The sequence below is a fragment of the Actinomadura sp. 6K520 genome (assembly GCF_004349245.1).
Lineage (GTDB): Bacteria > Actinomycetota > Actinomycetes > Streptosporangiales > Streptosporangiaceae > Spirillospora.
In genome coordinates this window covers 1-41,602 of sequence record NZ_SMLC01000056.1, presented here as the reverse complement: position 1 = coordinate 41,602, position 41,602 = coordinate 1, and the positions used below count along the sequence as shown (strand labels likewise).

Annotated in this window: 37 protein-coding genes; 18 read left to right on the top strand and 19 right to left on the bottom strand. The window is 72.1% G+C overall.

Features of this window, described 5'->3' with window-relative positions:
• The coding region (locus tag E1289_RS17120; protein ID WP_131981250.1) for an SseB family protein at positions 1-1,332 on the bottom strand (1,332 nt) is incomplete at its 3' end.
• 317 nt (positions 1,333-1,649) lie between these two features.
• Here E1289_RS17120 and E1289_RS17115 point away from each other — a divergent pair.
• Positions 1,650-2,030, top strand: coding sequence for a hypothetical protein (locus tag E1289_RS17115; RefSeq protein ID WP_131981248.1), 381 nt, complete (start codon positions 1,650-1,652; stop codon positions 2,028-2,030).
• 27 nt (positions 2,031-2,057) lie between these two features.
• Here E1289_RS17115 and E1289_RS17110 read toward each other — a convergent pair whose 3' ends face one another.
• Both E1289_RS17110 and E1289_RS17105 read right to left on the bottom strand, forming a co-directional pair.
• A complete protein-coding gene (locus E1289_RS17110) occupies positions 2,058-4,616 on the bottom strand; it encodes a transglycosylase domain-containing protein (protein ID WP_131981246.1) in 2,559 nt (852 codons plus the stop codon).
• A 389-nt stretch (positions 4,617-5,005) separates the two neighbouring features.
• Positions 5,006-6,151, bottom strand: a complete 1,146-nt coding sequence (locus tag E1289_RS17105; protein WP_131981244.1) for an FKBP-type peptidyl-prolyl cis-trans isomerase — start codon at positions 6,149-6,151, stop codon at positions 5,006-5,008.
• A gap of 305 nt (positions 6,152-6,456) precedes the next feature.
• On the opposite strand from E1289_RS17105, the gene E1289_RS17100 reads away from it, so the two are divergent.
• Entirely contained in the window at positions 6,457-7,290 is an 834-nt protein-coding gene (locus tag E1289_RS17100) for an exodeoxyribonuclease III (protein ID WP_131981242.1), read from the top strand.
• Here E1289_RS17100 and E1289_RS17095 read toward each other — a convergent pair.
• From E1289_RS17095 to E1289_RS17070, 6 genes are all read right to left on the bottom strand, one after another.
• A complete protein-coding gene (locus E1289_RS17095; protein WP_131981240.1) occupies positions 7,287-7,943 on the bottom strand; it encodes a class I SAM-dependent methyltransferase in 657 nt (218 codons plus the stop codon). The genes E1289_RS17100 and E1289_RS17095 overlap by 4 nt on opposite strands.
• A 62-nt stretch (positions 7,944-8,005) precedes the next feature.
• The gene (locus E1289_RS17090; protein WP_131981238.1) at positions 8,006-8,767 is read right to left on the bottom strand and encodes a class I SAM-dependent methyltransferase; all 762 of its coding nucleotides are present in this window, start codon (positions 8,765-8,767) and stop codon (positions 8,006-8,008) included.
• Between the two features lie 24 nt (positions 8,768-8,791).
• On the bottom strand, positions 8,792-9,778 hold the full coding sequence (locus tag E1289_RS17085) for a hypothetical protein (protein ID WP_131981236.1): 987 nt from the start codon (positions 9,776-9,778) through the stop codon (positions 8,792-8,794).
• Between the two features lie 216 nt (positions 9,779-9,994).
• Entirely contained in the window at positions 9,995-10,849 is an 855-nt protein-coding gene (locus E1289_RS17080; RefSeq protein ID WP_131981234.1) for an SAM-dependent methyltransferase, read from the bottom strand.
• Entirely contained in the window at positions 10,834-11,358 is a 525-nt protein-coding gene (locus tag E1289_RS17075; protein WP_165970517.1) for an ATP-binding protein, read from the bottom strand. Before E1289_RS17075 ends, E1289_RS17080 begins: the two co-directional genes overlap by 16 nt.
• Positions 11,359-11,579: 221 nt before the next feature.
• Positions 11,580-14,234 carry a PQQ-binding-like beta-propeller repeat protein gene (locus E1289_RS17070; RefSeq protein WP_131981230.1) on the bottom strand — a complete coding sequence of 885 codons (2,655 nt, stop codon included), beginning with the start codon at positions 14,232-14,234 and terminating at the stop codon, positions 11,580-11,582.
• 107 nt (positions 14,235-14,341) lie between these two features.
• On the opposite strand from E1289_RS17070, the gene E1289_RS17065 reads away from it, so the two are divergent.
• Positions 14,342-15,229, top strand: coding sequence for a maleylpyruvate isomerase family mycothiol-dependent enzyme (locus E1289_RS17065; protein ID WP_243712869.1), 888 nt, complete (start codon positions 14,342-14,344; stop codon positions 15,227-15,229).
• A 19-nt stretch (positions 15,230-15,248) separates the two neighbouring features.
• Here the strand turns inward: E1289_RS17065 and E1289_RS17060 are convergent, their stop codons facing one another.
• The 4 genes from E1289_RS17060 to E1289_RS17045 form a co-directional block, all read right to left on the bottom strand.
• Complete coding sequence (locus tag E1289_RS17060; RefSeq protein ID WP_243712868.1) at positions 15,249-16,343, bottom strand: alanine racemase; 1,095 nt, start codon at positions 16,341-16,343, stop codon at positions 15,249-15,251.
• Positions 16,344-16,384: 41 nt separating this feature from the next.
• Complete coding sequence (locus E1289_RS17055; protein ID WP_131981226.1) at positions 16,385-17,986, bottom strand: IucA/IucC family protein; 1,602 nt, start codon at positions 17,984-17,986, stop codon at positions 16,385-16,387.
• Positions 17,987-18,088: 102 nt separating this feature from the next.
• Positions 18,089-19,672, bottom strand: a complete 1,584-nt coding sequence (locus E1289_RS17050; RefSeq protein WP_131981224.1) for an IucA/IucC family protein — start codon at positions 19,670-19,672, stop codon at positions 18,089-18,091.
• Positions 19,669-20,844 (bottom strand): ATP-grasp domain-containing protein, encoded by a 1,176-nt coding sequence (locus E1289_RS17045; RefSeq protein WP_131981222.1) that lies wholly within the window; start codon positions 20,842-20,844, stop codon positions 19,669-19,671. The genes E1289_RS17050 and E1289_RS17045 overlap by 4 nt, the downstream gene beginning before the upstream one ends.
• A gap of 127 nt (positions 20,845-20,971) precedes the next feature.
• Here E1289_RS17045 and E1289_RS17040 point away from each other — a divergent pair, with 127 nt between their 5' ends.
• Positions 20,972-21,580, top strand: coding sequence for a metal-dependent phosphohydrolase (locus E1289_RS17040; RefSeq protein WP_131981220.1), 609 nt, complete (start codon positions 20,972-20,974; stop codon positions 21,578-21,580).
• On the opposite strand, the gene E1289_RS17035 is transcribed toward E1289_RS17040, so the two are convergent.
• The gene (locus E1289_RS17035; RefSeq protein WP_131981218.1) at positions 21,570-21,839 is read right to left on the bottom strand and encodes a DUF4031 domain-containing protein; all 270 of its coding nucleotides are present in this window, start codon (positions 21,837-21,839) and stop codon (positions 21,570-21,572) included. The genes E1289_RS17040 and E1289_RS17035 overlap by 11 nt on opposite strands.
• Positions 21,840-21,901: 62 nt before the next feature.
• On the opposite strand from E1289_RS17035, the gene E1289_RS17030 reads away from it, so the two are divergent.
• Both E1289_RS17030 and nudC read left to right on the top strand, forming a co-directional pair.
• A complete protein-coding gene (locus E1289_RS17030) occupies positions 21,902-23,287 on the top strand; it encodes a dipeptidase (protein WP_243712867.1) in 1,386 nt (461 codons plus the stop codon).
• Between the two features lie 22 nt (positions 23,288-23,309).
• Entirely contained in the window at positions 23,310-24,221 is a 912-nt protein-coding gene (gene nudC / locus E1289_RS17025; RefSeq protein ID WP_131981216.1) for an NAD(+) diphosphatase, read from the top strand.
• 56 nt (positions 24,222-24,277) lie between these two features.
• Here nudC and E1289_RS17020 read toward each other — a convergent pair whose 3' ends face one another.
• Positions 24,278-24,559, bottom strand: a complete 282-nt coding sequence (locus tag E1289_RS17020; protein ID WP_131981214.1) for a mycoredoxin — start codon at positions 24,557-24,559, stop codon at positions 24,278-24,280.
• Between the two features lie 161 nt (positions 24,560-24,720).
• On the opposite strand from E1289_RS17020, the gene E1289_RS17015 reads away from it, so the two are divergent.
• The 5 genes from E1289_RS17015 (at position 24,721) to E1289_RS16995 (ending at position 29,099) form a co-directional block, all read left to right on the top strand.
• The gene (locus E1289_RS17015; RefSeq protein ID WP_131981212.1) at positions 24,721-26,796 is read left to right on the top strand and encodes an ATP-dependent DNA helicase UvrD2; all 2,076 of its coding nucleotides are present in this window, start codon (positions 24,721-24,723) and stop codon (positions 26,794-26,796) included.
• Positions 26,797-26,846: 50 nt separating this feature from the next.
• Complete coding sequence (gene tesB / locus E1289_RS17010; protein ID WP_131981210.1) at positions 26,847-27,719, top strand: acyl-CoA thioesterase II; 873 nt, start codon at positions 26,847-26,849, stop codon at positions 27,717-27,719.
• Between the two features lie 240 nt (positions 27,720-27,959).
• A complete protein-coding gene (locus tag E1289_RS17005; RefSeq protein WP_131981208.1) occupies positions 27,960-28,274 on the top strand; it encodes a hypothetical protein in 315 nt (104 codons plus the stop codon).
• Between the two features lie 121 nt (positions 28,275-28,395).
• Positions 28,396-28,674 carry a WhiB family transcriptional regulator gene (locus tag E1289_RS17000; RefSeq protein ID WP_131981206.1) on the top strand — a complete coding sequence of 93 codons (279 nt, stop codon included), beginning with the start codon at positions 28,396-28,398 and terminating at the stop codon, positions 28,672-28,674.
• A gap of 95 nt (positions 28,675-28,769) precedes the next feature.
• Positions 28,770-29,099, top strand: coding sequence for a hypothetical protein (locus E1289_RS16995; protein ID WP_131981204.1), 330 nt, complete (start codon positions 28,770-28,772; stop codon positions 29,097-29,099).
• Between the two features lie 184 nt (positions 29,100-29,283).
• Here the strand turns inward: E1289_RS16995 and E1289_RS16990 are convergent, their stop codons facing one another.
• Positions 29,284-30,615, bottom strand: a complete 1,332-nt coding sequence (locus E1289_RS16990) for an AarF/ABC1/UbiB kinase family protein (protein ID WP_243712866.1) — start codon at positions 30,613-30,615, stop codon at positions 29,284-29,286.
• A 186-nt stretch (positions 30,616-30,801) separates the two neighbouring features.
• Here E1289_RS16990 and E1289_RS16985 point away from each other — a divergent pair, with 186 nt between their 5' ends.
• From E1289_RS16985 to E1289_RS16975, 3 genes are all read left to right on the top strand, one after another.
• Positions 30,802-31,602, top strand: coding sequence for an enoyl-CoA hydratase-related protein (locus E1289_RS16985; protein WP_131981200.1), 801 nt, complete (start codon positions 30,802-30,804; stop codon positions 31,600-31,602).
• A gap of 173 nt (positions 31,603-31,775) precedes the next feature.
• Positions 31,776-32,333: a M48 family metallopeptidase gene (locus E1289_RS16980; protein WP_131981254.1), complete on the top strand. Its 558-nt coding sequence runs from the start codon at positions 31,776-31,778 to the stop codon at positions 32,331-32,333.
• Complete coding sequence (locus E1289_RS16975; protein ID WP_243712865.1) at positions 32,330-32,995, top strand: hypothetical protein; 666 nt, start codon at positions 32,330-32,332, stop codon at positions 32,993-32,995. Before E1289_RS16980 ends, E1289_RS16975 begins: the two co-directional genes overlap by 4 nt.
• Positions 32,996-33,038: 43 nt before the next feature.
• Here E1289_RS16975 and E1289_RS16970 read toward each other — a convergent pair whose 3' ends face one another.
• Positions 33,039-33,605, bottom strand: coding sequence for an NUDIX hydrolase (locus E1289_RS16970; protein ID WP_131981198.1), 567 nt, complete (start codon positions 33,603-33,605; stop codon positions 33,039-33,041).
• A gap of 331 nt (positions 33,606-33,936) precedes the next feature.
• Positions 33,937-35,334 carry a zinc-dependent metalloprotease gene (locus E1289_RS16965; protein WP_131981196.1) on the bottom strand — a complete coding sequence of 466 codons (1,398 nt, stop codon included), beginning with the start codon at positions 35,332-35,334 and terminating at the stop codon, positions 33,937-33,939.
• Between the two features lie 89 nt (positions 35,335-35,423).
• On the opposite strand from E1289_RS16965, the gene E1289_RS16960 reads away from it, so the two are divergent.
• Positions 35,424-36,512, top strand: a complete 1,089-nt coding sequence (locus E1289_RS16960; protein ID WP_131981194.1) for an NAD-dependent epimerase/dehydratase family protein — start codon at positions 35,424-35,426, stop codon at positions 36,510-36,512.
• Between the two features lie 111 nt (positions 36,513-36,623).
• On the opposite strand, the gene E1289_RS16955 is transcribed toward E1289_RS16960, so the two are convergent.
• The gene (locus tag E1289_RS16955; protein ID WP_243712864.1) at positions 36,624-39,461 is read right to left on the bottom strand and encodes a UPF0182 family protein; all 2,838 of its coding nucleotides are present in this window, start codon (positions 39,459-39,461) and stop codon (positions 36,624-36,626) included.
• Positions 39,462-39,637: 176 nt separating this feature from the next.
• On the opposite strand from E1289_RS16955, the gene E1289_RS16950 reads away from it, so the two are divergent.
• The 3 genes from E1289_RS16950 to E1289_RS16940 all read left to right on the top strand — a co-directional run.
• Positions 39,638-40,165, top strand: coding sequence for a PPA1309 family protein (locus tag E1289_RS16950; protein WP_131981190.1), 528 nt, complete (start codon positions 39,638-39,640; stop codon positions 40,163-40,165).
• Between the two features lie 58 nt (positions 40,166-40,223).
• Positions 40,224-40,637: a molybdenum cofactor biosynthesis protein MoaE gene (locus E1289_RS16945; RefSeq protein ID WP_207929007.1), complete on the top strand. Its 414-nt coding sequence runs from the start codon at positions 40,224-40,226 to the stop codon at positions 40,635-40,637.
• Between the two features lie 27 nt (positions 40,638-40,664).
• Positions 40,665-41,602, top strand: a 938-nt coding sequence (locus E1289_RS16940; protein ID WP_131981186.1) for a PDZ domain-containing protein, incomplete at its 3' end; no start/stop codon positions are given.

Sequence of the window (41,602 nt, the reverse complement as noted above, 5' to 3'; positions counted from 1 at the left end):
GGGGGGTGTGGCACGGTCCGCCGACGGGGGGCCGAGGGAGCGGATCTTGTCGCCGGGCATGGTCGCGTCGATCGGCGTGCCGGGGTTGAGGACGAGGTTCCAGCCGGTGTCGGGCCAGGCGGCGACCATGTCCAGCAGGGTCGGCATGACGAAGCGGGACGAGCCGACGGCCTCGTTCATCCACTTGAGCGACGTGAAGATCTGGATGGACGTGCGGCCGTGGACGGGGACGGGCCGCCACGGGAAGCCGGGGTCGCCGGGCGTGATGCCCCAGGGCGTGTCCGGGTCGGCGGGGACGAGGACCTGGGCGCCGAGGAGGATCTTGAAGAAGGCGTCGGTGTCGCGGCGCCGGGCGGCCTCGAAGAGGCGGCCCTCGATGTCGTTCTGCGGTTCGAAGCCGTCCGTCATGCGCTGGGCGGCGCGCTGGTCGGCCCACGCGGCGAGGCCGGGGAGCTGCTGCGCCAGGATGGTCCCGCCGGCGGGTGAGCCGGAATTGATGGCCAGCAGCCAGTCGTGGTTCGGCCAGTAGCGCAGCGCGACGGTGAACGGCAGCTTGATGTACTCGGTGCCGGTCCCGGCGGAGCGGGCCGCCTCGACGAGGCGTTCCGGGGACGTGAAGACGGGGACGACGGTGGAGCCGTCCACCTCCCGGGTCTGCCAGGGGAAGCCGGGGCGCCCCGGGCGCATCGCGTAGTCGGTGTCGTCCGGGACGGGCAGCAGCACGTCGGTGCCGGCGAGCGTCTGCAGGAAGAGGTCGTGGTCGTTGTTGGCCGCGGCGCGCAGCAGTTCGCGTTCGACGTCGTTGGCGGGCTGGAACTCCTGCCGGGGGGACTCGCGCGGCAGGTCCCGGTGCTGGCCGCGGAGTTCCTCCCAGGGGGCGGACACGCGTCCGACCTGGGGCGGGCGGCCGTCGCCGCCGGCGACCTGGCGGACGAACCAGGCCGGCAGCCGCGCCTCGATGGGCAGGGCCGCGGGGACGCCGCGGGCGGGCGCGTCGATGGCGAGCCACCAGCGGTCGTCGGGCCACGTCTCGGCGATCTCGCCGAAGCGGACCGTCATGAAGTGCTGGTAGGACGGGCCGAGGCAGGCCCGCATCGCCGACGCCGACGTGTAGGTCAGCACGTGGACGCGGCCGTCCTCCTCCTGGGTCGGCCAGGACGGCTGCGTCTCGCCCGCGAGCATCCCGTCCACCAGGTCGGGCGGGACGGGGACGACGAGCTCGCTGTCCGCGATGAGGCGGAAGTAGCTCTCCTGGTCCCCTGCCCGCACGGTCTCCTGCAGCCGGTGTTCCAGTTCCGACGTGGGTCGCCACGCGTCGGCCACGGTCGCCACCCCCTGTTTCCTCCGTGCTCGTCCCGCGCGACTGCCTACGCTACATGGGCGAACAGGACCAAAGGGCCCCCTCACCTGACAGTGCCGAAGAGTCCGCAGGTCAGCGTGCTGTCAGCGCCGCGAGGCCGGTCGCCGGCGCCGGAGCGTCGGGACGGGCACGACCGCGATTCCCCGAACCCGGGCGCTCCGGGACGCGTCACAGCGTCCGGGCGGGCCGGAACCGTCCAGGACGCGACCCCGCGAAGGCCGCCGATGCGGGAACATGTGCGGCACCGGTTCGTGATCAGCGGATCCGGGCGGGGTGAGTGGGAGGTGCGATGCGTTACGGGGTGATTCGGGCGCTGGGCGGGGGCGCGGTGGTGCTCGGCGCGTCCGGTCTGCTCGGCGGGTGCGGGGTGGTGAGCGCCGGTCCCGACCAGGTCTGCACCGATACCAAAGCGGCGTTCCAGCAGTACATGACGCAGGTCAGGAGCGCCCCCGCGGCCGATCCCGCGCAGTGGCGGCAGGCGACCGAGAAGCTCGCCGGACGTCTCGACGAGCTGGCGGGCGAGACCGGCGACGACGACCTGGAGAAGGCCCTCAAGGGCGAGGCGGACCGGCTCCGCGCCGCCGCCGCGGCCGTGGGCGGCGGCGACGTGACGCAGTTCAACACCGTCATGTCGGAGACGCCGGCCCGGATCGGCGAAGCCTGCGGGTAGCTGGCCCGCGCCGTCCGGGCCGGGGCGTCAGCCGTTCGCGCCGGGACGGCCGCCGCCCCCGCCGGAGCCGCCGCCTCCGTCGTCATCGCCGCCGCCTCCACCACCGGGGTCGCCGGGCTCGTCACCGCCCCCGCCGGGGTCGCCGGGCTCGGTCGGGGGGAGGGTCGGCACGCCCGTCGGGGGCTGCGGGAGTTCCGGCTCGTCGGGGCGGTCGGTGGGCGGTTCCTCCGGCTCGGTGGTGCGCGGCGGTTCCGACCCGTTCGGGCGGTCGTCGTCCGGCGGCCCGCTCACGTTGCCGCCCGGCCTGCTCGACGGCGCGCCGAACGACTCCGGCTCGTAGTCCTTGATGTTCACGGCGTCGGTCATGTAGGTGCGCCAGATCTGCGCGGGGAGCGCCCCGCCGTACGCGCCGTACCCGGGGATGTCCAGCGGCTTGCCGTCACTGCGGAACATCGCGACGGACGTGGCCATCTGCGGGATGAAGCCGTTGAACCAGATCGCGCGGCCCTCGTCGGTCGTACCGGTCTTGCCGGCGACGTCGCGGCCGTCGAACAGCTGCGCGGCGGTTCCGGTGCCGCCCCGGACGACCTGCTCCATCGCGTACGTCGCGTCCCGCGCGTTCTGCTGGCTGAGCGCCCGCTCGCCCTTCTCCTTGAAGGTGCGCTTGTGGTCGGCGTTGTCGGTGACCGACTTGACGACGAACGGTTCCCGGTGCACGCCCTCGGCCGCGAACGTCGCGAACACCCCCGCCTGCTGGACGGGATGCAGCGACACGATGCCGAGCGGGAACGTGGCGGCGCCGCGCTGCTCCGGCTTCATCTGCGACTTCGGGATACCCATCTTCTCGGCCATCTTGACGATCTTGTCGTTGCCGATGTCCTGGCCGAGGTTCACGTACGCGGTGTTGACCGAGTTCTGGGTGGCGGTGACGAGGTTCACCATCCCGAAGCTGCGGCCGCCGTCGTTCTTGATGGCCGAGCCGCCGAAGTGCTGCGGCGAGCTTCCGTCGTAGGTGGAGCCGAGCGTCTCCCCGTTCTCCAGCGCGGCGGCCAGCGCGATCGGCTTGAACCCGGACCCGGCCTGCGCCCAGTCGCCGAAGGAGCTGCTCAGCGCCTCCTCCAGATAGCCGCGGCCGCCGTAGAACGCCAGGACCTGCCCGGTGGACGGGTCGACCGAGACCGCCCCCGTCCGGATCTTCTTGCTCATCCCGTCCGGGGTGTTCTGGCTCACCGACCGCTTCATCGCGTCCATCAGCCGCTTGTCGAACGTCGTGGTGATCTTCAGGCCGCTGCGGTTGATCTCGTCCTCGCTGTAGCCGCGGCGCTCGACGAGCTCCTTCTTGGCCACGTTGACCATGTAGCCCTTCTGGCCCTTGAGGACGTCGGTGATCTCCTGCTTGACCGGTTCCGGGAACTTCATCGACGCGGCCTCGGCGGAGCCGAGGTAGCCGTCCCGGACCATGTTGTTCAGGACGGCGCGCCACCGCTGCTCGGCGAGGGGGCGGGCGGAGCCGGTCGGGTCGGCGAAGTAGCTGGGCTGCTGGATCGCGGCGGCGATGTAGGCGCCCTCCGCGGCCGTCAGCTTCGAGACGTCCTTGTCGTAGTAGGCCCTGGCGGCGGCCTGGACGCCGTAGGCGTTGCGCCCGAAGTAGATGGTGTTGAGGTACTGCTCGAGGATCCAGTCCTTCTCTTTCTCCTGGTCGACCTTCAGGGCGACCATGACTTCCTTGAGCTTGCGGGTGACCGACCGCTCCTTGCCGATGCCGCCGTAGTAGTTGCGGACCATCTGCTGCGTGATCGTCGAGCCGCCCTGCAGTTGCCGGCCGGTCACCGTGGACCAGAACGCCCGCGCGGTGCCCCGCACCGAGACGCCCGGGTCCTCGTAGAACGTGCCGTTCTCGGCGGCGATCACCGCGTTGCGGGTGCTCTCCGGGATCCGGTCGAGGTCGACCGCGTCGCGGTTGACGCCGGTCTTCGCGATCTGCGTCTTGCCGTCGGAGTAGTAGAACGTCGGGCCCTGCGCGACCGCCTTCTCCAGCGGCGACGGCACCGGCGTGAACAGGTAGGCGACGGCGAACGCGGCGACGCAGAACCCGAGGAAGCCGAGCATGACGAACAGCGTCCGGCGCAGCAGCCGCGACCGGCGGCTCCGGGGCCGGCCGGGCCCCTTTCCGCCTCCGCCGTCGCGGCCGGCGGCGTCCCCGGGCGGACCTCCGTGGCGGGGCGCTGAAGGGTGCGGCGAGGAGGGCGGCATGCTGCTGGTATCACCATTCGTCGCCGCTTCAACACTTGCCGCCGCGGCCACACCCGTGCCGCCCGCCGCGTCCCGGCCGTCGCCACCGGCGGGGTCGCCCTCGCCGGCCGCGCTTTCCTCGCGCGTCCCGGCCGCGGATTCGGCGGTGGGCCCGGTCGCGGATTCGGTGGTCGGCGCTTCCGGCATTTCGGTCGCGGATTCGTTCGCGTCGCCGTTCGCCGACCGCTCACCCGGGTCGTCCGGCGGGTTACCCGTACCGGGAGATTGCGCCTCGTCCCCCTCGGGGACGGCGTCCGCGCTGTTTTTCTCACCCTTATCGGATATGTCTTCCACCTGGTCGAATTCTGCGTCCTGAGTGGATTCTTCGGTGTGCACGGTCAGTATGGCGGCCGGGGGATCGTCCCCGCCTGCCGGTGGCCCGGCCTGCGCGTCCCGCTGCCCCCCCTCGCCCGGAGTCGTGGGCTCCTCGCCCTCCGGACCCTTTCTGCCGTTGCTCACAAGCCCCCCGTGATTAATGCGTTACCGACGATACCTGAGGGGATCGGTGCGGCGTGACGTCCAGCGCGCACCCCTTCGGCCTCCCATTAGGAGACGGGCAATGCGCCCCTCCGGTTGTCGTGACGGACGTCGCAAACCGCGATTCCCCCCGGTACGCGAAGCGGCGGGGCACCCGACCGGGTGCCCCGCCGCCACCGTTCACGACCCGTCGTGCCGTTCCCGTCTCACTTCTTGAGCTTGGCGAGGATGTCCACGACGAAGACCAGGGTGTCGTCGCCCTTGATGGCCGGCGGCTGGCCCTGCTTGCCGTACCCCTCCTTGGGCGGCAGGACGAGGAGCACGCGGCTGCCGACCTTCGCGCCGGTGAGCCCCTTGTCGAAGCCGGGGACGGTCTTGCCGGTGCCGATCGGGAACTTGGCCGGGGCCCCGGACTTCCAGCTGGAGTCGAACTCCTTGCCGGTGTCCCAGATCGTGCCCTGGTAGTTGACGACCGCGTCGTCGCCCTTCGCCAGCGCCGGGCCGGTCCCCTCGACCAGCGTCTTCACCTGGAGCTTGTCCGGGGCGTCCCGGTCGGGGACCTTCACCTTGGGCGCCTTGCCCGCGCCCTTGTCCGTGACCTTCGGCAGCTTCTTGTCGTCGAGTTCCTTCGCCGCGCCCTGCGGCCCCTGGTCCTTGTGGACGACGGCCTGGACGTCCACGACGAACACCACCCAGTCGGACTTCTCCAGCCCGAGCTGCGAGCCCTGCTCGCCGAAGCCCTCCGACGGGGGGATCTGCAGCATGACCCGGCTGCCGCCCGTCTGGCCGACCATGCCCTGGTCGAAGCCCTTGATGCCGCTCTCGCCGACGACGAGCGGCTGCGTCGGCTGCCCCTGGGCCTCGCGCTCGTAGGAGGAGGCGAGCTCCTTGCTCTGGCTCTTGACCGAGCCGTCCTCGTCGTCGCTGTCCTTGGACCACTGGTAGAAGGCGTACTGGGCGTACAGCGTGTCGCCGTTCTTGATCTCGGGTCCGTCGCCCTTGATCAGGGTGGTCACCTTGCGCTTGCCCTCGGGCGCGAGCTTCGTGGGGATCTCCACCGTGGGCTTGGCCGCGAACCTGCCGGACACCTCGATCTCCGGCGGCGGGCGGTTGATCCACCAGAAGACGAAGCCCGCGATCAGGGCCGCGGCGAGCACCAGCCCGACGATCACCATGATCCGCCGCTTGCGCGCCTGCTTGGCGGTCAGCGCGGACGGCCGGTTCAGCCCGCTGCCGCGCCCGGCGCTGATGCCGTGCGGTTTGAATTCCGGGCTGCGGATGTTCTGGGCGTTCGGGATCTTCGCCTTCGCCTTGATCGTGGGCTTGCCCCCGGGCTTGTCATCCTCGGACATGTTTCCTCGCTTGCTCCGGGCTTGACGACATCACGAACGAGACCACCCTTCCAGGGCCGGTCTAAGCGCGGTGTGAAAACCGTGCAAAGGCGGCCGACCCGCAATCTACCGGTCACACGGGCCGGTGTGGCGCCGTGTGCGGCGACCCTGCGCGGGCGACGCGGCTGCCCGCAATCTACCGGTCCCGCGGGTTGCTCGGCGTCCCTCCGGCGGGGGGAGAGGCCGACCTGCAATGTACCGGCCGCGGCGCCGGGATGGGACCGTGCGGCCGCGCCCGACCGCCCGGTAAATGGCAGGCTGGGAGGATGCGCCTCGCGACGTGGAATGTCAATTCGGTCAAGGCCCGTCTGCCGCGCCTCCTTTCCTGGCTGGCGGAGACCGGGCCCGACGTGGTCTGCCTCCAGGAGACCAAGTGCCGCGCCGACCAGTTCCCGGTGGCCGAGGTGGCGGAACTGGGATACACGACCGCGGTGCACGGCGACGGCCGCTGGAACGGCGTGGCAGTCCTGTCGAGGGCCGGCATCGAGGACGTGTCGAACGGTTTCCCCGGGGAGCCGGTCTACGAGGGTGAGGCGGCGGGGCAGACGAAGCTGACCGAGCCCGTCCTGCTGGTCCCGGAGGCCCGTGCGATCGGCGCGACGTGCGGCGGCGTGCGGGTGTGGTCGCTGTACGCGCCGAACGGGCGCACGCCCGAATCGGCCCACTACGCCTACAAACTCGAATGGTTCAGGGCGCTGCGGGACGCGCTGGCCGCCGAACTGGCGCGGGGCCTGCCGCTGGTGGCGTGCGGCGACTACAACGTGGCACCCACCGATGAGGACGTCTGGGACCCGTCGTTGTTCGTCGGCTCCACCCACGTCACCCCCGCTGAGCGCCAAGCCCTCGCGGAACTACGCGCCTTGGGCCTCCATGACGTGGTGCCCGCCCCCATGAAAGGCCCCCACCCGTACACGTACTGGGATTACCGGGCGGGAGCTTTTCACAAGGACATGGGCATGCGCATCGACCTCTTCTACGCCAGCGAGGAATGCGCGGCCCGTGTCGGTTCGGCGTACGTCGACCGTGAGGCGCGCAAGGGGAAGGGCCCGTCCGACCATGCCCCGGTAGTGGTGGACATAGACGCCGAGGATCTCGGCTAAGGGCCGGCCCGTCGCGGGGTGGCGTGGCGGCGGGCGAGGAGGCCGCGTTTGCCCGTCGCGGGGTCGTCGGCCTGTTCCAGGACGGTGAAGACGTCCGGCAGCAGCGAGGCCGGCTCGGCCGGGCCGAGGCACCACTCCGCGGGCAGGCCCGGCCGATGGCGGCGGGCCTCCTCGGTGAACGCCTCCCACGCCAGCAGGCCGCCCGGCAGGACGGCTCCGGTCGCGCGGCCGAACACGGCACGGTCCCAGAAACCGGTGCACAGCACGAGCGCGTACCCCGCGGGATGCGGCCGCCAGGCGGCCAGGTCGGCCTGGACGAGCGTGATCAGCGATGCGAGCCCGCGCCGCCCGGCCTCCGCGCCGAGGCGGCCGAGCGCGATCTCGGAGACGTCCACGGCGGTGACCGGCCGGCCCGCCGCCGCCGCGAGCAGGGCGCTGCCGGACGGCCCGGACGCCAGGTCGAGGACCTCGCCGTCCGGCAGCCCGGAGGACAGCGCCCGCTCCGCGAGCGGATGGACGGGGGACAGCCCCGGGGCGTCCCCGTACTTGGCGTTCCACCGGAGCCGGTCCGGGTGCTCGGCCAGCTCCGCCGGCACGCGCTCCGGCGGCCCGGGGTCCGCGCTCCCCCCGCGCGGGGGGACGGCATCGCTCATGCGGAGACCCTAGGGCACGCCCGCCCGGGACGGGCGGCGCAACGGGCGGTTCGGCGGGCGGCTCAGCGGCGCTCGGCGATCAGGAGCATGAACAGCGCCGTCGGGAAGCCCTTGCGCCACCAGGGGTCGTCGCGCATCTGCTCTTCCGTTGGATGCGGTTCGCGCAGGTCGGCGATCACGAAACCGTTGTCTCGGAGCGTTCCAGCGTAGAACTCCAGCGGCCGGAGCCACGAGGTGATCATCGAAGGGGATTCCAGGCCGTCCACCAGGAACCGCTGGTCGATGCCGCGCGAGGAGAAGTACTGCGACGCCGGGACGCTGTTCATCGCGCCCTGCTCGGAGTTCTCCACGTAGAAGCACGGGTGCAGGGTCAGCAGGATCAGGCGCCCGCCGCTCGCCAGGACCCGGGAGAACTCACCGAACGCGCCGGTGGGGTCCTGCAGGTGGCTGAACAGGTGATTGCAGACGACGAGGTCGAACGCGTCGTCCTCGAACGGCAGGTCGTCGACGCTCGCGCGCACGAACGTGGCCGTGTCCTGCTGCGAGGGATGGGAGGAGGCCGCGTCGATCAGCCCCTGGGAGACGTCCACCCCCGTGACGTCGGCCCCCTGGGCGGCCAGCGTGCGGGCGAGGTATCCCTCGCCGCAGCCCGCGTCCAGGACGCGGCGGCCCGCGCAGGGGCCGATGGCGTCGAGGACGGCGCCGTCGGTGAGCTCGGTGCGGTACCGGTCCCGGCGCTCCCTGATGACCTTGACCCAGTACCGTGCGTTGGCCTCCCATCTCTCCCGTGTCAGATTCGCGATGGCTTGCGCCGTGTCCTCCACCGGCTCCCCATTCTCCGAGCCTGGTCAGGCGGCGCCCTTCAGCCGCCGGACCAGCGTGTTGCAGGTCTGTCTGATCCTCTTGTCCCGGCACTCGGCCCCGCGCAGCTCGATCGCCTGGATCAGCTCAATGATCTTTCCCCCGAACGCGGGATCCCGTTTCAGTGCCAGCGGAATGTACGTCGACACCAGGTAGTACACGTAGGCGTCGTTGTACTCCGCTATCTCGCGCAGCACCTCCATGGCCGTATTGCGGAGCGACAGGGAGCTCGGCAAGGTGAAGTCGCTGCTGATACGGCCGTCTCTGGTGTAGGTCGGGAACGACCATTCCTCCAGCGCCGCGTACACGGGCGTCGCTTCCAGTTCCCTGCGGTATCTCTCCGCGAGCTCGATGTCGTTGGAACCGATGAGGGAGCCCATGACGACGCCGCGCATCATGAACGCGGCCTGCCTGCCGGGGACCTCGAAGCCGAGATCGGCCTCCAGTTCGCCGGTGACCTTGCTGACCTGGTGCGTGAGGATGTTCAGCGCCAGGATGGAATGGAAGGAGTAGGACTTGCGGTTCAGCCGGGGGGCGAGGTCGATCGAGGAGTCGAACAGCGTCCGCGGGTCGGAGAGGAGGCCGCTGCCGGGCTCGGGGCTGTAGAGCGCCTCCAGCGCCCGGTCCTGCTCGCGGCCCCAGAAGCGGGCGATGAAGGACGAGGTCTTCTGCGTCGCCTCGCCGCGGATGATGTGCAGCGCCGCCTCAAGGGCGTTCAGCAGATGCTGCTGCGGGACGTCCGATCTCTCCATGGCGCCGACGTCGACGGTGAGGCCCTCGCCGTGCAGGTCGCCGATGAGCACGTCGCGCCTTTTCCGGATGGCGTGCGCCATCGAGTACTCGGCGATTCCCGGGACGGACGACATGAGGCTCTGCAGGGACCGCCCGCTGACCCGGTCGAGCCATTCGGCGTTGTCCCACAGCCGGAATATCGTGCTCTCGTCGAGGCCGGAGAAGGCCGCCACGTCGGACATGTTGAGACCCATGTCCCTGGTGATTTCAGAGAGAGACTTCGGCTCGCCGTCCGCTGTCATCACTCGCCCCGGGTGTGACGGTCGCTGGAGCCTAGATCGTAGCGAAACGCCGCGCTCCCGGGGCAGGTGGCGCGGGGATGTGTCCATTGCTTCACCAAGCGCCGGGGGCCCCGCGAGGGCCGGCGCCATGGGGGACATGACGGTCATGGCGGGCCGTCACCCCGGGACGCGCCCGATGCAGCCGATCAGCGGCACCGGGCCCGTGGTGTGGACGGCGTGCGGGAGCGGCAGCCGGACGGGGTAGGGGGCGGTCATCTCCAGGCTCCCGCAGATCTCGGTGATCGCCTCCAGGCTCCGGGGGCAGAACGGCAGCTCGGGGTTCTGCGGCAGCCCGGCGATCGCCTCCAGTTCCGGCGTCCGCTCCGCGTGGGTGACGACCAGGTGGCTGCCGGGCGGCAGGGCGGCGACGAGCGTGCGCACGATGCCGCGCGGGTCGTCCTCGTCGGTGATGCCGTCGAGGACGCCCGTCAGCAGGACGCCCACGGGCTCGTTCAGGTCGATCAGCGCCCGCAGGCCGGGGTCGGCGAGCAGCGCGGCGGGGTCGCGGACGTCCCCCTCGAACGCGCCCGTGTTCGCGTTCACGGCGAGCAGCGCCCGCGCGTGCGCGAGCACCATCGGGTCGTTGTCGACGTGGGCGACGCGGCAGGACGGGTCGGCGCGCCGGACGATGTCGCCGACGTTGGCGCCGCCGGACACCGGCAGCCCGCAGCCGATGTCCACGAACTGCCGGAGCCCGGCGTCCTCGGCGAGCAGCGCCGCGGCGTGGTCCAGGAAGCCCCTGTTCGCCTGGACGAGCCGTTTCACGACCGGGCACCTGCGGAGAGCCCACTCGGTGAGGTCGCGGTCGGGGGCGTAGTTGTCCTTGCCGCCGAGGAGGTAGTCGTACATGCGGGCGTTGGTGGGTGCGGGCCCGCCGGACCGCCCGGGGGAGGTCTCCGCGTCGTCCCCCGGAGAGGATTCCGCCCACCGGGTGAGGCTCGGTGTGGGCCCCGCCGTCACGGGAGCCGCCATCCTTCCTTGACGCCCACCCCGAACCAGAAGGTGGCCGTCCCGTTCTTGCCCCGGCAGGTGCCGAAGTCGGTGGCGAGCGCTTTCATCAGGACGAGCCCCCGCCCGTGCACGGGCAGCGGCTCCTCGGCCCCGCGCGGCTCGCCGGGCGCGGCGCCGCCGTCGGTGACCTCGACCCGCACGTACCGGTCGATGTGCAGCACCGACAGTGTGACGGTGCCGTTCCGGCGCGGCCTGGCGTGCAGCACCGAGTTCGTCACGGCCTCGCTGGTCAGCAGCTCCAGGTCGCCGAGTTCGGAGCGGTCGGCGCCGAAGTGCTGCCCGATCAGCTCCCGGACGTAGGACCTGGCGAGCCGTACGGCGGCCGGCGTCGCGGCGATGTCGATCTCGCCGATGAGACGCCCGGCCGACTTGCCGTTGTTGTTCCAGGCGGACGGGATTCCGAGTTCCAGGGAGGGAGCGGACGCCGGGACCAGCACGGGCGTCCCCGACCACGCGTCTGATTGGTTCATGGCGGTGTTGGCTTCACGTCTCTGTGTCGGGCTGTAAGCGAACATGAGCTCTTCGGCCTGGTCGAGAGTCGGACGTGGGAGTGAGACAACACACACTCTTACGCAGCGCACACCCGTCGGTCACCGACGCTTGCGCGGACGCAAGAGCCCTGCCGCACCCTGCGGACGGTCACCCTCCGCCGATGATCCACCACGGGCCGCCGCTACAGGGGACCATGCCCCTACCGCCGGATGCGGTGGACGGTGAACGCCGGGACGCCGGCCGTCCCCAGGCCGCGGGTGATCGAGGAGGGCGTCAGGACGGCGTGGCCGCCACCGATCTCCCTCGGCCTGCCGGGCAGGTCGGCGGAGATCTCCCTGCCCTCGGCGTCGAGGACGAGGAACCGCTCGGGGGCGCTCCCCGACCGGGATCTCGTGGCGGGCCGGATCGCGGTGAACCAGTTTCCGATCGCCCCGTAACGGGTGAGGAACCCCGTCTCCAGCAGGTCGCGGACCTTCGTGACGCCGTCGCGGGTCTGGATCGTCACCGCGCGCCTGCCCCCATCAGTCCCCGGGCCGGCCGTCCCCGACTCGCAGACGATCAACGCGTCGCCGTCCCCGTCGCAGCGGAGCAGGGGCATACGCGTCCTGGCCAGCTCCCGGCCGGTCGCCCGGTCGAGGACGGCGCCGCCGTCCGGGGTGCCGACGACGATCGTCGCGCCGCCCTCGTCGTGCAGCAGTTCCGGTTCCCGGTACCGGTCGCCGAGCCGCCACTTCCGCTCGCCGTCCGATGCCCCGTAGGCGATGAGGTCGCGCCGCTTCCGCGTGCCGCCGTCGCGGGGGCCGTCCTCGGCGGCGAGGACGAGGCCGCCGCCGGTGCTCTCGGGCGTCACCCCGCGCTTGCGCCACAGCTCCTTCCGCGTCCCGGTCGCGTAGACGGCCATCCCGTCCTGCCCGTCCGCGGACCCGCCGCCCCGCCACGTGCTGACCGCGATCGTTTTGCGGTCGACCGCCATCAGGATCGCGAAGCCGTTCCCGCTCATGGTGCGCTTCTTCCAGCGGACGCTTCCGTCCTTGAGGGAGAGCGCCGCGATGCCTTCCTCTTCGCCGGGTCCGCTGTACTCGACGAACGTCAGCCACTCGTCACCCATGTCGACGACGTGGGGCCGGCGCATGGAGGCCGCCTCGGCGCCGCCGCCGAGGGACGCGCCTTCGCGGACGGACCACCGCACCTCGCCGGTCTCCACGTCCGCGACCACCTGCCTGGCGAGGTCGTCGTCCTCGGCGTCCCGGCCGGTGTAGACGAGCGCGTCCCCGGCGAGCCGGATGGTCTCCACCGCCACCAGGCCGGTCTCCTTGGCCTGGGGCGACGCGGACGCCGGCGGCGTCTCGCCGGTCTTCGCCGTCCACAGCGGTGCCGCGTCGATCCGGGGCGGCTCCAGCGCCGGCCTTCCCGGCCCGGCGGGCTCGGGCGGCTCCGCGCCTACGGCCGCGGCGTGCACGGCGAGCCCGTCCGGCGTGGACGAGGACGATCCCTCCCGGCGCACGCGGAACGCGGCGGCGGTCCGGGAGACGGCGGCGAACTCACCGGACGGTGCGGAGCCGATCCGGTTCGCCGCCCGGTCGACCACGGCGTGCCGGGCGGGGCGGTTCTCGCCGGGAGACGCGTGGACGAAGATCCGGTCTTCGTGGACCAGGTGGACGTGAGCCAGCGACTCCTCGCCGAACGGCGGCTTCTCAGTGGTGAAGGGCTCGTTGCCCCTACCGTGACGGATCGTCACCAGCCGCCCGCCGGAACCCCCGCACGCGATCAGCTCGCGGCCGTCGTCGGCGCACCCCCAGATCCGGTGGTTCCGCGCCGCGCCGCCGTCCGAGCCGGCCGAGCCGGTCTCGCGGCCGGTGGCGGTGTCGAGCAGCAGCGTTCGCCGGGCTGCGGAAGTCGTGCCCGGTTTCGTATCCCGCACGTTGACGACGGCCGTCCCGCCCGCCACCGCGTCCAGGTGGGAACTCCCGAACGCCCCGCTCAGGTCCCACCGCTTCTGGCCGGTCCGCACGTCCAGCGCGAAGACGTCGGTGCCTTTGCGCTGCGCGCCCCAGTCCGTCGACGGTGCCCGCTCACCGCGCGTCTCGCCGAGCACCAGGTCGCCGGCGAACCGGTGTGCCCAGCCGCCCTCGTGCTCCCACAACTTCCGGCCGGTCGCCGCGTCCAGCGCGACGGTCGCCGGGTCGGTGGCCTGTTCTCCCTCCACGCTCGTGAGGACGACGCGCGAGTCGGCCGCGAGCAGCCGCACCTTCTGCTCTCGGTCCTCGTCGCCCTTCTTTCCGGACCGGGGCCGGATGAGCGCGTGCTTCCAGCGGACGGCCCCGTCCTTGCCGGAGAGCGCCGCCACCCCGATCTCGGTCTCGGCTCCACGCCTGCCTTCCGTGTACTGGACGGGAACGATCCAGTCGTCCCCGTTCCCGTACACGAGCGGATCGCCCGTGACGCCCCGCAGGTGCTCCGCCCGATAACCGAAGCCGTGATGGGCGTCGGCGCCGTCTCCGCCCGTCAGCGGGGACCCGCCGTCCACGACCCAGCGCGGTTCCCCGGTGCGGACGTCGACCACGGCCAGCCGGGCCCCGCCGGCACCGACGTCCCCGGCGACGATGGCGGTGCCGCCGCGCAGTTCGATCCCCGCCACGCGCACCATGCCGAGCTTGCGCTCGTCCCACGCCGGCCTGTCGCTGAACGCGATCTCCGCCGGCGGCTTCTCCCCGTCCGGCAGCGGATCGGGGTCGGTGCCCCCGGACGTGAACACCGTGACCAGCCCGGCGACCATCACGACGGCCGCGAGGACGCCTCCGGCGGCCAGCGCACGGGACCTGTTCGACTTGGGCAGCGCAATCGGAACCCTCATATCGATGAGATGGCCGTAATGATCACCTGGTTCGTCCTGGCGGCGGCCGGATGTGGCCCGGCACGGCGTCGCGAGCCCGGCCGCGAGGGGGCCGGTAGCGTCGACCCATGCCGAGTTCCATGCCGGGTTCCGCGCCGGGTTCCGTGCGTCCAGCCGATGCCGCCACCGCCTGGTTGGGGCCGCCCATCGATGTCCGGCCGCTGTTCGCCGGGCAGCAGGCCGCCTTCGTCGACCTGCTGCGGGGGCTTGGGGACGACGAATGGGCGCGGCCGACCGTCTGCCCCGGGTGGACCGTCAAGGACATCGCCGCCCATGTGCTCGGCGACCACGTCGGGCGCCTCTCCATGCTCCGTGACGGCTACCTGGCGCTGCGGCCCCGGGACGGCGAGGCGTTCCCGGCCTTCCTCGACCGCATCAACGACGAGTGGGTCACGGCGGCGAGCCGCATCAGCCCGCCCCTCCTGGTCGAGTTGCTGTCGTCGGTCGGCGATCAGGTGGTGGAGTTCTGGCAGGGCGCGGACATTGACGCCATGGGCGGCTCCGTCTCCTGGGCCGGTCCCGAGTCCCATCCGGTCTGGCTGGACGCCGCCCGCGACTTCAGCGAGTACTGGACGCACCACCAGCAGATCTGCGACGCCGCCGGCCGGTCCGGGCTCACCGGCCCGCGCTATCTCGAACCGGTCCTCGACACGTTCATGCGGGCCCTGCCGCACACCCTGCGGGACGTCTCCGCGGCGGAGGGCACCGTCCTTCAGGTGGTCATCGAGGGGTTCGGCGGCTGGACGTGCACCCGGGGCCCCGGCCGATGGGCACTGCTGCGGGAGACGCGCGCCGACCCCGCCGCGCTGCTCGGACTCGACGCCGACACCGCCTGGCGGCTGTGCACCCGCGGCATCGCCCCCGCCCGCGCCGCCGGGCACGCGCGGATCGAGGGCGACCGGGCGCTCGCGGAGGCGGCGCTGAACATCGTCTCGATTATCCACTCCGGAGACTAGGGCGCGTACCGCGCCGGCTTCAGCGGAGGTAGTGGAAGTCCGGTTTCGGGTGCATCAGGAAGTCGTGGTGGGAGATGTTCCACGCGTAGGCGCCGGCCATGGCGAAGGCGATGACGTCGCCGGGGACCAGATCCGGGACGAGGACGTCGCGGGCGAACACGTCCTTGGGCGTGCAGAGCTGGCCCACCAGCGTGGCCCGCCTCTCCGGGCTTTCCAGGCCGTTGCAAGTGAGGGCCTCGAAGGGCTGGTCGTGGCCCTTGGTCACCGGTGTTCTCAGGTGGTGGGTGCCGCCGCGGAGGATCACATAGGTCTCGCCACGGGTGGTCTTCACGTCCAGGACGTCGGTGACGTACCAGCCGTGGTAGGCCGTCAGCGCCCGGCCCGGTTCGATGCGGAGGGTGGGAGCCGTGGGGAGGCCCTTGCCGTAGGTCTCCCAGTCGAACCGGGCATCGGGGTCGCCGTAGTCGACGGCCATGCCGCCCCCGATGTTGAGTTCCGGGTCGCGCACGCCGCGGTCGTCAAGCCAGGGGAGTGCCCAGTCACGTATCTGGGCCGCCAGGTCGAGCATCGCAGGGGCGTCCAGGCCGGAGGCGAGGTGGACGTGGATGCCGCGGAGGTCGATGCCAGGTGTTTCGGCCATGCGGCGGGCGCATTCGCCGAGGTCGGGCTCGTCCATGCCGAACGGGCCGCTCATGGTGAGGGCCGCGTCCGGCGTGCTGAGCGGCAGGTTGGCCCGCAGGAGAACGCCGGCCGGGCCGGGAAGCCGGGACAGTTCGCGTGGGCTCTCCACATGGATGCGCTCGACGCCGAGGCGCTGCGCCAGAGCCAGTTCTTCGGGGGTCTTGCCTGGGCCGCCGAACGCTATGCGGATTCCGGGCAGGGTCTCCCGCACGTGGGTCAGTTCACCGCCGGACGAGACCTCCACGCCGTCCACGTGCGGCGCCAGAGCCCGGAGGATCTCGGCGTCGGGGTTGGCCTTGGCGGCGTAGAAGAGTTCCGTGCCGGGCAGCGCGGCCCGGATCGCGGCCGCGTGCGTCTCCAGGCCCGGCAGGTCGTAGATGTAGGCCGGGTAGCCGGGAAGGCCGAGGGCGTATTCGCGTACGGCTTCGGGCACAGCGTCTCTGTGCACAGCGTCTTCGTACACTGGGGTTCCGTTCATAGCGGCCGGGACGCGGCGAGCGGGTTGGGGACCGGGACGTAGGTGGCGCCGCGGTCGGCGGTCCGGGACCACCGGGTGCGGAGATTCGCCTTGGCGGGCAGCGGAACGCCCGCCAGCAGCGCTTTCACCTGCGGGTGGTGGTCGTGGGCGGCCACGTGCCTGCCCAGCGTCCGCCACAGCGTCCGTTCGAGATGCGGGTACAGGTCCGCTATCGCGGCGGCGATCTCGGTCAGGTGGTTCACGACGAGGCAGTAGACGACGCGGTTCCAGCCCCGGTCGGCGGCGTAGGTGAGCCCCTCGGCCACGCGGGGCGGCAGGTGGGCCAGATCCCAGCGTCCTGCGGTGAGCTTCGTCCCCTCCAGGTCGCGGAACGCGGCGTGGACGGGCATGCCGTCGGCGTCCACGCAGACCAGGACGTTCTGGAGGTGGGGTTCCAGGACGACGCCGTGGTCCAGATAGGCGCTCAGGACCGGCGGCGCGACCTGCGCCACGTAGGCGTCCCACCACGCCTGGGCGCCGTCGGGGTCCGCCATGGCCGGCAGGTCCGCCAGGAACGTGTTGGAGGGATCGGCCAGTGCACCGGCCAGGAGCGGCGTGCCGGGGAGGCCCTTGACGCCTTGGCGCAGGATGACGCTTAAGCCCTCGTACAGGCGCCGGTCGGCGAGTGTGATGCTGCGGTAGGCGGGTTCGGTGAGGAACGTGGAGTCCAGCCGTTCGAAGATGGGCGGCACCAACTCGTTGAGGGTCATCGCCCCCGTGAGTTCGTACCAGGCGTTCTTGCGGACGCAGTTGGTGATGCGGACGTCCAGGCTGAACTTGCAGAACACGTCGGCGTCCGGCAGATACACCGTCCGGACGGACGACGTGGGCACGGCCTCAATGTCGCATGGGCCGAGGTTGAGCAACAGGCCCCGCGCGAGGGCCTCCCGTAGGACGGGGTTGTCCGCCATCAGGGAGAACTGCCACGGATGGACGGGAAGCAACCTGTCTCCAGGCCGGGACGTGGGCCCGAAAGCCTCAAGGACCTTGAACGCGTCCGGGGCCCCTTCTTCGGCGAAGAGATCCTCCGGTACGGCCAGCCAGTGGGGGCGGAAGCGGGCCCGTGTCTCCGGTGCGTACGGAAGCCAGTCCGTCGGCGAGCCCTGGCGCGACTTCGCCGACGGATGGAAGCGATGCCCCGCCACGAGGGACTGCTCTGAGTCGATGTAGCGGTCGTCGGAGGCTTCGCCGCGCGCGGCGATGATCGCGGCCAGGGCGGTGTGGCTGTCGTCCACCTGGGTGAGGAACTCGGGATTGGGACGGCCGGTGGCGAGTTCCAGTTCACCGGCGACGAGGTTCGCCAGCCTGTCCCAGGGGGCCGGGATCCACTCGTCCCCGCGCCGCTCTTCATAGGGCGGTGCCAGGCGGTAGGTGGGGCCGACGGGCGGGCGGACCAGGCCGGTGCGCAGCACGACACCCGCGCGGGGCAGGCGGGCCACCAGGTGCGCGCCGTCCGGCCGCACCTGCTGCTCGGGCGCGCAGACCTCCCGGATCAGGCAGTTGAGCAGCGCGGTCGAGGTGGCGTCGTCGGCGGCGGTGCCGGGTTCTGTCAGCAGCACGTCGGGTCCCGTGGCGTGGTTGGTGGATTCGGCGTGGTCGGTGGATTGGGTGTGGTCGTGCGGTCCGGGTCGCCGGCCGCCGGCCGCCGGGCATGAGCGGTGTCACGGGCACGCGGTGTCCCGCAGGTAGTTCGGGCCCGGCGGGCCGTAGTGCTTGTTGATGTCGGCCGCGCCGGTCCGCGCCTTGTCGACGAGGGTTCCGGCGGTGACCATGGCCTTGCCGGGCAGGGCGTCCGCGTCGAGCGTGCGGGCGCGCAGGAACGTCTCGCCCGGCCCGAGGGCCTCGTCGAGCCGTTCGCGGATCATCGCGCGGCCGGTGCGCCACGGGAGGAGGCCGCGTTCGGCGAGGCCCAGGGCGGGGGCGGCGGCGCACAGGTGCAACGTGATGGTGACGAAGACGCGGGCGAGCGCCTCGTCGTCGTCGGTCGTCATCCGGCGGTCGACGAGGTCGCGCGGATCCGTGCAGGGGGACGGGGGGAGCCGCTCGCGAAGCCGGGACGTGTTGATGAGCGCCCCGTCGTTGTCCTTGACCAGGAGCCGGAGCGGAGAGTCGTCCAAGACCAGGGCGACGTTCTGCTGATGTGCCTCTAGCGCGATGCCATAGCGGAACAGCGTGACGTTCCACGAGAACAGGGCCGACAGGTAGGCGTCGAAAAGCGGGAGGACGTCCCAGCGTTCGATGACGTGACCGTTGTCCGGGGCCTCGGCCAGCAGCGCGGCTACCGGGACGATGTGCGCGCGCGCCGTCTCGGGTGGGAAGCGCCGCACGAGGTAGGCGAGGAGGGGGTCCTGCGCGTGGCCGTAGGTCTGCTCGTCCGCGAGAAGCACGGGGAGCGCGGGTTCCCGCTGGAGGACGCGGCGCAGGAGGCGTTCGACGAGCGCGCCGTCCGGAAGGGTGCCGGGCATGATCGTGCGGCGGTTGCGCACGCCTAGGGTGCTGGTCGGCAGCGGCATCTTCAGGTGGCCGAGCGGCGCGGCGGCCACCGTCCGCATCGACAGCGTGGGGGCGACCCGCAGGTACGGCTCCGGGGCGAGGACCGCGCCGGGGTGCCCGCGCACCTGCCGCGCCGCCAGTGGATGGACGGGGAACAGGGCGGCCCCGGCGGCGAGCGAGCCCAGCCCCACGTCGGCGGGAGCGGGCCACCAGTCCGGGAGCGACCCCGCGAGCGCCGGGTTCCGCACCGCGGCCCACCGCAGCGGGAACGATGGCGCGAACTCGGGCGCGTAGCGGCTCAGGTCGGCCATGGAGAGCCCCGCGCGGCCGCGGCCCAGTGGATGCACGGGATGGTCGTTGTAGGCGGCGAGGGTCTCGTAGAACGTGCCGGGGCCGGTGCGCAGCCGGTCCGGGATGCGCGCCAGGCGCCGGTGCACCGCGGCCCGCGCGTCGCTGTGGAGCCTCATGGCCGCGAGGGCGTCCAGGCATTCCCGCTCGAAGGCCGCCACGTCGTCGCGCGGGTCCGCCAGGGCGCGGACGGCGGCGAAGACGTCGCCGAGCCTGAGATCCTGCGCCGGGTCGACGACGAGGTCGGACAGGAACGCCGGACGCGCGTCCACGAGGCGTACGGAACGTCCCGGCATTTCCAGCGTCCGGTGCTCGACGCGGTGGTGCAGTCCCGCGTAGTTCTCGCGCAGGAGCGCCGTGAGGACCCGGGCCGCCAGCCGTCCTTCGATGTCGTCGCCGGTCACGCGATCGTCCAGTCGTGTGCGGCGCGGAAACGCGCCAGCGCGGCGTTCACCTGGTCGGCCGCCGGGCCGATGGCGCGGACCGTGCCCAGGTAGTCGCGATTGGTGCGGGTGACGGTGACGCTGTCCCCGACTTCACGCTGGGGGCGGTAGGCCAGACGCACTGGGCCGTCCTCCATCTGGAGGGGGCCGGGAGCCGCCGTGAGCTTGCCGGACCGGTCGGCGATGACCGGTTCGGCGACGGCATGCCGCCGCCCGGGAACCGGCCAGTCCGCGAGGGGCTCGCCCAGGTGGACCTTCAGGATCTGCTCGAACAGGGGCACGCCCAGCAGGTCGGCCAGCAGGAAGTCACAGTGGTCACCGATCAGCCGGTAGTTGACCTCGATGATGTGGGCGCGCCCTTCGTGGACGACGAATTCCGTGTGACACGCACCGAACCCGATGCCCAGGGCCTCTAGCTGCCGCAACACCTGTGGCGTCTCCGGCGGCGGCTCCACCCACTCAAGGCGCTCTTCGACGAAGAAGGGTGGCGGCGAAAGGGTCGTACGGAACGACCCCAGGACGCGGACCTCCTGCCCATCGCCGAGTGTCTCCAGCGTGTGGAGCCGCCCAGGAAGGTACTGCTCCGCCACCAGCGGGTCGTCCCGCCGTGCCGCGATCTCTTCCACGCGTGCGGTCAGCTCCACGGCGTCCTGGACGAGGAAGACGTCCTCGCTTGCCACGCCCTCACGTGGCTTGACGACGAGCGGGTACGGCGCGTCCGCGGGGACCCGGCGCGCGTCCGCCGAGAACACGGGATCGACCGGCGCCAGATGCCGCCGCATGAGGCCCTTGTTCTTCGCGCGGGTCGCCGCCCGCCAGTCCTTGCCCGGCAGCCCGAAATACGCGGCGGCCAGCGCGGCGGGTGCCTGGAGGAAGTCGCTGTTGGAGAAGATGGCCGCCGGCCCACCACCGGCCGCAGGGTCGCCACCGGCCGCGGGCCCGGCGCCGGCCGCGGCGATGATCTCCCGGTAGTCGGAGACGTCGCACTCGACGACCGGCCCGTCGAACCCGTGGCCGGCGGGACGGTCGGTCAGCAGCGTCACGTCGAGCCCCAGGCGCGCGGCGGCGGGCAGGAAGCCGTGCGTCACCGAGTCGGTCGCCTTCCCGGCGACGAGGTGGAGCGAGGCGGCCACGACAGGCCCTTCCAGGTGAGGTAAGCCTTGCCTAACTCAGGGTGATCATCATAGGGGGCGCCGGGCCGCATGCAAGAACGGCGACGTGCGTGTCCCGGCCCGTTCCGTGATCCGTCAGGATGGGGCCATGGATCTCGTCGACCGGTGGGTCGCGCTCGCGGGGCCGCACACCCGGCATATCGGAACGGAACTGGACAAGCGCTACGGCGAGCCGCACCGCCGCTACCACACGCGCGAGCACCTCACCGCGGTCCTCGACCTCGTGGACGAGCTCGCCGCACACGCCGCGTCCCCGGGCCTCGTCCGCCTCGCCGCCTGGTTCCACGACGCCGTCTACGACCCCGAACGCGCCGACAACGAGGAGCGCAGCGGCCGCCTCGCCGCCCGCATGCTCGCCGACACCGACCTCCGCGACACCGACATCGGGCAGGTCGTCCGCCTGGTCGAGCTGACCGCCACCCACGCGCCCGACGAGGACGACCGGGACGGCCAGGTCCTCTGCGACGCCGACCTCGCGATCCTCGGCGCGTCCCCCGACAGGTACGCCGCCTACGCCGCCGCCGTCCGCGAGGAGTACGCGTTCGTCCCGGACGAGTTCTTCCAAGCGGGACGCGCCCAGGTGCTCAACGGCCTACTGGCACTGCCCAGGCTCTTCCACACGCCGGCCGCACGCGAACGCTTCGAGGAACGCGCACGGAAGAACATCCAGACGGAACTGACGCTCCTCAACGCCTGAGGTGGGCCGCCTTCCGCCGCCGCAGGCCCGCCGCGGTCAGCCGCATGAGCAGCTCCTGGCAGCCGACGGCCTGCGCCCCCAGCGACACCGCCGCCCCGTAGAGCTCCGACGGGACGTCGTAGTGGTCGCGCTCGAAAGCCCGCGGCGGCATGCCCAGCTCCGCCGCGAAGACGTGCAGTTCCTCGTACGAGACATCGCTGACCATGTGCGACCACACGCGCCCGCGCGCCGGCCACAGCGGCGGATCAATGAGAATCAAGACGGCTCCGCGGGACGGGTGACCTACAGTGCCTGACAGTACACATGCGAAGGGGCATGCGGGTGGACGACATAGTCGCGCACATTCAGGCCGGTAGGGACCGGTTCGTCGCCGACCTCAAGGAGTGGCTGGCGATCCCGTCCATCTCCGGTGACCCGGCGCACGCCGGGGACGTACGGAAGTCGGCCGAGTGGCTGGCCGGGTACCTGCGAGGCGAGGGCTTCCCGACCGTCGAGATCTGGGAGACGCCCGGCCTCCCCGCCGTCTACGCCGAATGGCCCGCGGCGGACCCCGCCGCCCCCGCCGTCGTCGTGTACGGCCACCACGACGTCCAGCCGGTCGAACCGCTGGCGGAGTGGGACACCGACCCGTTCGCGCCCGTGGTGCAGGGCGACCGGCTCGTCGGGCGCGGCGCGTCCGACGACAAGGGGCAGATCTTCTTCCACACCCTCGGGATCCGCGCGTCGCTCGCCGCGTCCGGGCGGCAGGCGCCGCCCGTCACGATCAAGCTGCTGGTGGAGGGCGAGGAGGAGTCGGGGTCGGCGCACTTCGCCGACCTGCTGCGCACCCACCGGGAGCGGCTCGCCTGCGACGCCGTCGTCATCAGCGACACGACGATGTGGGCGGCGGACGTCCCCTCCATGTGCACCGGGATGCGCGGGCTGACCGACGCCGAGGTCACGCTGCGCGGCCCGTCCACCGACCTGCACTCCGGCTCGTTCGGCGGCGCGGTGCCGAACCCGCTGCACGCGATGGCGGCGCTGCTCGCCGGGCTGCACGACGCCGACGGCCGCGTCACCCTCCCCGGCTTCTACGACGACGTCGTCCCGCTCACCGACGAGGAACGGGCCCTGTTCGCGCGGCTCCCGTTCGACGAGGATGCCTGGCTGCGGGCCGCCGGCGAGAGCCGCGCCGCGCACGGCGAGAAGGGCTACAGCACGCTCGAACGGATCTGGGCGCGTCCGACGGCCGAGATCAACGGCATGTGGGGCGGGCACACCGGGCCCGGCGGCAAGACCATCGTGCCCCGCGACGCGCACGCCAAGATCTCGTTCCGGCTCGTCGCCGGACAGGACCCGGGCAAGGTCCGGGAGGCGTTCCGGCAGTGGGTCGCCGAGCGCACGCCGCCCGGCGTCGAGGCCGAGGTGCGCGTCTCCGGCGGCGGCGTCCGGCCGTGCTTCTCGCCGATCGACTCCGCCGGCGTCAAGGCCGCGCGCCGTGCGATGGAACGGGCGTTCGGCACCGAGGTGCTGTTCACCAGGGAGGGCGGCAGCGGCCCCGAGGCCGACCTCGCCGACATCCTGGACGCCCCGCTGATCTTCGTCGCGGTCGGGCTGAACGGCGACCGCATCCACGCCCCGAACGAGAAGGTCGAGATCCCGCTGCTCCTCAAGGGCGCCGAGGCCGCCGCGTACCTGTGGGAAGAACTCGCCACCGCGCTGCGCTGACACCCGTGGAGAGGAGCGGACGTTGACCGAAGGGCCGCTGGAGTGGCTGGCGCTGGCGCGCGGCACCCTCGACAGGGTCGCGCTGCACCGTCGCGACGACGCCTGGCTGGAGACCGCGTGGTCGGACCCGGGCACCCGCGTCCTCGTCGTCGAGGACGGCCGCGCGCCGGTCTCCTACGAGCCGCGGCCCGCGCTCGCCCTCGTCCCGCCGGAGCGGGCGCCGGACGGTGACCGCTGGCTCCTCGGCGTGGACGACGACGGCACCGCCTACTTCGGGACGTCCGGTCCGCTCCCCGAGATCGAGGGGACGCGGCCGGGCGGCCTCCGCCGCGTCGGCGCGCTCCTCGGCGACCGGGACTCCGGGCTGCTCACCCACGCCGTGGCGCTGGAGCACTGGCACCGCAGCAACCGGTACTGCCCGCGCTGCGGCACCGAGACGCGCCCGGCGTCCGCCGGCCACGTGCGCGTCTGCCCCGAGGACGGGTCCCAGCACTTCCCCCGCGTCGACCCGGCCGTGATCATGCTGGTGACCGACGAGGCCGACCGGATCCTGCTGGCCCGCGGCCCGCAGTGGCCCGCCGACCGCCGCTCGATCCTCGCCGGCTTCGTGGAGCCGGGGGAGTCCCTGGAGCAGGCCGTCGCGCGGGAGGTGAAGGAGGAGGTCGGGGTGCCCGTCCGGGACGTGCGCTACCTCGGCAGCCAGCCGTGGCCGCTGCCGCAGAGCCTCATGCTCGGCTTCACCGCCAGGGCCGATGGCGACGTCCCGCTGTCCCCCGACCCGGAGGAGATCACGGACGCCGCCTGGTACACCCGCGACGAACTCCGCGCGGCCATCGAGGCCGGTGACATCGTCGCCCCCGGCCCGCTGTCCATCGCCGCCCAGCTCATCATGCGCTGGTACGGCGGCGACCTCCCGCGAATGCCGGACTTCTGACCCCGGACAGCGGCCGGCCCGGCAACCTGCTCGGATGCCGGGCTCCCGGGGACGGTTCAGGCGAGGGAGGCGAGCTTCGCCTTGACCGCCTTGGCGCTGGGGTTGGTGACGGCGGAACCGTCAGGGAAAAGGACGGTCGGCACGGTCATGTTGCCGCCGTTGACGCTCATGACGAAGTCGGCGGCCTCCTGGTCGCGCTCGATGTCGACCTCGACCATCTCGATGCCGTCGCGGGCGAGCTGGCTCTTGAGTCGCCGGCAGAACCCGCACCAGGACGTCGTGTACATGGTGAGCTGGCCGATCGGGTTCTTCGCCCGGTCGGTCGTCGGCGTCGCCATCGCTCCGTCGTCTCCCTCGTTCGTTCGTACGATTCGCTCTCCGGAGAACAGTAGACGCCCGGTTCTCATTCCTCGCCGTCCGCGGCCCGCCGTTCGCGGTCCGCCGTCCACAGTTCAGCGTGCCGGGTGATGCGGGTGGTGCGGGCTGCGAGTATGGGGGGATGTTGGCTGAGTCGGTGCTGGAGGGACTCGACCCCGAACAGCGGGCGGTCGCCGAGGCGGTTAAGGGGCCCGTGTGCGTGCTGGCGGGCGCCGGTACGGGCAAGACCAGGGCCATCACGCATCGCATCGCCTACGCCACGCTGACCGGTGTGGTGACGCCGCAGCGGGTGCTGGCGGTGACGTTCACCACCCGGGCGGCGGGGGAGCTGCGCAGCAGGCTGCGGCAGCTCGGGGCGCCGGGCGTGCAGGCGCGGACCTTCCACGCGGCGGCGCTGCGCCAGCTCACCTACTTCTGGCCGCGCGTCGTCGGCGGCGAACCGCCCAGGATCATCGACTCGAAGATCGGGCTGGTGGCGGACGCGGCGAAGGCGTGCCGGCTGGCGCTCGGCCGCACCGAGCTGCGCGACGTCGCGAGCGAGATCGAGTGGGCGAAGGTCACCCAGCACCGCCCGGAGGACTACCCCGCCGCGGTCGCGCGATCGGGCCGCCGGGCCCCCGCCGACGTCGTGGACGTGGCGCGCGTCTACGCCATGTACGAGCAGCTCAGGCGGGAACGGAACCTCCTCGACTTCGAGGGGATGCTGGAGCTGACCGCGGCCGTCCTCACCGAGCACCGGGAGGTCGCGAACCAGGTCCGCGAGCAGTACCGGTACTTCGTCGTCGACGAGTACCAGGACGTCAACCCGCTGCAGAAGATGCTGCTCGACACCTGGCTCGGCGACCGCGACGACCTGTGCGTCGTCGGCGACCCGAACCAGACGATCTACTCGTTCACCGGCGCGTCCCCGTCCCACCTGCTCGACTTCACCCGCGACCACCCGGACGCGAAGGTCATCAAGCTCGTCCGCGACTACCGGTCGACGCCGCAGGTGGTGCGCCTCGCCAACGGCGTGATCGGGCAGGCGCGGGGCGAGGGGGCGATCCGCCCCGGGCTGGAGCTGGTGGCGCAGCGCGACCAGGGCCCCGAGCCGGTGTTCAACGAGTACGACGACGAGGTCGCCGAGGCCGACGACGCGGCGCGGCGGGCCCGCAAGCTCGTCGAGGAGGGCGTCCCCGCGCGGGAGATCGCGATCCTGTACCGGATCAACGCGCAGTCCGAGACGTACGAGGCGGCGCTGGCGGCCGCGGGCGTCCCCTACGTGCTGCGCGGCGCCGAGCGGTTCTTCGAGCGGCCCGAGGTCCGCGAGGCGGTGGTCCGGCTGCGCGGCGCGGCGCGGGCGGGCGCCGACGCGGAGACCGACGGGACGGGGCTGATCATGACCGTCCGGCACGTCCTGTCCGGGGCCGGGTTCTCCGACCGGCCGCCCGAGGGGGCGGGGGCGGCCCGGGCGCGCTGGGAGTCGCTCGCCGCGCTGGCCCAGCTCGCCGAGGACATGGCCGCCGACAACCCCAAGGCCGGCCTCCCCGACTTCGTCGCCGAACTGGAGGAGCGCGCCGCCGCGCAGCACGCGCCTCCGCTGGAGGGCGTCACCCTGGCGTCGCTGCATGCCGCCAAGGGCCTGGAGTGGGACGCGGTGTTCCTCGTCGGGCTCGTCGAGGGCACCCTGCCGATCATCTACGCGGAGACGCCCGCGCAGGTCGAGGAGGAACGCCGGCTGCTCTACGTGGGCGTCACCCGGGCGCGCGTCCACCTGTCGCTGTCGTGGGCGCTGTCGCGCTCGCCGGGCGGCGCGCGGCACCGCCGCCCGTCCCGCTTCCTCGGCGGCCTGACCGGCAAGGCCGCCACGCACACCCCGGCGCGCGCCGACCGGACGAAGCGCCGCGCCGCGAAGGGCCCGCTGCCGTGCCGGGTGTGCGGGCGGCCGCTGACCGCCGCCGTCGAACGCAAGCTCGGCCGCTGCGAGGACTGCCCGTCCGAACTGAACGAGGAACTCCTCATCGCGCTGAAGGAATGGCGCGCCCGGGTGTCGGCGGAGCAGAAGGTCCCCGCCTATGTCGTGTTCACGGACGCGACGCTCCAGGCGATCGCCGAGCACGGCCCCGAGTCGATGGAGGACCTCGCCCGCATCCCCGGAGTCGGGAAGGTCAAGCTCGACAGGTACGGTGACGCCGTCCTCAGTCTGTGCGGTCCTTGACCCCGGGGTGAGACCTCGCTCGCGACAACGGATACGGAAGACTGGCGGCCGTGAAGGACTCCCTGAAGGAACTGCTCGACCTACTGGACCTGGAACAGATCGAGAACGACATCTTCCGGGGCCGCAGCCCCGAGGAACGGCGGCAGCGCGTCTTCGGCGGGCAGGTGGCGGGGCAGGCGCTCGTCGCCGCCGGCCGCACCGTGCCCGCGAACCGGCCGGTGCACTCCCTGCACGCCTACTTCATCCGCCCCGGCGACCCGCTGGTCCCGATCGTCTACACCGTCGACCGGGTCCGCGACGGGCGGTCCTTCACCACCCGGCGCGTCACCGCCGTCCAGCACGGCAAGGCGATCTTCACCCTGTCGGCGTCGTTCCAGGTCGTCGAGGAGGGCCCGGCCCACCAGGCGGCGATGCCGGAGGCCCCCGCGCCCGAGGCGCTGCCGGACGGCCTGACGCGGCTGACCCCGCTGTTCGGCGAGGCCGGCGCGCGGCAGTTCGTCACCCGGCGCCCGTTCGACATCCGGCACGCCACACCGCTGAGCTGGGAGGCGGCCAAGGACCCGTCCCTGGTCTCGCCGGAGTCGATCGTGTGGCTGAAGGTCGACGGCGACCTGCCGGACGATCCGCTCCTGCACGTGTGCCTGATGACCTACGCCTCGGACATGACGCTGCTGGACACCGTCCTCCTCAACCACGGCCTGGCCTGGGGCGACAAGCGCACGATGGGCGCCAGCCTCGACCACGCGATGTGGTTCCACCGGCCGTTCCGCGCCGACGACTGGCTGCTCTACTACCAGGACACCCCGTTCGCCGGCGGCGCCCGCGGGCTGGCCCGCGGCCAGGTCTTCACCAGGTCGGGGGAGCTGGTCGTGTCGGTGATGCAGGAGGGGCTGATCCGCGTCGCGGACTCCCCGCGGCACTGAGCTGCGATACTGGTCCGCGGCCTTGATCCGCGGGACTTCCCCGAGGGGTTCGACGTCCCCCGGACCCCGCGGGTTCCGCGGAAAAAAGGTGAGGTCTCCCACGAAATCGCAGGTCAAAAATAGGTTGTTGATCGCGCGGAGTCCCCGTACTCTCGAACGCGAGCAATCAGCACGGCCGTCGGTGGATCTCGCAGGTCTCCCGCTTCGGCCCGAGTAGCCAGGAAGGTGGTGTGCAGTCCGGTGATCAGCACGTTGACGAAATCCGCGCAGTCCTGGACCGCCGCATGCCCTGGCATCTCGATCCCCGGCGCCCCGGCCGCGTATCTCGCGGAGCCCGGCGTGCGCCTGCGCGAATCCCTCGGCATGAGCGGCATGCGCGGCGGCAACCCGAGTGAAGCGCGCCTCGCGCAGCGAATCCAGGACGACCTGGGGCGGACTGTCTTCGACCACCTCATCGAGGACACGACCGTCCCGGCTCCGGCCACGGCCCACACGGGCGTCACCTTCGAGGGTGGCGTGTCGGGTCCGTATCCCTGGAGGCGACGACCGGCCTAGCAACAGGCCGGCAAGCCCCCAGGCCGCGGATCCAGACACCGGATCCGCGGCCTTCTTCTTTGTCCAGACAACCCACCGACACGCCCGTTGAGATCCAACGAGAGGAACAAGGGTGACTGTGATGCTGGGGGCTCTCGCAGTAAGCGAGGAGGACCTCACACTTCCGTGCCGGACCGACCCGGAGCTGTTCTTCGCCGAGGCTCCCGCCGACGTCGAGCTCGCCAAGGCCCTGTGCCTGGAGTGCCCGCTGCGCAAGGAGTGCCTCGCCGGTGCGCTTGAGCGCAAGGAGCCCTGGGGTGTCTGGGGCGGTGAGCTGTTCGTCCGCGGTGTGATCGTCCCGCGCAAGCGGCCGCGTGGCCGCCCGCGCAAGCACCCGCGGCCGGAGGACGTGACCGCGTGAGCGGAGGCCGGCCGTGCGAGCGGCCGGCGACCGCCGCGAACCCGGAGGCGCGGTCCGCGCGAGGACCGCGCCTCCGGACGGCCGGAGGGAACACGATGACCGTCGAGCCACGAGAGACCTGCACAGGCCGGGTTCCCGGCGAAGACGACGTGACCACGCTCGACATGACCACGCTCGACATGACCACGCTCGACATGACCACGCTCGACATGACCACGCTCGACATGACCGGGCTCGGCGCGGACCCGCCGCGGGACCCGATGCCCGTGGTCATGTCCGGCGAGCTCGCCGCCCGCGTGCGGGTGCTGCGGCGAGCGCGCCGGGACGCGGAGACGAGGGCGTCGCGCGTGCGGCGCGTCCTGCTCGCCCCGACGGCGCCGGCCGGCGGGACTCACCTGCGGGCGCCGAACCCGCACAGGCACTGAGCCCGCGTCGGTCGCAGGCCGCCGCCCGTCCTTCTTGGATGGTTTGGCGGGCGGCGGGCCTCCCGGCGGGCCCTGGAGCGCGTCCGGTGCCCCACTACACCGGGCGCGCGAACAGCGGGACCCCGCGCACCTCATCAGTGCGCGGGGTCCCGGCGTCTTCCCCGACCGGTCACGGCCGCGCGGTTCAGCCCGACACGAGCTCGGCGTCCTCGTCGTCGGCGAAGCCCGGCACCCACTTCAGCGACTCGGCGCGCGCCGGGATCTCGCACTCCAGCTGGCACAGCACGCCGGTGCCCGCCGACAGCACCCGGTGGATGATCACGTAGTCGGGCGGCAGGTTCAGCTGCCGGACGACGTTGGACGGCCGCAGGTCGGTGACCCGGGCGGCCATGTCGCGCAGCCACTCGCGGTTGAACTTGAACGTCTCGGTGACGAACGGCTCGGTGACCGGGGCCAGGAACGCCTGGAGCGACTCGGTGTCGATCTCCACGCCCGCGCGGATGAAGTCCTCCCGGCGCAGCGTCTCCTCGATCTCGTCGATGTCGGCCATCGTGCCGATGCGCAGCAGGCGGCCGAGCCGCTGCTGGAAACCGCCGGGGATGCGGTCGACGGCGCCGAAGTCGAGGACGAGGAGCCGGCCGTCCTCCAGCAGGCGGAAGTTGCCGGGGTGCGGGTCGCCGTGCAGCATCCCGGACCGCTTCGGGCCCGACAGCAGGAACCGGCAGTACAGCAGCGCCGCGTGGTCGCGGGTCTCCTGGTCCCCCTCGCTGATGATCGTCGAGAGGGCGGTGCCGTCCATCCACTCGCTGATCAGGATGTTGCCGGTCTGCGCGATGACCTCGGGGATGTAGAAGTCGGGATCGTCCGCGTAGGCCGCCCGGAAGATCATCTGGGATTCGGCCTCGATCGTGTAGTCGAGTTCCTCGGCCACCCGTTCCTTCAGCTCCGCGAGCATCGACTTGACGTCCAGGCCGGGCATCAGCACACCGAACATCCGGCCGAGCCGGGCGAGCTGGTTGAAGTCGCTGAGCAGGGCCTTCCCGGCGCCCGGGTACTGGACCTTGACGGCGACGGCGCGGCCGTCGTGCCAGACGGCGCGGTGCACCTGGCCGATGGACGCGGCGGCGGCGGGCTCGTCGTCGAAGGACTCGAAGTAGTCCCGCCAGTCCTCGCCGAGGAACTCCGCCAGCACCTTGTGGACGGTCGCGGCGGGCAGCGGGGGAGCGGCCTCCTGCAGCCGGGTCAGCGTGGCGCGGTAAGGGCCGGCGATCTCCGGCGGCAGCGCCGCCTCGAAGATCGACAGCATCTGGCCGAGCTTCATCGCCCCGCCCTTGAGCTCGCCGAGCACCTTGAACAGCTGCTCGGCGGTGCGCTGCTGGATCTCCGTGGCGACCGCCTCGGCGGGCTTGCCGAAGGTCCGCTTCCCCACGCCGAGGGCGGTGCGTCCCGCGAAGCCGATGGGGAGGGAAGCCAGCTTTGCTGACCGCGTCACCGCGCGGCGGGGAAGATCGCTCACGCGGTCCATTGTCGGTGATCGACTGTCGTTCACGCCACAATCACCTGGAACTATCGTCGGCGCCGAACCGATGCACCGCCTCGACCTGCCCAAACGTGGTAAGTGTGCGCTTTCTCACGCCCCGTGAGGGCGGCCTTGCGGGGGTCGGGGGAGGGAACCGGCGGGTCGCGCGGTACGGTGCGCAGCATGTCCGAAGAGATCGCCGGCGTGCTTCCGGTCGAACGCCGCCCCGACGGCGTCGTCGTCGTGACGCTGAACGACCCCGGCCGCCGCAACGCGATGTCGGACGAGATGACCGCCGCCTGGAAGTCGGCGATGGCGGAGCTCCGCACCGACCGGCGGGTCCGCTGCGTGGTGGTGACCGGCGCGGGCAGCGCGTTCACCTCCGGCGGCGACCTCTCCTGGCTCGCCGACACCAACGCCGTCGCCGTCCCCGCGCTGCGCGACCGGATGCTGACCTTCTACCGGACGTGGCTCGCGATCCGCGACCTCGAGGTGCCGACGATCGCCGCCGTCAACGGGCACGCCGTCGGCGCCGGGCTGTGCCTCGCGCTGGCCTGCGACCTGCGGTACGCGGCGTCCGACGCCAAGCTCCTCGCCCCGTTCACCGCGCTCGGGCTGCACCCCGGGATGGCCGCGACCTGGCTGTTCCCCGAGGTGGCCGGGCTGCCGCTGGCCCGCGAGATGCTGCTGGCCGGACGGGTCCTCACCGGCGACGAGGCCGAGCGGGGCGGGCTCGTCAACCGCGCCGTCCCGCGCGGCGACGTGCTGGACGAGGCGCTCGCCGTCGCCGGCCGCGTCGCGGCGCAGGCACCGGTCGCGACCCGGTTCACCAAGGTCGCGCTGGCGAACGGCGGCCACCCCGACATGGAGTCGGCGCTGCGCTGGGAGTCGCTCGCGCAGCCCGTCACGATGGCGTCCGCGGACATGCTGGAGGGGCTCGCGGCCCAGCGCGAGAAGCGCAGCCCGCGGTTCACCGGCGAGTGACGCCGGAGCGCCCGCCGTACCCGGCTTGACCCATCCATAAGCCGCCCCTGAAAACACAGGCGCTGACCTGCGACAACGTCAAACACCCTCTATGGGGCGCGCAAATTTTCGAGTACCGTTCAGGCGTGCCCCCTAACGTTGAGGTCCGCCGAAGCGCCAGGCGCCGGCGAACCGTGTCCGCCTACCGCGACGGCGACAAGGTGGTGGTGATGGTTCCGTCCAGGCTGAGCAAGGCCGAAGAGGAACAGTGGGTCGCGACCATCCTGGAGCGGCTCGCGGAGCGGGAGCGTCGCCGGCGCCCCTCCGACGCCGACCTGCAGGCGCGGGCCCGGGACCTGTCCCGCCGCTACCTCGCCGGCCGCGCCGACCCCGTCAGCGTCCGCTGGGTCGCCAACCAGCGCACCCGCTGGGGATCATGCACGCCGGACGACCGCACCATCCGCCTGTCCACCCGGCTGCGCGGCATGCCGGCCTGGGTCGTCGACTACGTGCTCGTCCACGAGCTCGCCCACCTGCTCATCCCCGGGCACGGCGCCGACTTCTGGGAACTCGTCGGCAACTACCCGAAGGCCGACCGCGCCCGCGGCTACCTGGAGGGCGTCGCCGCCGCCGCGCACCTGCCCCTTGAGGCGGACGCGCCCGACGACGAGTTCGGGCCCGATCCCCGCGGGATGCATCACGGCGACGGCCTGCACCCCAGCGGTGAGTACCCGCGCGAGGTCGCCGGGTGACCGACGGCACGGACACGGTGCCCGGAGCGTCGTCGCGCTTCGCCGCGGTGCTGTCCCGGCCCGGCCGCCGGACGGACGTGCCGCCCGGAATCGACCCCGACGAGTTCCGCCTCGCCCTCCTCGAAGACACCTACGAGGTCGTGGCCGGGCTCGAACTGGTGACGTCCGCCCTCGTCCTGGACCCGCCGGATCAGCCGGACGCCGAGGCCGTGACCTGGCCCGGCACGCCGATCATCCGGGAGGCGGCCCTCGACGGCGCGTTCGCGGCGCTGCACGCCCGCGGCGCCGGCGCCGCCGTGCTCGTCGCGCCGGACGCGCCCGACCTGCCGCCGCTGCTGATCGGCAAGCTGTTCCGCGCGCTCGGCAGCGCCCCGTCCGCCGCCTGCCGGGCCGACGGCGCCGCCGGGCCGGCCGGGCTCGTCGCCCTCGCCGCGCGGCTGCCGCTCCCGGACTGGCTGGCCACCGCCCTCCGGGACGTCGATCTCGACACCCCCGACGCGCTGGACCGGCTCCGCGCCGCCGCGCCGCGGCCCGGCCTCGTCCCGCAGGGACCCGCCTGGCACCGCCTCCGCACCGCCGATGACCTGCGGCTTCTCGACCCCGGCCTGGAAGGCTGGGAGAACACCCGCGCCCTCCTCGAAGGCCACCCGCTCACCCGCTGACACCCGTCCCGGGCCGTTCGGCCAGGGGGCCATGCGGGCCGGGTCATCCGGGCAGGGTGACCGCCCGTGCCACGAGCCTGCGGAGCGCGTCGTCGGTGGGTTCCGGCAGGCCGTCCACCGGGAACCAGCGGAGATCGTCCGACTCGTCGCTCACCGTGTGCCGGGCGTTCTCCGGGGCGATCGCGACGTACTGGACGTCCAGATGCCAGGTGCCCTGCGGGTGGCAGCGGACCGGGTGCCGGTCCAACTGGACGGGGTCGGGCTGCAGCCGCAGGCCCCGGATGCCGGACTCCTCCGTCGCCTCCCGCAGCGCCGCGCCCGCGAGCGTGACGTCGCCGGGCTCGCAGTGCCCGCCGAGCTGCAGCCACGCCTTGACCTTCGCGTGCAGGGTCAGCAGCACGCGGGTCCGGGACGCGTCGAGGACGGCGGTGCTGGCCGTGATGTGCCCGGCCGCGCACTCCCGCCACATCCCGTCCGCCGGATGTTCCTCCAGATGCCGGAGGAACTCCGCCCGGGTCCGCTCCTGCCCGGCATCGGGCGGTTCCCAGGACGACAGGACGCGCACGGCATCGGCGTACAGGAACCCGGGCGTCAACGACCGCGCGTCCATGGAGCGACCATCCGGGGGCCCGCTTGGAGACGTCGTCTCCGCGGGCTCTTCGGAAGTGCCGGCGTCCGCTTCCTTCCCCGCATCCGGGCGGCGGCGTCCCTTGCGCGACGCCTTCCTCACGTGCGGCCCACGCGGGGGTAGCGCGAATTGGCGGGATGGCGGCGCCGCCGCTCCTGGTCGACCGGCCGGTGCCAGCACAGGCTCGCCCGCGCGATCCGCCACCGTCCTCCAGCCCCCGCCCACCACCAATCAGTCGATGAGCATTTCATGGCGTTCGTGGACGACCCGGGCGAGTACCGGCAACCGTGCACGCGCGACTCACGTGAGCGGCTCATGCGCGGGACCCGCCGTCGTCGGGACCGTCGCCCTTGTCAGGGCCGTCGCCCTTGTCGGGACCGTCGTCCTTCTCGTCCGGCTTGCCGGGCTCCCCGTCCTCCTGGGACCTGGTGAGTTCCGACAGGTCGAGGTCGGACAGGCCCTCGATCTCCTCCCGGCCGTGCACGAAACCGTCCGGGTCGTCGAGATCGTCGGACGTGGGCAGCAGGTCGGGGTGGTCCCACACCGCGTCCCGGCCCTGGACGCCGCGCGCGTCGCCGAGGGCCCGCCACAGCGTCGCCGCCTCGCGCAGCCGGCGCGGCCGCAGTTCGAGGCCGACGAGCGTCGCGAACGTCCGCTCCGCCGGGCCGCCCGTCGCACGCCGCCGGCGCACCGCCTCGGCCAGCTTCACCGAATCGGGCAGCCGGCCGTCCGCCGCGTCGTTGACCACCGTGTCGACCCACCCCTCGACCAGCGCGAGGGTGGTCTCCAGCCGGGCCAGCGCCGCCTTCTGCCGCGGCGACTCCTCCGGCTGGAGCTGGATCTCGCCGCCGAGCGCCTCCTGGATCGCCTCCGGGTTGCTCAGGTCGAGGCCCTGGACGGCCTGCTCGATGCCCGACAGGTCGACGGTGATGCCGCGCGCGTACTCCTCGACCGCGCCCAGCAGGTGCGAACGCAGCCACGGGACGTGCGCGAACAGCCGCTGGTGGGCGGCCTCCCGGAGCGCCAGGTACAGCCGGATCTCCTCGCCGGAGATCTCCAGGCCCGACCCGAACGCCTCGACGCCCGCGGGCAGCAGCGCGCCCACGCCGTCCGGCGCGAGCGGCAGGCCCACGTCCGCCGAGCACGTCACCTCGCGGGCCAGCGCGCCGAGCGCCTGCCCGGCCTGGCCGCCGACCATCGCCCCGGCCATCTGCTTGACCATCCCGATCAGCGGGCCGGCCATCGCCTGCATGTCCGCGGGGATCTCGCCGCCGCCGAGCGCGCCGCCCATCGAGTCGACCATGCGGATCGCGATCGGGTCGCACACCTTCGCCCACACCGGAAGCGTCTGCTCGATCCACTCGGACCGGCTCCACGCCTGCGGCGTCCGGATGCCGGCGGGCAGCGTCGTCTTCTCGTCCAGCCACAGGTCGGCCAGGCGCAGCGCCTCCTCGACCTGGCGCCGCTCGGTGTCGACGACCGACGGGTCGCCCTGCTCCACCACCTGGTGCCGCGCGATGTTCTTGGCCAGATCCCAGTTCAGGGGGCCGCCGCCCGCGCCGCCCGCACCCTGACCGCCGATCATGTCCGCGAACCGGTGCAGCATGTCGGCGAACTGCGCCATGTCGCCGCCCATGCCCTTGAATGGATCCTGGGGCCGGTCGTCGTCTCCGTCGCCGGGACGGTTGAAGCCGAAGGGAGTGTCACTCATCGGATCGCCCCTGGGATGCATGATGGGCTCATATCCGCAACGTTAGCCGGTCACGGCAAGGTCGCGTACACAAGGAAGGGGGCACCCCCGTGGTAACGGGCAAGGTTCGCCCTCGGCGTAGCAAGGGCCCGGTCGTCGCCGTCACCGGCGCGGCCACCGGAACGGGGCGGCTGCTCGCCGCCCGGCTCGCCGAACGGGAAGAGATCCGCAAGGTCGTCGCCATCGACGCGCACCGCGGCGACGTGCCCGGGGTCACCTGGCGTGTCGTGGACATCCGGGACCCGCTGCTGCCCGGCCGGCTCTCCGACGTGGACGTGGTCGTCAACCTCGACGTCGAGCACTCCCCGGACGCCGCCCCCCGCGACCGCCGCACCCACAACGTCCGCGGCGCCCAGACCGTGGTGACCGCCGCCGCGGCCGCCCGCGTCCGCCGGGTGGTCCTCGTCACGTCCACGATGGTGTACGGCGCCGCGCCCGGCAACGAGCTCCCCCTCCCCGAGGACGCGCCGCTGCTCGCCGAGGCCGACGCCAGCGTCGCGGGCGACTTCCTGGAGATGGAGGAACTGGCCGCGACCGCGCCGGCCACCCACCCCGGCCTGGACGTCACCGTCGTCCGCCCCGCCGCGCTCGCCGGCCCCGGCGTCGACACCGTCGTCACCCGCCACTTCGAGGCGCCCCGCCTGCTGACGGTCAAGGGCAGCTCGCCCGGCTGGCAGTTCTGCCACATCGAGGACCTCGCCTCCGCCCTGGAGGTCGTCGTCGCCGCCGAGATCGAGGGGCCCGTCGCCGTGGGCTGCGAGGGCTGGCTCGGCCCCGCCGAGGTCACCGAGATCACCGGTAAGCGGACCTTCGAACTCCCCGCCGCCCTCACCTTCGGCACCGCGCAGCGCCTGCACCGCCTCGGCATGACCCCGGTCCCCGCCACCGACCTGCACTACGTCGCGTACCCGTGGGCGGTCGACTGCGCCCGCCTCCGCGCCGCGGGCTGGAAACCGCGCTACGACAACGCGGCCGCGTTGCGCGCCGTCATGGCGGAGACCGCGGGACGGCACGCCGTCGTCGGACGCCGCGTGGGCGGCAAGGAGGCCACGGTCGCGACCGCCGCCGGCGCCACCGTCGCCGCACTGGGCGCCGCGGCCGCCCTCCGCCGCGCCCGCAGACGCCGCGCCAATCCCTGACCACCAAGGTCCACCGGTGGCCTTGACCTGCGGCGTGTCGTTGATGCGAAAACCGACTCGGCCCGCCTCCCGGGAGGGAGGCGGGCCGAGTCGTTCCTTCTTGTGCGAGTGCTAGTTCTCGGTCGGGGTGGGGGAGGGCGACGGGCTCGGTGAGGACGCCGGCCTCTCCTGGCCGGCCGCGGCCAGGGCCGCCTGCGCGTCCTTGATCCGCTTCCAGGCGTCGCCCATCGCCGGGTAGTCGCCGTTCTTCTGCGCGGCCTCGTAGTCCGACACGGCCTTCTGCAGATCGCCGATCGCCTTCTGCGCGGCCGCGCTCAGCTGCGGCGGCTGGTCCCCGCCTTCCGTGCCCTGCTCCGGTGGCGGCGGTGGCGCCGACGACGAACCGCCGAGCACCTGCTTCAGCGCCTCGTCGAGGGTGTCGGCGGCGGCGATGCTGTCCCCGTACCTCACCAGGATCTTGCCGAGGATCGGGTACGGCTGCTGCTCCGTGCCGCCCGCCGCCATCGTGTACATCGGCTCCACGTACAGCAGGCTCCCGCCGAACGGGATCGTCAGCAGGTTCCCGGGCACGGTCTTCGTGCCGCCCTGTCTCAGCGCGAACAGGTCGGCCTTCACCTGCGTGTCCGTCTCGAACGAGTTCTGCACCTGCCCCGGACCCGCCGGTTGCGCGTTCCGCGGCATCTGCAGGATCTGGATCTGCCCGTAGTCGCGGCCCGGTGTGGACCCGACCGCCATGAAGGCCGCCAGCTGCGGGTTGTTACTCGGGTTGAACACCGTCGTCAGCGAGAACGACTCGGCGTCCTGGCCCGGCATCCGCAGGCTCTGGTAGTACGGCGGCTGCCGCTTGCCCTTCGCGGACGGGTCCTGCGGCACCTCCCAGAAACCCTCGCCGTTGTAGAACGCCGACGGGTCCGTGACGTGGTACTTCGCGAGGACCTTCCGCTGCACCTTGAACAGGTCCTGCGGGTAGCGGAAGTGCGCCTCCAGCTCGGGCGGGATCGACGAACGCGGCTGGACGGTGTCGTCGAACACCTTCATCCACGTCTTCGTGATCGGGTCGTTCTCGTCCCACTGGTACAGGTGCACGGTCCCGTCGTAGGCGTCCACCGTCGCCTTGACCGAGTTCCGCATGTAGTTGACGTGGTCGTCGGTCTGCCGCGCCACCGCCGACCGCGTGTCGGTGATGGTGTCGCGGGTCGCGTCGTCGAGGCTCGTCTCCTCCGAGTACGGATAGTTGCTGGTCGTCGTGTAGCCGTCCAAGATCCACAGGATCCGGCCGTTCACCACCGCCGGGTACGGGTCGCCGTCGAGGGTGAGCCACGGCGCGGCCTTCTGCACCATCTCCCGCGGCGCACGGTCGTACAGCAGCTTCGCGTCGTTGTTGATCGCGCCGGACAGCAGGAGGTTCTTGTCCTGGAACTTCGTCGCGTACAGCAGCTTGTGGAAGAACGAGTCGATGGCGACGCCGCCCTGCCCGTCATAGGTGCTGCTCTGCTGCCCCGACTCGCTGTTGTCCGGGTAGTTCAGCTCCTGCTGGCCCGCTCCGCCCACGACCGAGTACGTCGCCGAGCGCTCCCCGAAGTAGATCTCCGGCCGGTCCAGCTTGATCTTCTGCTCGGGGGAGACCGGCATGTTCTTGGTGACGAAATCGGGCACGTTGCCGTCGGCGAAGCGGTCACCGAAGGCGGACACGAACCCGTAGCCGTGCGTGTAGACCATGCGGTCCTTCACCCAGCTCCGCTGCCCCGCGGGCGCCCCGGACAGCTCGCGCAGCGCCACGACCGTGTCGACCAGCTTGCCGTCGATCTGGTAGCGGTCCACGTCCAGCGTGTCCGGGAACCGGTAGAAGGGCCTGATCCGCTGAAGCTGCTGGAACGTCTCGCCCACGACGTTCGGGTCCAGGACCCGGACACCGCCGAGCCGGTCGGCCTCCTGCTGCAGCTTCTCCTTGTCGGTCACCGGTTCCTGCCCGTACTGGACGACCTTCGCGCCGTCCACCCCGTAGGCGCGGCGCGTCGCCTCGATGTTGCGCGAGATGTACTCGCGCTCCTTAGCCAGCTGGTCCGGCTTGACCTGGAACTGCTCGACCAGCAGCGGATACAACCCGCCGAGCAGGATCGCCGACAGCACCAGCAGCGTGAACCCGACGCCGGGCAGCATCATCCCGCGGCGCAGCAGGTTCGAGAAGAACATCGCGGCGCAGATCAGCGCGATGACCGCGAGGATCGTCTTGGCCGGGATCAGCGCGTTCACATCGGTGTACGACGCGCCGGCCGTCACCCCCCGCTCGGAATGCACCAACCCGTACCGGTCGAACCAGTACGCGATGGCCTTCAGCAGGATGAACACGCCGAACAGCACCGAAAGGTGTGCGCGCGCGGGCGGGCTGGCCTTGTCGCCGGGGCCCTGCAGCCGCAGGCCCCCGTACAGGTAGTGCACCATCACCGCGGCCACGATCGACAGGATCACCGTCGCGAAGACCACGCCGATGATGAGCCGCAGGAACGGATACGTGAAGACGTAGAACGAGACGTCCTTGTTGAACTGCGGGTCCTTCACGCCGAACGGCGTCCGGTTCAGGAACGCCAGCCACACCGGCCACTGCCCCGCCACCGACGAACCCGTCAGCAGGCCGAGCACGCCCAGCATCGACCAGGCGATCAGCCGGCGGCGCGGATCGATGACCGCGCGGTAACGCTCCAGGCCCTGCTGCTCCACCGACAGCGGCCGGTACGCGGGCCGCAGCCGGTACGCCACCGCGACGTTCGCGCCCACCACCAGCGTCATGAACAGCGCTGCCCCGAAGAACAGCACCACCTTCGCCCGCAGCTGGGTCGTATAGACGTCCGCGAACCCGATGGAGCGGTGCCACAGCAGATTCGTATAGACCGACGTGAACACCAAGAACACGGTCAGCAACACGGCCAGCACCACCAGTATCGGTAGCATCAGCCGCGTCCGTCCGGTGCCGAGCCGGCGCCCGAAACCGGGAGTCCGGAAGGTCAAGAGGGCCCCTCCGATCGAGATCTCGCTCACCGGCCGCCCGCCGGTCCTGTAGATGCAACTTACCGACTCACGCGGGGGTTCCCGCACCTCCCCGCACCGAATACGGGGAAGATGGGCCCGTGAGCCTTCTGGAAGAAGTAGTCCTGGATCTTGAACGTCATTCGGCCCAGGAGGGCTGGGACGGTGCGCCACGGCTGTACGCGCTCGTCCGCAGCACCGAACTGCGCCGCGCCGAACCCGACCTCGCCGATCAGCTCGGCCTGCCTCCCGATGCGGACACTCTAGCCGCACTGGAACAACCCGCCCTCCCCGAGCGGGACGGCGTCGAAAGCGCCCTCGCCTCCATCGCCTGGCCCGACGCCGTCGAAGGATGCGCCCTCGTCATGGAACGGGTCGTCCTCCCGCCCGAAGCCGAGGACGACATCCCCGAGGACGAGGCCGAGGCCGCCGAGTTCGCCGCGACCCACCCCGGACGCGAGGACGTGCGCATGGTCGTCGGCGTCCTCCGCGACGGGCACCGGCACGCCGCCCTCCGGCTCCGCCGCCACGACAGCGACGACGAGGTCCTCACCGGCCCCGACCTCGTCCCCGCCCTCGCCGAAGCCCTCGCCGCCACCTTCGAACCGGACGAAGCCGAGGAGGGGTAGCCTGCGGACTGTGAGCCACGACGATGTAGACCCAGACGGTGCCGGCCGCGACGGCGTCATCCGGCTGATCGGCGTCCGCGAGACGCCGCTGTCCATCGACGAGGTGTTCGCCGCCGTCCGCGCCCCCGGCGCCGGCGGCATCGCCGTCTTCGCCGGCACCGTCCGCGACAACGACCACGCCCGCGCCGTCACCGGCCTGTCCTACAGCGCCCACCCCACCGTCGAGCAGCAGCTCCGCGCCGTCATGGAGAAGGTCGCCGCCGACCACCCCGTCACCGGCCTCGCCGCCGTCCACCGCGTCGGCGACCTGCGGATCGGCGACATCGCCGTCATCGTCGCCGCCGCCGGCCCGCACCGCGCCGAAGCGTTCGCCGCCGGCCGCCGGCTCATCGACGACCTCAAGGCGCAGGTCCCCATCTGGAAGCACCAGACCTTCGCCGACGGCGGCGACGAATGGGTCGGCGCCTGCTGACCGCCGAGACCGCATAGAGTTTCCGGCATGTCCCGTCGTGCCGTCACCCTCACCGTCGCGAGCGTGATCATCCTCCTGCTCGCCGTCGTCGGCTCGGTCATGCCGGTGCCGTACGTGGCGCTGACACCCGGACCCACGAAGAACACCCTCGGCACCGACGACGACGGCCGGCCGCTCATCAAGATCGACGGCCGGCGGACCTACCCCGACGAAGGCCACCTCAACTTCACCACCGTCACCTACCGCGGCGGCCCCGGCGGACGCATCGACCTGTTCACCGCCCTGACCGGCTGGCTCGACGGCGACACCGCCGTCGTCCCCGAAGAGACGATCTTCCCCAAGGACGAGTCGCAGAAGCAGGTCGAGCAGGAGAACACCCGCCAGATGCAGAACTCCCAGCAGAGCGCCGAAGCCGCCGCCCTGCGCGAGCTCGGCGTCACCGTCACCACCCGCGTCGTCATCGAAGACGTCCAGCCGAACCGCCCCGCCGCCGGCGTCCTCAAACCCGGCGACGAGATCACCGCCGTCGACGGCACCAAAGCCACCGGCGTCACCCAGATCGTCGACGCCATGGCCGCCCACGACATCGGCGACACCGTCAACGTCACCTACAAGCGCGCCGGCAAAGAACACGAGGCCGCCCTCAAAACCGTCGCCGACCCCACCGGGCAGCGCGCCGTCGTCGGCATCGTCCTCGCCGACCAGTACAACTTCCCCTTCAAGATCGACATCAGCGTCGGCGACATCGGCGGCCCCTCCGCCGGCCTCATGTTCAGCCTCGCCATCGTCGACAAACTCACCCCCGGCTCCCTCACCCAGGGCAAATTCATCGCCGGCACCGGAACCATCACCCCCGACGGCGAAGTCGGCGCCATCGGCGGCATCCAGCAGAAAATGATCGCCGCCCGCCAAGCCGGCGCCACCATCTTCCTCACCCCCGCCGACAACTGCCCCGACGCCCGCAC

Bases quoted from the DNA above. Each gene is read 5' to 3' on its own strand.
- E1289_RS17115 (WP_131981248.1), top strand. From the start codon at position 1,650: ATGCGTTACGGGGTGATTCGGGCGCTGGGCGGGGGCGCGGTGGTGCTC.
- E1289_RS17105 (WP_131981244.1), bottom strand. From the start codon at position 6,151: ATGTCCGAGGATGACAAGCCCGGGGGCAAGCCCACGATCAAGGCGAAG.
- E1289_RS17100 (WP_131981242.1), top strand. From the start codon at position 6,457: ATGCGCCTCGCGACGTGGAATGTCAATTCGGTCAAGGCCCGTCTGCCG.
- E1289_RS17095 (WP_131981240.1), bottom strand. From the start codon at position 7,943: ATGAGCGATGCCGTCCCCCCGCGCGGGGGGAGCGCGGACCCCGGGCCG.
- E1289_RS17085 (WP_131981236.1), bottom strand. From the start codon at position 9,778: ATGTCCGACGTGGCGGCCTTCTCCGGCCTCGACGAGAGCACGATATTC.
- E1289_RS17080 (WP_131981234.1), bottom strand. From the start codon at position 10,849: ATGGCGGCTCCCGTGACGGCGGGGCCCACACCGAGCCTCACCCGGTGG.
- E1289_RS17075 (WP_165970517.1), bottom strand. From the start codon at position 11,358: ATGAACCAATCAGACGCGTGGTCGGGGACGCCCGTGCTGGTCCCGGCG.
- E1289_RS17070 (WP_131981230.1), bottom strand. From the start codon at position 14,234: ATGAGGGTTCCGATTGCGCTGCCCAAGTCGAACAGGTCCCGTGCGCTG.
- E1289_RS17065 (WP_243712869.1), top strand. From the start codon at position 14,342: ATGCCGAGTTCCATGCCGGGTTCCGCGCCGGGTTCCGTGCGTCCAGCC.
- E1289_RS17040 (WP_131981220.1), top strand. From the start codon at position 20,972: ATGGATCTCGTCGACCGGTGGGTCGCGCTCGCGGGGCCGCACACCCGG.
- E1289_RS17020 (WP_131981214.1), bottom strand. From the start codon at position 24,559: ATGGCGACGCCGACGACCGACCGGGCGAAGAACCCGATCGGCCAGCTC.
- E1289_RS17015 (WP_131981212.1), top strand. From the start codon at position 24,721: ATGTTGGCTGAGTCGGTGCTGGAGGGACTCGACCCCGAACAGCGGGCG.
- E1289_RS17000 (WP_131981206.1), top strand. From the start codon at position 28,396: ATGCTGGGGGCTCTCGCAGTAAGCGAGGAGGACCTCACACTTCCGTGC.
- E1289_RS16995 (WP_131981204.1), top strand. From the start codon at position 28,770: ATGACCGTCGAGCCACGAGAGACCTGCACAGGCCGGGTTCCCGGCGAA.
- E1289_RS16985 (WP_131981200.1), top strand. From the start codon at position 30,802: ATGTCCGAAGAGATCGCCGGCGTGCTTCCGGTCGAACGCCGCCCCGAC.
- E1289_RS16970 (WP_131981198.1), bottom strand. From the start codon at position 33,605: ATGGACGCGCGGTCGTTGACGCCCGGGTTCCTGTACGCCGATGCCGTG.
- E1289_RS16965 (WP_131981196.1), bottom strand. From the start codon at position 35,334: ATGAGTGACACTCCCTTCGGCTTCAACCGTCCCGGCGACGGAGACGAC.
- E1289_RS16955 (WP_243712864.1), bottom strand. From the start codon at position 39,461: ATGCTACCGATACTGGTGGTGCTGGCCGTGTTGCTGACCGTGTTCTTG.